Below are 57,671 nucleotides of genomic sequence, written 5' to 3'. Positions count from 1 at the left end.
AACATAACCACCTTCAATCTGCCAAATAAACGCAGGACCAAAATTAGCAAAATCTTTCTTACCACGGAAACCAATACGTGATTCATTGTTTAATTGCATACCACCAAGCTCATCATCTTTTGTTTGAGAGCCGGTATCGTAATCACGAAACGCGGCCTGCATCGCGATGATACCGTAGACTTCATAAGCAAAAGAGTCTTTGGTTAAGTAGTTTTTTGCAGCATCACTGTTAGCACCGTCAGCGAAAGCTGCGCCACTCAGCACTAAGCTTGATACTGCTGCGCCAAGAAGTGTCTTTTTAAAATGAGACATAAGAAATAACCCCTATTGTTTTTGAATTTTCCTTGCCCCTCTCACAGTTCTAACTTGCTGCTTCGAGGGGCGGTATTTATGGACAGGGGCATAGTGGCAAACTTTTTTTGCATCAAAAAACTAGAGGATAAAAAACTCTGACGCTGTTCAAATCAACAAAACAAAAATTTATATAAACTCAATAAAATCATACAATTAAAATTAAACATCAAGAATAAAAAACGTCAATTTCTACTATGTGGGTAGTAAACCATCGTTAAACACAATCAAGACGTGATCGGGATCTCTGTGATTTTTTAACGATTTACGCAACTTTATAAATTGGTCATAAAAAATTTGAAATGACTCGCAAGCTCAATGACTTAGATAATCTCATTAAGATGAGTTTTAACGTTTTGCTTGCTATTACTTGACCTTACCCTTGCAGTAAGGTTTACGCTTAGCAACAGTAACGTTTTCGAGGTGATGTGATGACTAAGTTTGATATTCCCCTATCAGGGCTCAACTGCATGGGATGTGCAAGAAAAGTAGAACGGGTAATGGTCGATGATCACCATGCAAAAGTGCTTGAGCTATCCCCGACTTTTATCTGTCTGGAAAGCAATAGCACACTGAAAGCATTGGTTGAGTCGATTGAGGCATTGGGATATCAAGCAGGTCACCTTTATCACTTCTATCTTCAGGGACTGAACTGTGGCAAGTGTGTGGCAAAAATAGAAAATGCCCTCGCCAACGATAGTGCCAATATACAATTTAGTGCGACGAAAACTGAGCTTGAGATTAGAACGCTCAATGATGCAGACTCAATTAAACAGCTGATTCACTCGCTTGGTTATCAAGCCGATGAACAACCCGTTGTTGAACCCAACATTAAACCCAGCATTGAACCAGCAGATACAGCGACTCCACCAGACGACAAAGTGAATTCACCGCTCGCAACACAACCGCTACATTTACTTATCTCAGGAATGACATGCGCAAGTTGCGTCTCTTCGGTAGAAAAAGCGCTGGTTTCGGTCACAGGCGTAGAGCGAGCTCAAGTTAACCTAGCCGAGCAGAGCGCATTGGTGTTTGCCTCATCTGAACGTGATGAGTTGATCTCGCAGTTAACCGATGCCATTCAACAAGCAGGTTATCAAGCCCAAGTGGTCGATGACCCTGCTACCCAACAACAGCAGCAACTTGAACAGCAGCAAATCGTTCAAAGTGGACACAAACAGAGTGCTATCCGTGGGATTCTGATTGGTGCGCCATTAATGCTTTGGGGTATTTTCGGCGGCAACATGATGATCCGCAACAGCAGTGACCAGCTCGCTTGGGGTGCTGTGGGCATGCTTTGCTTGTGGTTATTGGCAACCGCCGGACGTTCATTTTTCACTAATGCATGGCAAGCGCTCACTCACAAACGCGCCACAATGGACACCTTAGTTGCACTCGGGACAGGTGCCGCATGGCTATTCTCTATGTTGGTGGTCGCTTTTCCTCAATGGTTTCCGCTCGCTTCACGCCATGTCTACTTTGAAGCCAGTGCGATGATTGTCGGCTTGATCTCTTTAGGCCATTACATCGAAGCAAAAGCAAAAGCGAAAACGACTCGCTCTTTGCAATCACTCATTAATTTACAGCCACAGACGGCCACCCTCGTTTCTGAACAAGGGGATCAAGAGATCGCCATTGATGCTATTACTGTTGGCATGACTCTAAGAGTCAAACCGGGCGAAAAAGTCGCTGTTGATGGCGAAGTATTATCTGGCGACTCTTACCTCGACGAATCAATGCTCACAGGTGAACCGCTCCCTGTGACCAAATCTCAAGGTGATACGATTTCAGCCGGGACCATCAACCAAGATGGCTCACTGCTGTTCAGAGCCACAGGGGTTGGCAGTGACACCATGCTATCGAGAATTATCAGTATGGTTCGCGAAGCACAAAGCAGTAAACCTGCTATCGCGAAACTTGCCGATCAAATTTCAGCCGTGTTCGTGCCTGTGGTCGTCATGATTGCGCTGGTTGCAGCATCGATTTGGTTTGCAGTCGGACCGGAACCCAAAGCTAGCTATATGTTAGTGGTGGTAACAACCGTATTGATTATTGCTTGCCCTTGTGCGCTTGGCTTAGCGACACCACTATCAGTAACCGTTGGCGTCGGCAAAGCGGCTGAGATGGGTATTTTGATTAAAGATGCGGATGTTCTGCAATCAGCCAGCAAAATAGATATGGTGGTGTTTGATAAAACCGGAACCTTGACTCAAGGCAAACCGGCGGTGGAAGACCTGTTCTCTGTTAATGACGATAGTGATCGCTTACTCTCGATTGCCGCCTCTGTCGAACAGTATTCTGAACATCCTCTGGCAAAAGCGATCGTCCAAAAAGCTCAGCAGCAAAAACTTAGTTTAGTTGAATCAAACAACTTTGATAACCGCCGAGGTCAAGGTGTAGTGGCACAAGTTGGCCGCCAACAAGTCACAATTGGCTCGGTGAGTTTTGCCAAGCAACAAAAATGGGATCTTAGCCAAATTGAACAACCGCTTAAACGCTATCTTGCCAATGCATGGACCCCAGTGATTGTTGCAGCGGATCAGGACGTTATCGGGATTATCGCGATAGCCGACCCACTCAAAGCAGATGCAAAGCTGGCTGTTGATCGCTTAAAAGCCAGCAAGATCATCCCTGTTATGTTGACTGGCGATAACCAAGCTGTCGCAGAGGTCATCGCAACCCAACTCGGTATCGAACGTGTGATCGCGCAAGTGCTACCCGACGAAAAAGCGCACCATATCGAGCAACTGCAAAAAGAGGGACATCGCGTGGCGATGATTGGTGATGGCGTTAATGATGCTCCTGCCCTTGCCCTTGCTGATATCGGTATTGCCATGGGCAGCGGCAGTGACGTTGCCATTGAGAGTGCACAGATGACTCTCCTCAACTCTTCTCCGTTAGCGGTAGTGAAAGCGATCGAATTGTCTAAGGCAACGGTAAAAAATATGAAACAGAACTTATTTGGTGCCTTTGTCTACAACTCATTGGGTATTCCGATAGCTGCAGGTGTGCTTTACCCAAGTTTTGGCTTCTTACTGAGCCCTGTGATTGCCGGAGCGGCGATGGCGCTCTCTTCCATCACGGTAGTGAGCAACGCTAACCGTTTACGATTATTTAAAACTTCTTAGGAGTGACTATATGAATAAAAAACTTTTTGCTTTGGCAGCACTCGCTGTGCTATCTGGCCAAGCGATGGCAACGGATGTACTCAACCATAAATCACCATACTGTGGTTGTTGTAGTGAGTGGACCAAGCATATGCAAGAGGCTGGCTTCAACGTTGAAGAAAAGCTGCATGAAAACATGAATCCGATTAAACAAAAGCTTGGCATCACACCAGAGATTGCCTCATGCCACACTGCAGAAATCGATGGTTACGTATTTGAAGGCCACATTCCAGCACAGGACATCAAAGCCTTTTTAGACAATCCACCACGTAATGCGAAAGGTTTGGCTGTACCAGGAATGCCTATGGGTTCACCTGGTATGGAGTATGGTGACAAAAAAGACTCATATACGGTATATGCATTTGATAAAGATGGTGACGTTATCGAGTTTGCACAGCACTAAGACCTTAATTCTAATGAACAAGATAGGCTTAACTTCAAAAACGTAAAGAGTAAATTAGACACTCAACAAAAAGGCCAGCGTACTATCGCTGGCCTTTTTTAGTTAATTTCGCTTAAGCAATAAGCTTAGAACACGAAGGTACCACCAATAACAAGTGCATTGTTTTGGCCATCAAATGTTTGGTCTGGGTAAGACGCATCTGTTAGGTCTAGGCCATTCGCTTGTGAACGGTACTCAACGTACGGCTGGAAGTTACCGTTACGAGTCCACGTTAGACGGAGCTCATGATCCATAAGATCGGATTCAGTCATATATACGTTGTTGTACGATACGCGGAGTGGAGTATCTTGCAGTTGATATGCGAAGGTAGTGTCTAAACGGTAATCGTTGTCTGCCTTGCTGTCTTCCGGTAGATGCGCACGGAAGCGGTTGGCCCAACTAAAGCCGTTATCCATATCGTAACCAATTTTCACCAATGGACGGTACTGAACCGTATCACCGTTTTGCAGCAGGTGTTGGTAACCAGCGCCAACCCAGAAGTTATCAGTGATAGTGAAGCGCTGCTCACCACCAATGGTAAGGAACGGGCTAAACTGACCTGCACTACCTGGCTCATTGACGATGTTACCCATTTGTAGGCCATCAAACTCAGCGTAAATTGTTGCGCCGCCGAGACCATTAGTAAAGGTATGGCCGACCTCTAGAGTAGATGAAGCATCCGTGCCATGAATTCGACCATCATCGTGGAACTGAATGTTACCTGTTACATAAGTATTCTTCGCGGTGCTTTTTTCTGTTAGTTGGACATTCTCGTCAAACTCATTGGCCATAGCTGGAGCAGCGATAACAGAAGCAAGAGCTGTCAGTGCAAATAGTTTTTTCATTATGATCTGCCTTTTTACTAAAATGTGTAGCGGTCGTTCACGAGGTAGTTCTTCACCTATAACCGCTCAAATGATTTGCCTCCCTGGCTTGGCGAACATAATGTCTGATTTAATTCATGATAAAAAATTAATCCTAACTTAGTGCGACGCACATCAACGTAAAAAACAAAAAAGTAATTTAATTCTTAATTTTCATACAGTTAATAAAATCAAAAATAAAATAAAAAACCAAACGGTGATCAAGTTCGCGTTTATTTTTTATTTCTAACAGCATAGCCCTCGTTAACTCACACTCAATTTAGGTTCCTTTAAGTTTCCACTGCTAATAATCAGATCTTGATCACTTAATGTAGTGTTGCGTTGCTTATGCACAAGCACATTTCCCCACAAAGACCCATACAGCGGATGGCTTAGAACGTAAAAAAGGCCGCACACGCGACCTTTGATTGGAATAATGATTGGCTGATTTAACAGTTTGAAATCAAATCCACCATCATTTGAATATGCAACTCATCATCATTTAGACATGGAATATAGGTAAATTTCTCTCCCCCTTTTTCCATAAAGATCTCACTGCATTGATCGGAAATTTCTTCTAGTGTTTCCAAACAATCAACGGAAAAAGCAGGAGCAATAATGTCGAGATTCTTAATACCTTTGCCTGGTAATGTCTCTAGCGTTTTGTCGGTATAAGGTTGTAGCCACTCTTCACGTCCAAAACGCGACTGGTAAGTCATCCCAATTTGGTTGGGAGCCAATTCAAGCTCTCGCGCCAATAATGTCGTGGTACGATCACAATGTTGCGGATACACATCACCATTATCAGCATAGCGTTTAGGAATACCATGATAAGAACACAGTAGGTAATCACCTTTACCGTTCTTTTCCCAAGAACGTCTGACACTTTGAGCAAGTGCTTTGATGTACATGGGGTGTTGGTAGTAATCTCGGATAAACCGATATCCTGGCATGACAGGCATGTTTTTAAACGCTTTAGTCAGGCCATCAGAGACTGCTGCGGTCGTCGTTCCTGAATATTGCGGGTACAAGGGTAGCACGATGACATCTTCTACCCCTTGTGCTAACAAGGCTTCAAGACCAGATTGCAAACTTGGATTGCCGTAAGTCATCCCCACTTCCACAGGAAGCTCGATCTTGCGAGCAAGCTTATTCGCCTGTCTCTTCGAGTAGACCATTAGAGGCGAGCCTTGTTCCATCCATACACTTTGATAAAGCTTCGCCACTTTTGGCGCACGAATTGGCAAAATCACACCATGTAAAATGGGACACCATAACCAGCGAGTCATATCCACAACACGCTTATCATGGAGAAACTGGCTTAAGAAACGCTTGACTGCAGGGGCTGTCGCTTCATCCGGTGTGCCCAAATTCACTAATAACACACCTTGTTTTTTATGATTTTGCATAGCTTCCTATCAACACTGAAATGGGTGGTTACGTAACGAAGAGTCTTATCGATCAACGTACAGCAATAAAAAAAGCGACCTATGTAGGTCGCTTTTACTATAACAAATTTTCCAAATTCACGCTTAGTGAATTATGCCAGTGCTTTCTCGATATCTGCACTAACTTCAGTAACTTGCTTAGTACCATCAAACTTAAGGTACTTAGTGTTACCCGCTTGTGCTTCTTTACCGTAGTAATCAATTAGCGGTGCGGTTTGTTCGTGGTAAACACCAAGACGTGCACGTACTGTCTCTTCTTTGTCGTCATCACGAACAACTAAGTCTTCACCCGTTACGTCATCTTTGCCTTCAACTTTTGGCGGATTGAACACAACATGGTAAGTACGACCTGAAGCTAGGTGAGCACGACGACCAGCCATACGCTCTACAATAACGTCATCAGCAACGTCAAATTCGATCACGTAGTCTACTTCGATACCCATCTCTTTCAGGCCATCAGCCTGAGGGATAGTACGAGGGAAACCATCAAGTAAGAAGCCTTTTTCACAGTCATCTTGAGCAATACGCTCTTTGATCAGACCAAGGATAATTTCATCAGAAACTAGCTGACCAGCGTCGATAACAGATTTAGCTTGCTTGCCAAGTTCTGTACCTGCCTTGATAGCCGCACGTAGCATGTCACCGGTAGAGATTTGTGGAATACCGTACTTCTCCATGATGAATTGAGCTTGTGTGCCTTTACCTGCACCTGGAGCACCTAGAAGAATGATGCGCATGTTGAATCCTCTTAAGATAATGATGTTTTATACCGAAGCTCACTATGTCAGGCCGTGGCTTTGACGCGGCTCACGGTAAGTTTCGGTATAATTATTTGCGGTTAACAATAAAACAGGCGTGCACATTACACGCCTGATCGTTTCGTTTCAAGATTGCATTCTACCATACAAATTGAAGACCGAGAGCGGATTACGACTAAAGAATGCTTAAACACTCACTATCATCTGCAACATCGCGGGGTTTCATTCACAATTAATGCAATTAAACCAAAAAGCCCGCAAGATGCGAGCTTTTTGAGTCTTTTAGGTTATTAGCCCTTAGTCAAAAGGGTATTGATGGCGCCAAGGAACTGAGACGGATCTTCCATCGAACCACGTTCAGCTAACATTGCTTGGCCGAGTAACACTTCAACCCAACGACCAAAAGCTTCCTCGTCAGCTTCGTCCGCCATACGCTTAACCAATTGGTGCTCCGGGTTAATTTCGAAAATGTACTTCACTTCTGGTGCAGCTTGACCTGCCGCTTCAAGTAGCTTAGCCATTTGTGTACCCATCTCGAAATCGTCGGTGACCACTACCGCAGGGGTTGTCGCAAGCTTGAAGGTTGTGCGCACCTCTTTAACACGGTCACCTAGATAGGCTTTAGTGCGCTCAACAACTGACTTGAACTCTTCTTCTGTCTCTTTGCGTTTTTCTTGCTCAGCTTCATCTTCAAACTTGCTCAGATCAAGACCCGCTTTGGTAATCGATTGGAACGACTTACCATCGAACTCAGTGAGGTAGTTCATCAGCCACTCATCAATGCGATCAAACATCAAAATAACTTCGATGCCTTTGGCTTTAAATTGCTCTAAGTGAGGGCTATTTTTTGCCGCTGCATAGCTGTCAGCCGTGAGGTAGTAGATCTTATCTTGACCTTCTTTCATACGTTCAACATACGAAGCAAGGCTCACCGTTTGATCTGCTGAGTCAACTTCTGTTGATGCAAAGCGCAGTAGACTAGCAATTTTCTCTTTATTGCTCATGTCTTCAGCTGGGCCTTCTTTCAACACCAAGCCAAACTCTTTCCAGAATGATTGGTATTTCTCTTCATCATTCTTGGCGATTCGTTCCAGCATGGTCAGCACACGTTTCGTACATGCATTACGTAGCGACTGAGTCACTTTGTTATCTTGCAGGATTTCACGCGATACGTTAAGCGGCAGATCGTTAGAGTCAATCAAACCACGAACAAAACGTAGGTATGATGGCATAAACTGCTCGGCGTCATCCATGATAAACACACGCTGTACATAAAGCTTCAAACCTGATTTATGATCGCGGTTCATCATATCCCATGGTGCTTTCGCTGGGATGTAAAGCAGACTAGTGTAATCGTTCTTACCTTCAACGCGGTTATGACTCCACACCAGTGGATCTGCAAAATCGTGTGATACGTGTTTATAGAACTCTTGGTACTCTTCGTCAGAGATATCTGCTTTATTACGAGTCCAAAGCGCTTGAGCCTTATTAATTTGCTCCCACTTTTTCTCACCCGTTTCGTTGCCTTCTTCATCGCGCTCTGCGGTCTGAATAGCAACAGGAATTCCGATATGATCTGAGTACTTGCTGATCACTTCACGAAGACGCCACTCGTTGAGGAACTCTTTGCCGTCTTCGCGCATGTGAAGAATAATGTCCGTGCCACGCGACTCTTTATTGATGTCTTCTATCGTGTACTCACCTTCACCGGCAGAATGCCACTGTACCGCTTGATCCGCTGGCAAGCCTGCTGCGCGAGTACGCACCGTTACCGCATCAGCTACAATGAATGCAGAGTAGAAACCAACACCAAATTGACCAATCAATTGCGAGTCTTTTGATTGCTCATCCGACAATTTCGAGAAAAACTCAGCTGTGCCTGATTTGGCGATTGTACCTAAATGTTCAATCACATCATCACGACTCATACCAATACCATTATCAGAAATGGTCAGTGTGTTTGCCGTTTCGTCGAAGGAGAGTTTGACGCCAAGTTCAGCATCACCTTGATAGAGGTCAGGATTAGACAACGCTTGGAAGCGCAGTTTGTCAGAAGCGTCAGACGCATTAGAAATCAGCTCGCGCAGGAAGATCTCTTTATTTGAGTAAAGAGAGTGAATCATTAAATGAAGTAATTGCTTAACTTCAGACTGAAAGCCACGAGTTTCTTTATTGTGGGTAACTGTTTCGCTCATGATAACTCCATAAGTACTTTACATATCAAGCCAATAAGTTAATTACTCTAATTTGCTATTGACTCTAATCTGTCCATTAACATGAGGGTGACAAATGTAAATTCAAGGTCAACAAAGATAAAAACAGTGTTTTTTTGTTTTTATTTTGACTATTCTTGACACCTTAAAAATCAAAAAATATAAACTAGTTGTTCAACGGCAATAAAACTGAGCTTTCGAGTAGCTTGATCCCCTGAAACTTTTAATAAAATGGCTATAGATTGATGAGTAACATAGGTACTAAATTTAATCTTGCAAACAGATTTACCTTTGATCCCAACACCAACTCTCTTATGGATAAAGAGGGCGATAACGAGCTTATCCGTCTAGGAAGTAACGAAAGCCGTATTCTTCTACTAATGTGTGAAAAACCGAGTGAAATAGTTTCACGCAACGACCTGCACGACTTTGTTTGGCGCCGACAGGGGTTTGAAGTTGACGACTCAAGCCTGACTCAAGCGATCTCTACGCTGCGTAAACTACTTAACGATTCAACTAAGTCACCAATGTACGTCAAAACCGTCCCCAAACGCGGTTACCAACTCATTTGTAGTGTCGATCGTGTTACGCCACTAATGAGTGGGGACAATGAAGCGGAAGACATTACACCGGGTGACGATGACACTCATGACATGATAGTAGTGAGTGAAGAGAGCACGGTTGAAGTACCACCAGCAGCAGAGCAGAGACCCGCGTTAGTTCCTTCGCCGGCGAAACCTGCCATGACGTTATTAACCAAACTGATGCTGATTGTTGCTATTTTTCTGCCTATTTTTGTGGTTCTGTTAACCAATCCGGCCGAGTCAAAATTCCGTGAAATCGGTATTTATGATAGTACTCCCGTTAAAACACCACTCAATCATCCTGATCTCACTCAATGGTACCCATCGATCGAGCAATGCGTTAAGCAATACAATACAACGCATCAAGGTGCGCTTGCCCCAATAGAAGTGATTGCAACGGGTGGGCAAAATAACCAACTCATTCTTAACTATATTCACTCTCCAACGAACTCTGGAGAAAACATTACGTTACGCATCGTTACCGAGCAACAAGATCTGGGTAAAGTCTGCAACTAGGAAACCACTATGAATCAGAAATTCGCTATCATCTTACTGATTGTCTCTGCACTTTTTAGTAGTTGGCTATACTGGGGCAGCGACTTAAAAGTTGAGCAAACATTGACCTCTAACGAATGGCAATCGAAAATGGTCACCGTCATTGCCGAACCTTTACAAGAAAAGTCTGTGGGTCCATTGCGCAAAGTCAACGTCATGTCGAATGTTAAATATTTGCCCAACAACACTTATATTCGTGTATCGAACGTGCGTCTTTACCCAGAAAATGGCGCAACCGAAAGCGTCATCAATATTTCAGAAACAGGTGAATGGGATATCAGTGACAATTACTTGTTGATATCACCAACAGAGTTTAAAGATGTCTCCTCGGCGCAGAGCAAGGACTTTACTCCTGCACAGTTAGCTCTCATCACGCAAATTTTCAAGATGGATGCCCAGCAGAGTCGCCGCATTGATATTATTAATGAAAAAACCTTGCTGTTAACTAGCTTAAGTCACGGCTCTACGGTACTTTTTAGTAACTAATCTCACTCAAAGGGGCATGACGCCCCTTTTTATTGCACGTCAAATGGATTGGATAAACGCTCTTAGCCTACTAGACTCACATTTACAAATCCCCTAGCCTCACAATATCCGATAGCTGTCTAAGTACTGACCTAACGACCTGCGTTCGCAATCAATTAAACCCTGTTTCGAACGACTCACACTGGCGTTCGGATTAATGCTTATTTTTAATAGGACCCGTATGAATAAGGCAATCATTGATATCTACTACTGTCGCCAATGCAATTGGATGTTACGTTCAGCTTGGCTTGCGCAAGAACTACTGCACACCTTTAGTGAAGAGATTGAAACATTATCGCTCCACCCCGATACTGGCGGCCGCTTTGAAATTGTCTGTAATGGGCAACAGATATGGGAACGCAAACAAGATGGTGGATTTCCAGAGGCTAAAGTACTCAAACAGCGCGTCCGCGATCAGATTGATCCTGAGCGAGATCTTGGCCATTCCGACCGCAGTAACGATAATCAGATCTAGAGATAAGCAGAGGATCATTGGCTCTGCTTATTCACTGTTTATTCGAGTGCGATTTGAACGATCACCTCATCGTCAAAGCTCAGAACCTTTAGCTGATTATCTTCAAACACGCCATAACTAGGCGCGTAACCATCACGTGGAAACGTCACCGAACCGGGGTTAAAAATAACCTGCTCTCCGTCTTTGTGCGCCACAGGAATATGAGTGTGGCCATGAGCAATAATGTCTCCTGGGCGAAGTGGTGGCCTTTTTGTGCCGTTATAAAGGTGTCCATGAGTGAGAAACAAACGCTGACCGCTTGCCAATAGCACCCACGCATAATCCATCATCATAGGAAACGACAGCAACATTTGATCAACCTCACTATCGCAGTTGCCTCTAACCGCAATAATATCCTCCGCATAGCGGTTGAGTAACTCGCTCACTGCAGGCGGATTGTACCCTTCAGGAACCGGATTCCGCGGCCCATGATTTAACGTATCTCCGAGCAAAATAAAATGCTCGGCACCCGATTGTTGATATTTATCCAGTACTTTTTCCGTGGCAGGCAAACTGCCATGCAAATCTGAGGCAAAAAACAGTTTCACGACATCATCCCCTTAATCAATAGCAGGATGATTTTACCCAGCGCCCTCCGATTAGTCACCTTGAATCATGCCGTTAATAACGATGTTATTGTAGCTGACCATACCGACGATTTTACCGTTATCAATCACAGGGGCTCGGCTGATCCCAAAACGCTCGAATAATCGCGCACAATATTTAACGTTCATATCCGATGAGACCGATAGCGCAGGCTTCGTCATGATCTCGTAGATATTGGTTCGCTCTGGTGAACGGTTCTTGGCCAACACTTTTTTCGCGATATCGTTCATTAGCACTAAGCCATATTCATCATCATCATTGCGTTTGTTCACGACCAAGGCTTTCACTTGGTGGTTCTTTGCTAACTGAATGCCCTCTTTGACGGTAGTAAGCCCATCAATCACAACATAGTTATTGGTCATAACATCACAAACACGAACTTTGGGGTGGTCATTCATAACTCATCCTCTACGACTTTGGTTAGCTTCTCAACTTGATGAGCAACACCGACGGCATCTTCTATATCGATCTGTATTGCGATACCTTGGCCGGACTCTTGGTCAAACTCGCCAACATCATTGATTGTTTCGAGAATATGCCTTGATAAGTGTTCTTCAACCACAAACAGCAGCACATCTTTTTGTACATCTAAGGTCAAGCCAAAAAAGGTACGCTTTTGATTCAACCCTTCTCCTCGTGCGTTATTGATAACCGTGGCTCCTGTTGCCCCGGCTTTCCTTGCCGCATCTAAAACCACATCGGTTTTACTGTCTTCGACAAAAGCTAATAACAATTTAAAGCGCATTGTTTTTATCCTCCCGCTCAGTTGCTTTACTATTTAACCACTGAGTGATTTGTGCATAACCCATAACGGAAATTATGGGGAACAAACTTGCAAACGCGATCAACCCAAATCCATCAATCATCGGATTTCTTCCTGGTACTGTTGATGCCAGTCCAAGGCCCAAGGCAGCTACCAAAGGCACCGTCACAGTTGACGTCGTTACCCCGCCCGAATCATAAGCTAATGGGATAATCAATTTAGGTGCATAAAAGGTTTGAACCACTACAATGACGTAGCCAACAATAATGTAGTAGTGGATCGGGTCACCAACCACAATTCGATAACTGCCGAGAGAGATACCAATTGCCACCCCTAAGGCCACCGCAATACGTAACCCATTGACACTGATACTCCCACCAGAAACCTGATTAGCTTTGATCGCCACAGCGATCAAAGATGGCTCAGCAATCGTCGTGCTAAAGCCGATAAAAAAGGCAAACAAGTAGACCCAGTAGTAATCAATCCACGTGAACTCTCCCACTGATGACAAACGAAACTGAGTAATAAAATCTGGCGCGGTTAACTGAGCAGCCATCGTTTCACCAAGAGGAAACAAGGCCAGATCTAGGCCGATAAGAAATAACGACAATCCTAAAATGACATAGAAAAAGCCCAATATCACTTTAGGTAAATTCGTCACTGGTCGCCGGAGTACCGCGAACTGAAAACCAAAAATAATCGTCGCGATCGGTAATACGTCGGTAATAGTGCCAATCACAATAGCGGCAAAGTGCGACCAATCGATCATGCCACCACCATGCCGTAAACCATGACAAACATCATAGGTAACAGGGAAGCAAACGCGATCAAGCCAAAGCCATCGATCATAGGATTTCGCCCTTTAATTGCTGAAGCGAGCCCAACCCCTAAAGCGGTAACGAGCGGGACAGTAATTGTCGACGTTGTTACACCACCAGAGTCATAGGCCACGCCGATAATACTTTGTGGAGCAAACATGGTCAGGATCACCACACCAATATAGCCGCCAATAATCATATACTGAATCGGCCAGCCCTTAAGAATGCGCAATACGCCAAGTAAAATCGCGATCCCGACAGATAAAGCAACGGTATACCTGAGCCCATTGGCATACTCTTCCATTGCTTGTGGATGATGAAGAATCATGCCTCCTTCGGCGGCAACCTCAGCGGCTTCATTGGCAACGGCCGTCAAGGCAGGCTCAGCAATCGTCGTACCAAAGCCAAGACAGAAAGCAAAGATAAGCAACCAAAACACGCTCCCTTTGCGAGCAAAAGCCTGAGCCATGCTCTCTCCAATCGGGAACAGCCCCATTTCCAGACCAAAAATAAAGAATGTCAGACCGAAAATAACCAGTACCAAGCCGAACAAAATCGATAGCAAGTGAGGCAGTGGCTCTTGCAGCACAACCAATTGAAAGAATGCAATAACGACAATAATGGGAGTTAAATCCCTCAAACTGCCTAAAAGCGCTCTGAGTAACGCGATAACGGCTCCCACTCAACCTCCTTGTGTGCTGTACGCGATTTACGCTTTATGCAAGCATGACAAACAAACTCGTTTTCCGATGTGATTTCAGCAGCGTAGATGAAGATAAACGTAACAAAATGTTAATTTTGTGATATTGCCACATATGATCACTTTTTATTCTAAGTCGCTATAATTAGTAACAATAGTTAACTATGGTTAGACTCTCGCTTACAAAAACGTGGCCAAGATTAAGGATGTAAAATGAAGCTATTGCTGACTGGTGGTTCGGGATTTATTGGGCGCGAACTGTTAAAGCATTTAACAACACACGAGATCGTTCTGCTCACACGTAACACAAAAGCAGCACAACAGGCACTCAATCATACCGATATGGGTAATGTTACCTATATTAATGATTTAGATAGCCTGCAGCACCTCAATGACTTTGATGGCGTGATTAACTTAGCTGGCGAGCCGATCGCCGATAAGCGTTGGACAAAAAAACAGAAAAAGATCATCTGTGACAGTCGGTGGCTATTAACTGAAAAATTAGTCGAACTCATTCACGCTAGCACCAACCCACCCAATGTCTTTATCAGTGGCTCCGCTGTTGGTTTTTACGGCGATCAACAACAACACCCTTTTGATGAGACACTACGTGTCACTGAGAACAACGGATTCCCCCATCAAGTTTGTGCAACATGGGAACACATCGCTAGCCGTGCTCGCTCCGATATGACTCGCGTGTGCCTATTGCGCACTGGTGTTGTACTGGATCCTGAAGGCGGCGCTCTGAAAAAAATGCTCCCCCCTTATAAATTAGGGGTTGGTGGCCCATTAGGCAGTGGACGCCAATATATGCCTTGGATTCATATGCTGGATATGGTCAGAGCGATTGTCTATTTGCTTGAGACTCAGCATGCCCTTGGTGAGTTTAATTTGTGCGCCCCACACCCAGTCACCAATAAAGAATTTAGTCAGACGTTAGCTAAAGCGCTTAAACGGCCACATTTACTTTTCACGCCCAAGTGGGTAATGCAATTATTGATGGGTGAAAGCTCTGTTTTGTTATTTGACAGCATACGAGCCAAACCGAAGAAATTGACAGAGTTAGGTTTTCGCTTTAGCTACTCACGTATTGAACCTGCGTTGAAAAATTTATTACAACATCACGACTAATAACCTAAGGTAGGCCACGCGCCGACTGATTAAATAGATATGAAAAAACAGATACTGATCACTGGCTGTTCGACAGGCATCGGCTACACCTGCGCCCATGCACTCCAACAGCGCGGCTACCACGTTATTGCATCTTGCCGACAACAACACGATGTCGAGCGTCTCATCACGGAAGGTTTAACCGCCATTAAGCTCGACTTAAGTGATAGCGAGAACATTACTCAAGCGGTACAAGAAACACTGCGACTGACTAATGGCCAGCTGTATGCCATTTTTAATAATGGCGCCTACGGTCAACCTGGAGCCCTTGAAGATCTGCCAACCGATGCGTTAAGAGCCCAATTTGAAAGCAATTTTTTTGGTTGGCACCAACTGACTCAAGCACTGTTACCGACTATGCGTAAACAAGGATTTGGTCGAATCATACAAAACAGCTCGGTGTTGGGTTTCGCTGCAATGAAATACCGTGGCGCCTACAACGCCTCTAAATTTGCCTTAGAAGGCTGGAGTGACACACTGCGCCTCGAACTTATTGGCAGTAATATCCACATTAGTTTGATTGAGCCGGGGCCAATAGAGACTCAATTCCGCGCCAATGCTTTACAAGCCTTTGAGCGTTGGATACCAATTGAAGGCAGCGTTCATGAAACGCTCTATCGACAACAAATGGCTCGCTTAAAGAGCGACACTTCCAATAACGCATTTGTTTTACCGCCTGAATCCTGTATCGCCCCTTTAATTGATGCCCTTGAGTCAAGCAAACCCAAAGCCCGCTATCGAGTGACGACACCAACCAAGGTTTTCGCATTACTCAAGCGTCTTTTACCAACCTCCGTACTCGATAAAATATTGAGCAGAGCCGCATAAAAACAGATAGGCATGTCATTATTTCGTAACAATGAGACGCTAAATTAACAATGAGAGCCAAGCTCTAACAATTAATGCGCTACATTCGGAATAATAATATGACCCTAAACCAGTTAAACTGGCTGAGTGTGGGTGTTGCGCTAACCTTGTTTATCGTTCTATAAACACCTTCGCTTATTGCAACATCAAACGCCCTTATCGTTGAAGCATCGATAAGGGCGTTTCATGTCTGTTAATTCAAACCACTAACTTGAACTTGCCGCCTTTCGCCCATATCTCTAAAGCAAATACCAAATACCGCGTCACGAGGAAAGGTTACATGCAATCACCATACATCGTTGAACTAAACGAACAAAACTTCCGTCAAGTCCTTGAAGGCTCGATGCAAACCCCGGTACTGATTCACTTTTGGGCACCAATGAGTGAAGAGAGTGCTCAGGTGATTCCTGAACTGCAAATGCTAGCCCAGCAATACAACGGCACCTTCACTCTGGCCTTGTTAAATTGCGAGCAAGAACAAGTGATTGCTAGCCAGTTTGGTGTGCAAGCTTTACCGACGATTGCATTATTTGTTAATGGTCAACCAGTTGATGGTTTAGGTGGCCCACAAACTCTCGGCGCAATCCAAGAGATGTTAAATAAGCATCTACCAAGTCAAGATGAACAACACGTTAAGCAAGCGCTTGAATTGATTCAAACAGGGCAGCATACCCAAGCACTGACGTTACTCGAAAGCTTGGATCCTGAATGGCACCAGAAAGCGGAAGTAAAGCTTGCACTGGCCGATTGTTATCTCGAGACACAAGACTTTGACCAAGCAAGAGCATTGCTCACTCATATTCCTTTGGAGTATCAGGACAATTATTACAAAGGGTTAGTTGCTAAACTCGAACTCCACGATCAAGCAGCTAACAGCCCTGAAATTCAATCGCTAGAACAGGCATTACAGCAACAGCCAACCAACTTAAAACTAGTGCACGAATTGGCGCTGAGCTATCACCAAGTCAATCGTGATGAAGATGCTCTTGAGCTACTATGGCGTTCACTACGCAGTGACTTAAATGCTCTAGATGGTGAGATCAAAAAGTTGTTTATGGATATCTTAGCTGCGCTAGGACAAGGCAACCCAACTGCGGGTAAGTATCGCCGTCAACTTTACTCAATTTTATATTAGACCATTCTAAATCAATTACTTAAAGCCGGCAGTGCCGGCTTTATTTATATCTAAAACAGAGCCGGAGTCTCATTTCTGCCATTGTTTGTGAGGATAAATTAAGCAACAATCGAATCATTATCATTATAAGGAACTCACAGATGGCTATTGATTCATTGATTACTATTGGCGTTTTTATTGTTGCTATTGTGGCAGTGATTATTGCTGCGGTAAAAACCGTCCCCCAAGGCAGTACTTGGACTGTCGAGCGTTTTGGCCGTTATACTCATACCCTTCAGCCGGGACTTAACCTAATTATTCCGTTCATTGATCGTATTGGTCATAAAATCAGCATGATGGAACGTGTTCTGGATATCCCTGCCCAAGAAGTGATCAGCAAAGACAATGCTAATGTAACCATTGATGCGGTGTGTTTTGTTCAAGTGGTTAATGCTGCCAAAGCCGCCTATGAAGTCAACGATCTAGAGCACGCGATTCGCAATCTTACTCTGACCAACATTCGTACTGTCCTCGGCTCAATGGAACTCGATGAAATGCTCAGTCAGCGCGATATGATCAACGTCAAACTGCTGTCTATCGTTGATGAAGCGACGAACCCTTGGGGCGTTAAAGTCACCCGTATTGAGATTAAAGATGTTCAGCCACCAGCGGATCTTACCGCAGCGATGAACGCTCAAATGAAGGCAGAGCGAAATAAACGTGCAGAAGTTCTTGAAGCCGAAGGAGTTAGACAAGCTGAAATCTTACGTGCTGAAGGGCATAAGCAATCGGAGATTTTAAAAGCGGAGGGGGATAAACAAGCCGCTATACTTCAAGCAGAAGCACGTGAGCGCGCCGCAGAAGCAGAGGCACGAGCAACGACGATGGTATCTGAAGCTATCGCTAAAGGAGATATGCAGGCGGTCAATTACTTTATCGCTCAAGGCTATACTGATGCACTAAAAAGTATTGGTCAGGCAGAAAATAGCAAGATCATTATGTTACCACTGGAAGCGACAGGCCTAATGGGATCGATCGCAGGCGTGGCTGAAATGTTTAAACATTCACAACAAAATAAGTAGAGGCGTTCATGATTGAGTTGATGGAAAGTATTAATTACTGGCATTGGCTTGCTTTCGGTTTGGCTTTACTGTCTTGTGAGCTACTCGGCACGGCAGGCTATTTTCTTTGGCTAGGGCTATCCGCGATCGTGGTGGGTGCTTTGTTAAGCATCTTACCCATCAGCTGGCAGCTTCAGTGGGTCGCTTTTGGGGTGTTCTCTCTTGCCACCACTTGGTTGTGGTGGCGCAGACAACTGAAGTCAGACACACAAGATGATGCAGCAAGAACGCTCAATCAAAAGCAGCAACAGCTAATCGGACAGACCATTCGTTTAGATGAAGACTTCCCTGCAGGTAAAGGACGAATAAAGTTTGCTGATTCGACTTGGACAGCGCGCTCAGATAAGGCTATTGCAGCAAACACTATGGTGGAAATCATCGACGTAGATGGAATCATCTTAACCATCAGAGCTAAAACTTGTTAGAAACCTCAGTTTCTCTTTACCTAATCTCACGGCGATCCCTCTGAGTTGATAATTACAGTTGGGATCGTTTACAATCTTTGCGATAATGAAGAGTTGGTTTTTCTGGTGGGACCTACAAACCATCATCCTTTATCAAACACTGTCGCAATAACAAAGTTTGAATCAGTGACAAATAAAGAAAAACCAACAATAAACACATCACCAATACGTTATTCGATTTGTTGAACAAGATAAAGACCCCTTAATCTATGACTTATGTTAGTAAGGTTAGAAATGCCCATTTTATTCAGATATATTTAAGCGTTTATTAATTTTAGTGTTTATCGCACTTAAATCTTAAAAATAACCCATTAAATACAGCAAGTTAATTTTTTAATTCAAAAAAAAACCTCCTCTATATAACATTATTTTTGTTAATCACCTTATTAATAACAAATATTTCAAATAACCAAGCCATAGAATTCATACACTTATTTATTTTATTTAAAAAATAAGTTGTAGTTATTTTTAGATAATTTTTTTAAATGTGCCTATTTTTTTGATCTTTATAGGTCATAGCTCATACTAGAACTATCTCTTCAATAAAGAGATAGTTCAAATTAATTGGAGTATTTAATGATGAAATACCTAGTAACTTTTTTCTTCGCTGGCTATAGCCTAATTTTTAGTTCATTAGTGTTTTCTGGAGAAACCTCTGGACACGGACCTTTAGGACCGGTTGTCAAATGCGAAACATCTAAAGGAGAGATTAAATACACTCCTATAACCTACTGTAAGATTTTTGACGGTAAAGTGCTGTAGACTGATTAACTTAAACGAAAAAAGCGAGCATAAGCTCGCTTTACCGTTTATAACGTTATTAGAAGAAGTTGTAAGGGATAATAACTTGGAAACGAATATCTTGCCAATCAAACTCAGACCCATCGTTCATATCACGAGTAAGTTGAGTTAGATGCAATTTAATTGTTGAACCTTTCAATGAGCCTGATTGTAGAGAATAACCAATATCTGCATTAACTGCATACTCCGAATCGTAAGTGTTTACATTGTTATCATCGACAGTACTCAAGGCCACTCCACCTGCGACAAACCAACCATCACCAAAACTATATGATAGTTTGTTGTACCATGATAGCTGACCAGATTGATCCCAGTCGGATAAAGCATTCCAGTACTGACTAAATGTGCCGTTGTTAGAACCGTAATTACGAACTGTACGAGGAGTAACAGCAGCATTGTTATCCGAATCGGCGTAGCGAACTTCAGAGTTCCATGTTAGAGCATCAAAACTTTGAGCATATGACAGACCTGCCATATAGCCTAAGCCATCATAATCGACATCGGAACTAACACCATAGAAGTCAAATGCTAAACTAGCTGTTTCAAACAACGGTGCTTTAATCATGAACTTATACGACGTATTGTCTTCACCATGACCAATTCTTGCGTAGCCAACGCCTAGGTTAAGTGCAACGTCGCCAATACTACCGTTTACTCCTAGTGATTGAAGGCTATTGAAGGCATTTTCACCATTTGGTTTACCCTCATCATCGAAGCTAGATTGATTTGTATTTTCCCACCAAGGAGCACTATGATCGTCTGTAAAAATGTAACCCAGAGTCCAGCTTCCAATTGGGGCTACGACTGTAGCACCACGGTATGTGCCAGGCACGAATGACCATACGTTACCAACTGTACCGATACCATGAGATTGAAGAAAACCGATCTTAGTTTCAGTCTCGCCGCCTTTAAATTTTAGTGCCGCTGTCGTTAGCTTTAGAGAGTCACTACTACGATCCCAGCCATCACAAAGTGTAATTTCTGAACAGCCGGTGTTGTTATATACAGATCCTGAGAAATAACCTCCAGCATCAAAACCTAACCAGCCATTGTGGAAACCAGAGCTAAAGTTTAAGCCTACGTTATAGTCCGTGTAATCCTGTCCTGCTGTATAACCTGAACCAGTGTCTTTAGAACGATAGCGTGTATCTGTAATAACAATTGATGAAAGTGATGAGCCTTCAATAAACTCATTCAGTTTCTCTACATATTCACCACCAACGGCACTTTCTGTATTAGCCATTGCTGCTGGAGCCGCTATCATTGCGGCAGCAACTGCCGCACCTAGAAGAGTACGTTTAAACATTTTGTCCATGGAAAACTCCTAAAAATGGATATAGCTGTTTTTTGTTTTTCTCACCTTAAGTTGGCCGCCGAAGGGAGAAATCATTTCCTATGTTGAAAACCGTCAATTAATCATTAACCGTTGATTTTCTATTTCCTGCATACACCTTGTGTATCCATGTGTGTAAGACTAACTTCGCATCAAAAAACATCAATGAGAACTTAATTTCCAAGTAAAAAAATATGAGCCACTACAAATTTTTGTCAAGTGAGTGACCAAGATCTACTTTTTGTCAGGAACTAAATAAAAACAATAGTACTTGTTATATTTCAATAGCTTATATTGACACTTGATTTTGAATTATTGAAGTGTGTCGCATAGGTTCTGATTAATCTGCGATAATTCTTAGATTGGAGATCGTTGTCACGGAAACTAATTGGATCGGTTAACGATTATTACGACAACTTAATTTACAGAAAAAAATAAAACCTCAAAATTAGTAATTTTGAGGTTTTAGGTAGCTTGTATTATAAGGATATTAGGTTATTTTTTGATAAGTTCCACGATGTCGGCTTCTGTTTTTATCTCAATACCTAGTTCTTGAGCTTTAGTTAACTTAGAACCGGCATTTTCACCCGCGAACAATATATCGGTTTTTTTCGATACACTGCCGGTTACCTTAGCGCCTAAACTTTCAAGGGCCGCTTTAGCATCACTTCGAGTCAATTGCGATAACGACCCTGTTAGCACGACTGTTTTCCCTGCTAAAGGCTGGGGAACATCAACGGTTATCTCTTCAATATTCGGCCAGTGCACACCTTGAGCTAATAACGCTTCGATAACACTGCGATTCTTATCTTCAGCAAAAAAGGCGGTAATGTGACTTGCGACAATCGCACCAATATCCGGTACTTCGACGAGCTGTTCATGAGTGGCAGCCATCACCTTATCAAGGGTTTTAAAATGATGGGCTAAGTTTGCTGCGGTAGCCTCACCAACTTCACGAATACCAAGTGAATACAAGAACCGCGCTAATGTTGTCTGTTTTGACTTATTCAGAGCATCGACCACATTTTGCGCAGACTTAGGCCCCATTCGATCCAGAACAGTCAATACTCCGGCCGACAGCTTAAATAAGTCCGCCGGTGTTTCAACCATTTCACGATCGACCAATTGCTCAATCACTTTATCGCCAAGACCGTCAACGTCGAGAGCCTTTCGTGACACAAAATGCTTCAACGCCTGTTTGCGTTGGGCTTGACATACCAATCCGCCAGTACAGCGTGCAACCGCTTCCCCTTCAACACGCTCAACATCTGAGTGACAAACAGGGCAGCTTGCCGGAAATTCTATGGCTCGGGCATTGTCAGGGCGACGCTGTTTAACCACAGAAACGATCTGGGGAATCACATCACCTGCGCGACGAATCACGACACAGTCGCCAATCATCACACCCAAACGTTCAATTTCATCCGCATTGTGTAAGGTGGCATTACTGACAGTTACCCCGCCAACGAAAATAGGTTCAAGCTTAGCCACGGGGGTGATTGCCCCAGTACGTCCGACCTGAAACTCAACATCATTAAGAGTGGTCATCTCTTCTTGAGCCGGGAATTTATAGGCAATCGCCCAGCGTGGCGCTCTGGCAACAAAACCAAGTTGTTCTTGCTGTGCAATCGCATCGATCTTAATCACCACACCATCGATTTCGTAAGCCAGTTCGTCACGGCGAGACAATATGTCTTGATAATAAGCTTTTACTTGCTGCATATCCGAAACTCGCTTTGTCTCTGGGCACATAGGCAGGCCCCAACCTTTGAGTTGTAAGAAACGTTCATAGTGACTTTGCGAGAGAGTGGCACCTTCAACAACGCCAACGCTGTAAGCATAAAAACTCAAGGGCCTTGTCGCAGTAATCCGTGAATCTAACTGACGTAAGCTTCCTGCTGCGGCATTGCGCGGGTTAACAAACACTTTGTCGCCTTTTTTAAGGGCTTGTTGGTTAAGCTGTTCAAAGCCAGCCTTCGGCATGAAAACTTCGCCACGTACTTCAAGCCGTTCAGGCCAGCCCGAGCCGTACAGTTTTAAAGGAATCGATTTGATGGTGCGTACATTTTCGGTAATGTTCTCACCAACCGCGCCATCTCCTCGTGTTGCGGCTTGCACCAATACACCCTGTTCGTAAAGTAAGCTTACCGCTAAACCATCTAGCTTCGGTTCGCAGCAAAAACTGGCGATGGTTTGAGTGGACAGTCGGTCACACATACGTTTATAGAAGCTATCTAACTCACCATCATCAAAAGCGTTATCCAGCGACAACATTGGAATTTCATGAGTAACAGGTTCGAAACCACTCAACGGCATACCGCCAACACGTTGACTTGGCGAGTCTGAAGTTGCCAGTTCAGGGTATTGAGACTCGAGTTTAAGAAGCTCGCGCATCAGACGGTCATATTCCGCGTCTGGAATTTCCGGGCTGTCTTCAACGTAATATTTCACTCCGTGACGATGGAGTGTCTCTCGCAGTTGGTTTAGCTGTTGTTGGATCTCTGTTGACATAGGGGAACTCTGCTACTTTAAAAAACGGTGTCTTGAAGAGCTTTGTGGCAATCGATGGTTTATAAACACCCACTCCACTTTGCGCAACACCGCCTTAATCAAAAAAGGCTCCATACGGAGCCTCTCTACTATTTATCAATAACTTAGGCTTTCTGCGCCGCTTTAAACTGTTGTATTTGCGCTTTATACGCATCAATACGATTAGGCGAAATCAGGTTTCTTGCATCATCAAGAACATTGGCACCTAAGTCATCTGCAATTTGCTGCGCCGTTTTTAGCATCAATTTAAAGTTCTGCTCTGGATCGCCAAAACAGGGGACGGTCATGAAGAATGAGATGCCTTTGGTGGTAAACGCCGCAGGATCGTCATGTTTTAACGTTCCTGGATTCATCATATTCGCCACGCTGAACAGCACTTTCCCTGTTCCAGATAAATCTGCATGGCGATGAAAAATATCCATTTCACCATAGATCAAACCGTTTTGCTGCATGCTGTCAAACAGCTTAGTGCCGATAAAAGGTTCATTACCTGCACAATGCACATTAAGCACAATCACTTCTAACGCAGGCTCTTGCTCATCTTCAATCTCAGCAATGGGCACCTCGTCAATTTGGCTCTCAACATCAGGCTCAGGGACCACAACATCGTCGATAGACCGAGTAGAAAATGAAGGAACGTCTAGCTCTTCCTCTTTACTATCCAAAAGATCTGAGTCTGTGGGGTGTTGATAACTATCGATAAGCGGGTCAGCAATGATCTCATCTTGCGCGACAAAACCCGGCTCTTTACGCTGTTTCTTGATAATTTCAAAATCATCTTCTGGGGCAAACGCGCGTTCAGAGGTCAAGTCAGACGATTTACTATCAACGTCTAGCTTACCAAGCGGCTTACTACTAAACTTCGCTTTGCCTTCTTTCTTACTCGTCCATAAACCGTGGAACAGCAAAGCGGCAATCGCTATGGCTCCGACAATTATGAGTACAAATCGCAGTTCCTGCATTTTTAGCTCTCATTTGTTCGTTACAGCACGATGTAAAGTTGGCCGTAAAGAAACGATTAAACCTTAACTGTGAGTTACTCTACCAAAACTCGACCCTGTTTTAGAACAACTTAATGTGAGAAGTTCCACTAATGTTGTGATTTTGAACACGCTTTTTTCTTGCTAAGATACAAAGCGTTCGTTTTTACAGCAATCGACTCATTATGAATACTTATATACAACAACGTTCTGGATTTGGTTATTTCTTTCATGGATTAGCGCTTGCGCTCACTCCAGGGATACGCCGTTTCGTTATTTTGCCACTACTCGCTAATGTACTGTTAGTCGGTGGTGCACTATTTTACCTGTTTTCTCATTTAGATACTTGGATTGAGCAACTGATAGGTCAACTGCCTGACTTTTTATCGTGGCTCACTTACCTACTCTGGCCACTACTAGCATTGACCATCCTTGCTACTTTTTCCTATTTTTTCAGTACGCTAGCCAATTTTATAGCGGCGCCACTGAATGGGTTATTAGCGGAAAAGGTCGAGGAGCATTTAACCAAGCAAAAGGTGAATGATGATGGGATGTTGGCCATTATCAAAGATACACCTCGTATTTTGGCTCGCGAATGGCGCAAGCTGGTTTATGTATTACCCAAAGCTATTGGTCTATTTTTACTGCTGCTTATCCCGGCACTTGGCCAGACCTTAGGTCCCTTCTTGTGGTTTATCTTTACCGCGTGGATCTTGGCCGTTCAGTATTGTGATTATCCGTTCGATAACCATAAAATCCCGTTCAATGATATGCGTTACAATTTGAAACAAAAACAGGGCAAAGCGTACAGCTTTGGCGCTTTGGTATCGGTATTTACCACCATTCCGATCCTGAACCTTATTGTTATGCCTGTCGCCGTCTGCGGCGCCACCTCGATGTGGGTGGCCGAATTTAAACATCATCATAAATAGATAGCGATAACGGATTAAGAGCAGCAAGCTCACAAATCGATGTATGCTTGCTGCTCTTTCATATCATATAACTATTTAATCCTTTTCTCGCTTTTGAACCTGCCCTACTCTCTACATCAACAACTATTTCTTAATACCACTCGGTCTGGTAGTTCAATCAAACCGAAGTGAAATAAAGATGAAGGATCACACCATGAGCAAGATTTACGAAGACAATTCCCAAACCATTGGTAACACCCCTCTTGTGCGCCTAAACAAAGTCAGTAATGGTAAAGTTCTGGCTAAGATTGAAGCCCGCAACCCAAGCTTCAGCGTAAAATGTCGTATTGGTGCCAACATGATTTGGGAAGCAGAGCAAGCCGGTACACTTAAGCCTGGCGTTGAGCTTGTTGAACCTACCAGTGGTAATACTGGTGTGGCTCTTGCCTTCGTTGCTGCCGCTCGTGGTTACAAGCTTACCCTTACCATGCCAGAGTCGATGAGCCTTGAGCGTCGTAAATTGCTTAAAGCACTGGGTGCAAACCTTGAGTTAACAGAAGCAGCAAAAGGCATGAAAGGGGCGATTGCTAAAGCAGAAGAGATCGTTGCGAGCAACCCAGAAAAATTCCTACTTCTTCAACAATTCAACAACCCAGCAAACCCACAAATTCACGAAAAAACCACTGGTCCTGAAATCTGGGATGCAACAGATGGCGAAGTCGATGTGTTCGTGGCAGGTGTCGGAACTGGCGGTACCATTACTGGTACAAGTCGTTACTTGAAAGGCGAAAAAGGCAAAAATATTGTCTCTGTTGCAGTTGAACCTGCTGAGTCGCCAGTCATTGCACAAGCGCTAGCGGGAGAAGAAATTCAACCTGCGCCGCACAAAATCCAAGGTATTGGTGCTGGTTTTATTCCTGGCAACCTCGATTTGGAGCTGATTGACCGCGTTGAGGCCGTAACCTCTGACGAAGCTATCGCAATGGCACGACGCTTAATGGAAGAGGAAGGTATCTTGGCGGGTATCTCTTCAGGCGCGGCTGTTGTCGCAGCGAACCGCATCGCAGAACTACCTGAATTTGCAGGAAAAACCATTGTCACCGTACTTCCTAGCTCGGGTGAACGTTACCTAAGTACCGCGCTATTTGCTGGTATATTTACCGAGAAAGAGAACCAACAGTAAACTGTGTCAAATCAATTTTTCGTTTAAAAAAGCCCCGTACAGGGGCTTTTTTGTTGATCCCTGCCCTACCTTTGGTAATATCAGGATTGTTTTATTTCTAGCTGCAAAATAAAAGCAGGTAAGAATTACTATCAATGACGAAAGACAGCACAGACTGAAATCGTGATTGAGAAATTAATCACCAGTCGCGGTTCTAACACGCAATCTAGGTTAGCCTACTAGCAGAAATGCTTTTTTATGGTTAAGCTAAAACTGGTTAAGAAACTATCAAAATATAAATTAATTGGGGTATATAACATGTACGAGAAGCAAGTAGAAATCACTGCAGAAAATGGCCTTCACACTCGTCCTGCAGCACAGTTCGTTAAAGAAGCTAAATCATTCGATGCGGACATCACAGTGACTTCTAACGGTAAAAGCGCTAGCGCTAAAAGCCTTTTCAAATTACAAACTCTTGGCCTAGTTAAAGGTACAGTAGTTTCTATCTCAGCTGAGGGCCCACAGGCTCAACAAGCTGTTGACCACCTAGTTGCTCTAATGGACCAACTGCACTAATTCAGTTTTTAGTTTCTCAAAGCCATTTTGCATAACAAAATGGCTTTGTTGGAAATAAACTAAAATATAAGCTAAAACTATTCGTTAGCGCATCCATTATTCTCCCGTTTTAAAGTTGACCAATTTAAGGTAAGGCTATGATTTCAGGCATCCTAGCATCTCCTGGTATTGCTATCGGTAAAGCATTACTACTTCAAGAAGATGAAATTGTCCTAAACACACACGCTATTTCTGATGATCAAATTGAAGCTGAAGTTCAGCGCTTTTTTGACGCTCGTAACAAATCTTCAGCTCAGTTAGAAATGGTAAAACAGAAAGCACTTGAAACCTTTGGTGAAGAGAAAGAAGCGATCTTTGAAGGTCATATCATGCTTCTTGAAGACGAAGAGCTAGAGGAAGAAATCCTAGCACTGATCAAGAATGACAAGATGCACGCTGATAACGCTATCTACACCGTTATCGAAGAGCAAGCATCCGCTCTAGAATCTCTAGACGACGAATACTTAAAAGAACGTGCCACTGATATCCGTGATATCGGGACACGTTTTGTGAAAAATGCACTCGGCATCAACATCGTATCGCTAAGCGATATCGATCAAGAAGTGATCCTAGTCGCTTACGACTTAACACCTTCTGAGACAGCACAGATCAACCTAGACTACGTACTTGGTTTTGTGTGTGACATCGGCGGTCGTACTTCACACACTTCTATCATGGCTCGTTCTCTTGAACTTCCTGCGATTGTCGGTACTAACGACATCACGAAGAAAGTGAAGAACGGCGACATGCTGATTCTTGATGCGATGAACAACAAGATCGTTATCAACCCATCAGACGCTGAACTTGCAGAAGCAAAAGCAGTGAAAGCGGCTTTCATTGCTGAAAAAGAAGAACTTGCCAAACTGAAAGATCTACACGCTGAGACCATTGACGGTCATCGCGTAGAAGTGTGCGGTAATATCGGTACTGTAAAAGACTGTGATGGCATCATTCGTAACGGTGGTGAAGGCGTTGGTCTGTACCGTACTGAATTCCTATTTATGGATCGTGATGCACTTCCAGCTGAGGAAGAGCAATACCAAGCTTACAAAGAAGTGGCTGAAGCCATGCATGGTGAGTCGGTAATCATACGTACCATGGACATCGGCGGTGACAAAGATCTTCCATATATGGATCTGCCACAAGAGATGAACCCGTTCCTTGGCTGGCGCGCCGTGCGTATCAGCTTAGACCGTCGTGAAATCCTTCGTGACCAGTTACGTGGCATCCTACGTGCGTCTGCACATGGTAAACTGCGTATCATGTTCCCAATGATTATTTCTGTTGAGGAAATTCGTGAGCTGAAAAAAGCCATCGAAGAGTACAAAGCTGAACTGCGTGAAGAAGGCCATGCCTTCGATGAAAGCATCGAAGTTGGTGTAATGGTTGAGACACCAGCAGCTGCTGCGATCGCCCACCACTTAGCGAAAGAAGTTGCCTTCTTCTCTATTGGTACCAACGACCTAACACAGTACACCCTAGCGGTTGACCGTGGTAACGAGATGATTTCTCATCTTTACAACCCAATGTCACCAGCAGTACTGACCGTGATTAAGCAAGTCATTGACGCTTCTCACGCTGAAGGTAAATGGACCGGTATGTGTGGCGAGCTTGCAGGTGATGAACGTGCAACTCTACTCCTACTTGGTATGGGCCTTGATGAATTCTCGATGAGTGGTATCTCTATCCCTAAAGTGAAGAAAGTTATCCGTAACTCTAACTTCGCTGAAGTGAAAGCGATGGCAGAACAAGCCCTGTCTCTTCCAACGGCGGCAGAAATTGAAGCCGTAGTAGAAAAATTTATCGCAGAGAAAACGCAATAATCAGGTAATACCAATAAGATAGGCGGCGAAATTTGTCGTCTATCTTGTGAGATTGGTATACTATTATTCGACAGAATTAAATAAAAACGTTAGGAGCATGACACAATGGGTCTGTTTGACAAACTTAAGAAGCTAGTATCTGACGACAGCGCTGACGCTGGTGCAATCGAAATCATCGCACCTCTATCTGGTGAAATCGTCAACATTGAAGATGTGCCAGATGTTGTTTTCGCTGAGAAAATTGTTGGTGATGGTATTGCTATCAAGCCAGCAGGCAACAAGATGGTAGCTCCTGTAAACGGCACTATCGGTAAGATCTTCGAAACTAACCATGCGTTCTCTATTGAATCTGACGATGGCGTTGAGCTATTTGTTCACTTCGGTATTGACACTGTTGAGCTTAAAGGTGAAGGCTTCACGCGCATCGCTGAAGAAGGTCAATCTGTGAAAGCAGGTGACACTGTGATCGAATTCGATCTCGCTCTACTTGAAGAGAAAGCGAAGTCTACACTGACTCCTGTTGTTATCTCTAACATGGACGAAATCAAAGAGCTGAACAAGCTTTCTGGTTCTGTGACTGTTGGTGAAACACCAGTACTACGTGTCACTAAGTAATCACTACTTAGCCAAACACAAAAAAACGCAGCCATTTGGCTGCGTTTTTGTTTTTTTGTTCAATAATATCAACTTCTATCTGGTCAGATTGATATCACAACCCCAAAGCATATTTAAGAACCTGCGTTTTTAATGGGCTATGCTCTGCCAACTTTAACGCCGCGTTACGTGCAAGTTTTAACGGCGCAATATGGTTACTGAAACCTTTATAGAACACGTCCATCCCCGTCTGCATCAGCAAGTTATCTGGTCGCCTTTGGCGTTGGTATTTGTCTAACATTGGTTGGCTAATCACACCCTTACCCTCACACACGGCCAATAGAGCCTCCACATCTTTAAAGCCTAGGTTCACACCTTGACCTGCTAGCGGATTAATTGTGTGCGCAGCATCGCCAACTAAAACACAGCGCTGCTTGGCGTATGTTTGTGCATGTCGGCGAGTAAGAGGAAACGAGCCGTGTTGCAGTACATGAATGTCGCCAAGCTCGCGAGGAAAATGCGTTAACACTTCTTGGCGTAATTGTTCAGGGGTCATGGCCGACAACTGCTTAATTCGTTTCGGCGAGTCATACCAAACCAAAGAGCCTTGACCTACCGTTTGACCATTTCTCTCTAAAGAGCTTAATGGCAGAAAAGAGCGTGGTCCTGATGGGGTAAACTGTTGCCAAGTAATATCTTGCTGAGCGAGTTCTGTTTCCACATTGATCAACATGCAATGTTGACGATAGTCCCAGGCCGTTACGCCAATTCCCGCGAGTGTTCTCACTTTAGAGTTGGCGCCATCCGCACCAACGACTAAATCAGCCTCTAACGTTGCGCCAGAAGAGAGAGTCAATTGGTTTATTACACCAAACTCAATATCATCCAACGTATCAGGGCAGAACCGTTCAATCTCAGGCCAGGATTCAAATTGTTGCCATAGTCCCAACTGAATCACTTGATTTTCGACAATGTAGCCTAAACGCTCCAAATTAAGCGCATCAGAATGAAAACGGGTACGGCACTCTGGGTGCTCCCAAGTTTCTAGGCGCCGATAAGGGCACACACGCATTTGGGCAATGTTCTGCCACGCTCCTAGGCTTTCTAAAACAGAAACTGAATGTTCGGAAATGGCGGAAACACGAATGTCCATCGCTTGCTCAGCGGAAAAAGGACGAGGCGCCAAGCCTTCTACAACCGCTACTCGTCTTCCCTGCTTGGCAAAACCGATCGCAACAGCGGCTCCGACCATGCCCCCACCAATTACGGCAACATCAAATCTGCTCATATTTTGTATTTCATCATGTTGATTCTTTAACTGTTTTTTATTGTACGATTTCATTGCTAAAAATGTAACCTAAAACCTCATGTTAGAGGTGGTCTAATCCCTTGTACAATAACGCTTGCAATTGATTCAACCACGGCACTAGTCAGTCGGTTTTTAAAGCAGTACAATACGCGGCTCGCTAATATGCGAGAAGAAAAAACCATCAGAAAAACATTGATAGATGGATAATTGTCACACTGGGCAATTTGCTCCCTTAATTTAAACTAACGATCGAGCGAAAACATGAGTAAGAAACTGCTAATTAAAACCTGGGGCTGCCAGATGAACGAATACGATTCATCAAAAATGGCGGATCTACTGAACGCGGCTAACGGCTATGAGCTGACAGAAAAACCAGAAGAGGCAGATGTACTCCTGCTCAACACCTGTTCTATTCGTGAAAAAGCGCAAGAAAAGGTGTTTCACCAACTTGGTCGTTGGAAAACACTCAAAGACAAAAAAGAAGGCGTTGTTATAGGTGTTGGCGGTTGTGTTGCCACTCAAGAAGGCGACCATATACGTGAACGCGCGCCCTTTGTTGATGTTATTTTTGGTCCACAAACCCTGCACCGTCTACCAGAAATGATTAAGCAGTCGCAAAGCAATCATGCGCCTGTAATGGATATTTCTTTCCCTGAGATCGAAAAATTCGACAGTTTGCCCGAACCACGCGCCGAAGGAGCAACTGCATTTGTGTCGATTATGGAAGGCTGCTCTAAGTACTGTACTTACTGTGTGGTTCCATATACACGTGGTGAAGAAGTCAGTCGTCCAATGGATGATGTCCTGTTTGAAATCGCCCAACTGGCTGAACAAGGTGTGCGTGAAGTTAACCTGTTGGGTCAAAACGTTAACGCTTTCCGTGGTCCAACTCACGATGGCGAGATCTGCTCTTTTGCTGAGCTACTTCGTTTGGTGGCGTCTATCGATGGTATCGACCGTATTCGTTTCACCACCAGCCACCCGCTCGAATTTACTGACGACATCATTGCCGTTTACGAAGACACGCCTGAACTGGTTAGCTTCCTCCACTTACCCGTACAAAGTGGTAGTGACCGTATTTTAACCATGATGAAGCGTCCACATACCGCGATTGAGTACAAGTCGATTATTCGTAAGCTACGTAAAGCGCGTCCTGACATTCAAATCAGCTCAGACTTTATCGTTGCCTTCCCTGGTGAAACAGATAAAGACTTCCAAGACACAATGAAGCTGATTAAAGACGTTGATTTCGATATGAGCTTTAGCTTTATCTTCTCACCACGCCCAGGTACGCCGGCTGCTGATTACCCGTGTGATCTGTCCGAAGAAGTGAAGAAACAGCGCTTGTACGAACTGCAACAAACCGTCAACAGCCAAGCGATGCGTTACTCACGCCTGATGTTGGGTACCGAGCAGCGTGTACTGGTCGAAGGTCCATCGAAAAAGAATCTAATGGAGCTTCGCGCACGTACAGAGAATAACCGCGTGGTGAACTTTGAAGGCAGTGCTGATCTCATCGGCCAGTTTGTCGATGTTAAGGTCACCGATGTTTTTGCTAACTCGTTACGTGGTGAACTGATTCGTACTGAAAAAGATATGGATCTACGCAGCATCATTTCCCCAACGCAAATGATCGCGAAAACGAAACGTCAAGATGAGCTCGGTGTGGCGACTTTTACGCCGTAAGCTTGAAATTATCTCTGTAAGTAACCATCTTAGAGAGGTAGATAAGCCATTGGCAGTCCGGTCTCAATCGGACTGCCACAAATGAGAGGCAACTTTGAGCACTAAAATTATTACGCTAGAGATTAATCTAGAACCTTCAGATAACCGCCGTCTTGCCAGCTTGTGCGGTCCTTTCGACGACAATATTAAACACCTTGAGCGCAGGCTCGGTGTTGAAATTAGCTACCGAGGCAACTTTTTTACTATTGTAGGAAAGCCTCATACCAGCGCTGCTGCATTGGAAATTATCCAAACGCTTTACGTCAATACCTCGCCTGTTCGTGGCAATATCCCAGATATTGAACCCGATGAGATCCACCTAGCGATCAAACAGACGGGTGTACTTGAGCAAAACCTTGAGTCCAATATCGAGCATGGTAAAGAAGTCTTCATTAAGACCAAAAAGGGCGTGATCAAACCCCGCACACCAAATCAAGCTCAATACTTGGTCAACATGGTAACTCATGACATTTCGTTTGGTATTGGCCCAGCAGGGACAGGTAAGACTTACTTAGCCGTTGCAGCGGCGGTAGATGCACTGGAGCGCCAAGAAATTCGTCGTATTTTGCTAACCCGACCTGCGGTTGAAGCTGGCGAAAAACTCGGGTTTTTACCCGGCGATTTAAGCCAAAAAGTGGACCCATATCTGCGCCCACTTTACGACGCTCTGTTTGAAATGCTCGGCTTCGAAAAGGTCGAGAAGTTGATTGAGCGCAACGTGATTGAAGTTGCACCTTTGGCCTACATGCGCGGCCGGACACTCAATGACGCGTTCATTATTCTCGATGAGAGCCAAAATACCACGGTGGAACAAATGAAGATGTTCCTGACCCGTATTGGTTTTAACTCGCGCGCAGTGATCACCGGTGACATTACTCAGATTGACTTACCACGCGGCGCAAAATCGGGCCTTCGCCATGCTATTGAAGTACTAAGCGAAGTCGATGATATTAGCTTTAACTTCTTCCAAGCCGACGACGTTGTTCGTCACCCAGTGGTCGCGCGCATCGTCAACGCTTATGAAAAATGGGAAGCGCAAGATCAAAAAGAGCGTAAAGAGTTTGAGAAGAAACGTCGCGAAGAGCGCGAAGTTCAACTGATTGAAACAGCTAAAGCGGAACTGACCAAACAAGTTCAAGCAGAAGTGACTGAAGGTAAATAATGAGCATTCAACTCGATCTACAGTTTGCGGTTGAAAATGAAAACGGGCTTCCGACTGAGCACGATTTTCAAACTTGGCTCGATAAAACGATCATTCCGTTCCAACAGCAAGCGGAACTGACCATTCGTATTGTCGATGAGCAAGAGAGCCACCAGCTAAATCATGACTATCGTGGTAAAGATAAGTCAACTAACGTGCTGTCTTTTCCCTTCGAAGCCCCTCCGGGTATCGAGCTTGATTTGCTGGGTGACTTGATTGTTTGTCGTCAAGTGGTTGAACGTGAAGCTATCGAACAAAATAAACCTCTTATGGCGCACTGGGCGCATATGGTTGTACATGGTAGCTTGCATCTGCTAGGTTATGATCATATCGACGATGACGAAGCCGAAGAGATGGAGTCACTCGAAACAGAAATTATGCAAAGCATGGGGTTCAATGACCCATACATTGCAGAAAAAGAGTAACGTTGATCGTCCGGGTTGAACGCATTTTCGCAGTTTGCCCTCACCATTAACGTCACTAATGTGTGCTATCACACTTCTGATAGCGTTACTAGTTTGAGAAACAATGAACGAAGACAATTCGCCCTCTTCTCTAGAAGGTAAGAAAGAAAAATCTGAAGGTCCGAGTAGAAAGTCCTTCTTCGGACGCCTAGGTCAATTATTCCAAGGTGAACCTAAAGATCGCCAAGAGCTCGTCGATGCCATTCGCGACTCGGAAGAAAATGACCTAATCGACCATGACACTCGAGATATGCTTGAAGGTGTAATGGAGATTTCTGAAATGCGTGTGCGCGACATTATGTTGCCGCGTTCGCAAATGGTTACCGTCGATCGAAGTGACGATTTAGACACTTTGATTAACCTTATCACAGGGGCTCAGCACTCACGCTACCCAGTGATCAGCGAAGACAAAGACCATGTAGAAGGCATTCTGCTTGCGAAGGACTTACTTAAATACTTAGGCTCAGACAGTGAACCTTTCAATATTGAGCAGGTCATACGTCCTGCCGTCGTTGTTCCTGAGAGCAAACGCGTCGATCGTCTGCTTAAAGAATTCCGCCAAGAGCGTTACCACATGGCTATTGTGGTCGATGAGTTTGGTGGCGTATCAGGGCTGGTGACCATTGAAGATATCCTCGAAGAAATTGTTGGGGAAATTGAAGATGAGTTCGATGACGAGGAAGAACTCGACATCCGTAAGTTAAGCAAACACACCTTTGCGGTGAAAGCGCTAACCACGATCGAAGAGTTTAACGATACCTTTGGTACCTCTTTTAGTGATGAAGAAGTCGATACCATCGGCGGCATGGTCATGACCGCTCTGGGTCACTTGCCATCGCGTGGTGAAGTGGTCGGCATTGACGGCTACAACTTCAAAGTAACCGCCGCCGATAACCGCCGCGTGGTTCAATTGCAAGTTACCATACCAGACGAAGAGTCAGCTTTAAACGCAGTTGGCGAGTAACGCAACGCTCCTTATGGAGAATCAAGATAAGTCCGATGATAAGTACACTATTTCATCGCCTAAAACGGCCGCTCGCGGCCGTTTTTGTTGGCGCTTTAACCACCCTTGCCTTCGCGCCCTATCAAATTTGGCCGCTGGCAATAGTCTCTCCGACACTTTTGCTGCTACTGATCCACAAGCAAAGCCCAAAGCAGTCACTGGCGATTGGTTACGCTTGGGGGATAGGTCAGTTCGCGACTGGCATTAGCTGGGTCCACGTTAGCATCGATAGCTTTGGCGGCATGCCCAAGATTGCCAGTGCGCTACTTATGGCGCTACTGGTCGGTTATTTAGCCATCTACAGCGCATTGTTTAGCTGGAGTTTAAACCGTTTTTTCCCGCAATCTAGACGTTCACGTTTACTGCTTGCTGCACCTGCATTGTGGCTTATTTTTGATTGGCTACGCGGCTGGGTAATGACTGGGTTCCCTTGGCTATGGCTCGGCTACAGCCAGATTGATAGCCCACTCGCTCACTTTGCACCGCTTGCCGGTGTTGAGTTAATCACGCTGTTATTGATCATCTGCAGTGGCGCTATCAGCTACGCCGTGCTGCACCGAAAGTGGTCAACACTGGTTGTTCCTGCGGTCATCTTATTGTCTGGCTTTGCACTCCAATCGGCCCAATGGGTAAGCCCACGAGACAGCGAACCAACCAAAGTCGCCCTTATCCAAGGCAATATCGCGCAAGAGCTCAAGTGGCAGCCTAGCCAACGCTGGCCAACCATAATGAAATATACCGATCTGACCCGAGACAACTGGGACGCGGATATTATCATCTGGCCTGAAGCGGCCATTCCAGCGTTTGAGTTTGAGATATCGTCGTATCTCAATAACCTAGATTCCGCGGCAGCAATGAATCACAGCACGATTATCACTGGTATCGTCAATCAAGGTGACAATAAAAAGTTCTATAACAGCATCTTGACCCTAGGGAAAAAGCCGCAGTTAGGTTACCAGTATGATATGGAACAGCGCTACCACAAGCACCACCTGTTGCCATTTGGTGAGTTTGTCCCATTTGAAAGTGTACTGCGCCCTATCGCGCCCTTTTTCAACTTACCCATGTCCTCTTTTACGCCAGGTGACTTCATTCAGCCTAATATAGATGCCAACGGCAAACAGCTTGCACCGGCTTTATGTTACGAAATCATTTTTAATGAACAGGTAAGACAAAATATTACTGATGATACTGACTTTATCCTCACCCTATCGAATGACGCGTGGTTTGGCCGCTCTATCGGGCCGTTGCAACATATGGAAATCGCGCGAATGCGAGCGCTAGAATTGGGTAAACCGGTAATACGCGCAACCAATAATGGTATTACCGCTGTCACAGACTACAAAGGTCATATCATTGCCAAGGTGCCTCAATTTGAGACTGCGGTACTGCGCGCAGAAATACCGTCAATGCAAGGCGACACACCTTATCGACATTTGGGCACCTGGCCTATTTATCTGTGGGTCGTATTGAGCTTGATCGCCGGATGGCGCTTGAAAGACTAACCAGTAAAAGATCAAGGGTTGATGGATAACATCAACCCTTGGTTTTTATCTTACAGCTAGAGCGTGCTGTTACGGCTTGAGTGGCTGGCGGCTAAAGCCCTTACAACCGCATTTAATGCAGGGAATGATCACTGTCGGATGGTTGTACTGGGTTTTATGACCACAATCGTCACAAACTAAGACCCCAAGACCAATCACTTCACCAACTTGGTAGAGCCCTTGATGCTCTAAATCTTCAAATAACTCGACCCACTCGACTTTCGTTCTATCGGTAATTTCAAGTAGCCCTTGCCAGATAGAGTCAGCGATCATCAGATAAAATGGCCCGCTTTTAGATTGTTGATAGTTGTCGGCAAACTCTTTTAAATCGGATTTAACGTACGCCGACACCAGTGAAAGCTCATCTTTAGATAAATCATTGGCCGCCTTTGCCACTTGCCCCGATTTCTCGAGCACATGATTGATTTCTTCGGGACTGTGTTTCAATGTTTCAACCACATCCTCAAGCATCTCTTCATAACCTGCTTTTCGTTTTGGCATAGCGGACCTCCATGATGAATGACACCAACCTGATCATAATCACACCTCAGGTGCTCACTCAAGGCAGAGTTAAGACGATGTGACTATGGATTGACTATTGTTGTGCACCTTTCCTTTAGGTATTCTATGACGATCTATTAATGTCTGTTCTAACCGAACTCACAAATTCCAAGATAACCGGATATCATCGATGCAAGAACAATATAACCCGCAAGATATTGAACAGAAAGTTCAACAGCACTGGGATAACAACAAAACGTTTGTTGTCAGTGAAGACCCAAACAAAGAAAAATTCTACTGTCTGTCTATGTTCCCATACCCAAGTGGCCGACTGCACATGGGTCACGTGCGTAACTATACTATCGGTGATGTGGTATCTCGTTTTCAGCGTCTGCAAGGTAAAAATGTCATGCAGCCTATCGGTTGGGACGCATTTGGTCTACCAGCAGAAAATGCAGCAGTAAAAAATAATACCGCTCCTGCGCCATGGACTTACGAAAATATTGAGTACATGAAAAACCAGCTTAAACTGCTCGGTTTTGGCTACGACTGGAATCGTGAGTTTGCGACCTGTACGCCTGAGTACTACCGTTGGGAACAAGAATTTTTCACTAAGCTTTACAACAAAGGCCTAGTGTATAAAAAGACCTCATCGGTAAACTGGTGTCCAAATGACCAAACGGTATTGGCCAATGAACAAGTAGAAGATGGTTGTTGCTGGCGTTGTGACACTAAAGTCGAACAGAAAGAGATCCCACAGTGGTTTATTAAGATCACTGAATACGCACAAGAATTGCTTGATGATCTTGATAATCTTGATGGTTGGCCAGAAATGGTTAAAACCATGCAGCGCAACTGGATTGGCCGCTCTGAAGGGGTCGAGCTGCGATTTGCCTTGAAGGACGGTGAAGCAGATCTAGAAGTGTACACCACGCGTCCAGACACTCTTATGGGAGTGACTTACGTAGGTATCGCCGCAGGTCACCCACTTGCTGCCATTGCTGCTGAAAATAACCCTGAGCTTGCCACATTCATCGATGAGTGTAAGAACAGCAAAGTCGCTGAAGCTGAACTGGCAACAATGGAGAAGAAAGGTATGGCGACTGGCCTTACTGCTATTCACCCATTGAACGGCCGTGAGGTTCCTATTTACGTAGCCAACTTTGTTCTGATGGATTATGGCACAGGCGCAGTCATGGCGGTCCCAGCTCACGATCAACGTGACTACGAGTTTGCGACTAAGTACGGCATCGATATCATCCCAGTCATCAAACCTGAAGACGGTTCTGAGCTAGATGTTTCTGAAGCGGCATACACTGAGAAAGGCGTATTGTTCGATTCTGGTGAATTCGATGGCCTTGCGTTCCAAGAAGCGTTCAACGCAATTGCAGCAAAGCTTGAAGCTGAAGGCAAAGGTAAGAAGACAGTAAACTTCCGTCTTCGTGACTGGGGTGTTTCTCGTCAACGTTACTGGGGTGCCCCAATCCCAATGGTCACGACTGAAGACGGTGAAGTTCACCCAGTACCAGCAGACCAACTCCCCGTAATTCTTCCTGAAGACGTGGTCATGGACGGCGTAACCAGCCCGATCAAAGCGGACAAAGAGTGGGCAAAGACCACCTTTAACGGTGAGCCAGCTCTGCGTGAAACGGATACGTTCGATACCTTTATGGAATCATCTTGGTACTACGCTCGTTACTGTTCACCACAAGCTGACGACATTCTAGACCCAGAAAAAGCCAACTACTGGCTACCGGTTGACCAATACGTTGGTGGTATCGAGCACGCTTGTATGCACCTGCTTTACTCGCGTTTCTTCCACAAGCTTCTACGTGATGCAGGTTATGTCACCTCTGACGAACCATTCAAGCAGCTACTATGTCAAGGCATGGTTCTAGCTGATGCGTTTTACCACACCAACGAGAAGGGCACTAAAGAGTGGGTTGCTCCAACTGATGTAACGATTGAACGTGATGGTAAAGGTCGTATCGAAAAAGCTGTCGACAACCAAGGTCGCGAAGTTGAGCACTCAGGCATGATCAAAATGTCTAAGTCTAAGAACAACGGTATCGACCCACAAGAGATGGTAGACAAGTACGGTGCAGATACCGTTCGTCTATTTATGATGTTTGCCTCACCTGCCGACATGACACTTGAGTGGCAAGAGTCTGGTGTTGAAGGTGCAAACCGCTTCCTTAAGCGTGTTTGGAAACTGGTTCACGCTCACTCGTCTAAAGGAGCTGCTGAATCGGTTGATGCTTCTGCTCTATCTGGCGATCAAAAAGCACTTCGTCGTGATATCCACAAGACTATCGCCAAAGTAACGGATGATATCGGCCGTCGCCAAACGTTCAACACCGCCATCGCTGCAATCATGGAACTGATGAACAAACTGGCGAAAGCACCTCAAGAGTCTGTACAAGATCGTGCAATTCTTGATGAAGCGCTAAAAGCTGTAGTTCGCATGCTTTACCCAATGACTCCGCACATCTGTTACGAAATGTGGATTGCTCTTGGTGAATCAAACGTTGACTCAGCAACATGGCCAACGTTTGACGAGAAAGCCCTAGTTGAAGACGAAAAGACTATTGTTGTCATGATCAACGGTAAGCTACGTGCGAAACTAACTGTTGCTGCTGACGCGACAGAAGAGCAAGTTCGTGAGCTTGGCCTGAACGACGAGAATGCTAAGAAGTTCCTAGATGGCTTAACTATCCGTAAAGTTATCTTCGTACCTGGCAAGCTTCTGAACATCGTGGCGAACTAATCATCGCTCACTAACGTTAAAGCAGGGCGCACTGCCCTGCTTTACTTATCTTAACACTTTAGCTGTCCTGCTCTGCTTGAGGTAGAGTTTTAAGATAAGTATTCCAATAATCATCGAGAGCCATCAAACTATGTTCCCTCTACGAGTAAGAGCACTATTTACTACACATTCAATCAAAATGACCACCCTCGTTCTCGCTGCCTCTTTGCTGTCGGCTTGTGGCTTTCATCTGCGTGGTGATTACTCGGTTCCTGATGAACTTGAGACGATGTCACTGACCAGCTATGACCAATACAGTAGCTTTACCCGCATGATGAAAGGCCAATTACGTATGAGTGAGATTGAGGTTGTGCCACCCGCGGCCAATGTGCCTAACTTGCACTTGATTAGCGAAGGCGTTGGCGAGCGCACCCTGTCTTTATATCAAAATACCCGTGCCGCTGAGAAAGAGTTGACGTTTAGAGCCTCTTACCGCGTGACGCTGCCTGAGCTCGGCGCAAGAACATTCTCAACCAGCGTGACGCGCAGCTATCTCGATAACCCGCTCACCGCACTGGCGAAATCCGTCGAACGTGACATGATCGAAGATGAAATGCGTAAATTGGCCTCAGCGCAAATTATTCGCCAAATGGCGCGTTTAAAAGCCGACATTGAAGCCAACGAAATCCTAGAGTCAGAACAAGAAGTTCAACTTGGCGCAGAAGAAGAGCAATACCAGATCAAGACGCTCTACTCTGATGAGGGTCAGAACTCAACGTCTACTCACACCAATATGAATCAATAACTGTTATGCGAATTTTCGCTGATCGATTGACAGAGCAGCTCAATAAGCGACTCGACCCTATTTACCTGATCTTTGGTAACGAGCCCTTGTTGGTGCAAGAGTCTCGTCAAGCGATACAACAAGCGGCATTGGCGCAAGGGTTTGAAGAGCGCCATCGCTTCGCCGTCGATAGCTCTCTCGACTGGAATCAAGTCTATGACTGTTGCCAGGCGATGAGTCTATTTTCCGCGCGCCAAGTGATTGAGCTTGAATTGCCAGAAAGCGGCGTTAATGCCGCGATTGGTAAAGAGTTGCTCACCATCGCCTCTGTGTTGCACCCAGACATTCTCTTGTTGGTCATTGGTACTAAGCTGACCAAAGCGCAAGAAAACGCAAAGTGGTTCAAAACGTTAAACCAACATGGTTGCTGGGTCAGTTGCCTAACCCCCGACATTCAGCGATTACCACAATTCGTCCAAGCGCGCTGCCGTAAGCTGGGCCTAAAGCCCGACCCTGAAGCGATACAAATGTTGGCGCAGTGGCATGAAGGTAACCTGTTTGCTCTGACTCAAAGCTTAGAAAAACTGGTTCTGCTCTACCCTGACGGTGAGTTGAACTTAGTTCGCTTGGAGCACGCACTAAGTCGTCATAACCATTTCACCGCATTTCATTGGGTCGATGCGCTATTGGCCGGAAAAGCCAAACGCTCACAGCGGATATTAAGACAGCTTGAAGTAGAAGGCGTCGAAGCGGTGATTCTCATTCGAACCTTACAAAAAGAGCTCACCCAGCTAATGAGTATGGCGAGCTTAATGCAAAGTCAGCCAATGGGGCAGATTTTCGAACACTATCGAATTTGGCAATCTAAACGCCCACTTTACTCTGCCGCTTTGCAAAGACTCAGTTTATCCAACCTCACAAAGCAACTGCAGTTGTTAGCGCAAGCTGAAGTGACGGTAAAAACGCAATATGAGCGCTCATGCTGGCCATTATTGCACCAGTTAAGCTGCGAGCTATGCTTGCCGTCAGTGCGGATATGAAAAGCGTGCTATACTTCGCCGCCGTAAAAAACAGTCAATCACTCAAAATAACGAGGACAACACCTTGCAACTTGAACAGTTAAACGAATTCTTAATCGACAAAATGGATGATATGAAAGCGCAAGATATCAAAACCATCGATGTGCGAGGTAAATCAAGCATTACTGACTTCATGATTGTCTGTACCGGAACCTCTAAACGTCATGTCGCGTCAATCGCCGAGCATGTGGCCAAAGAGTCAAAATTGATCGGCATCGAACCTCTTGCTATTGATGGTCAAGAGCAAGGCGAATGGGTTGTACTCGACATGGCATCAACCATTGTCCACGTAATGCAAGAAGAGCAACGCGAGCTCTATCAACTTGAGAAGCTTTGGGGCTAATCATGAAGATCCAGCTTATCGCAGTCGGAACCAAGATGCCGAAATGGGTTGAAGAAGGATTCCAAGAGTATCGTCGCCGTTTTCCACATGATATGCCACTTGAGCTGGTGGAAATAAGCGCTGGGAAACGTGGCAAAAATGCCGACATTGCAAGAATTCTGCAAAAAGAGGGCGAAGCGATGCTGGCTGCCGTGCCAAAAGGCAACCGAATTGTTACTCTCGACATCCCGGGGAAAAAGTGGGACACCCCACAACTAGCAGAGCAATTAGAAAGCTGGAAACTCGACGCCAGAGATGTCTCTATTTTGATTGGCGGGCCAGAAGGATTGTCACCAGCTTGTAAAGCCGCGGCTGATCAAAGCTGGTCTTTATCTGCGCTAACACTGCCTCATCCTTTGGTGCGTATTGTCATGGCAGAGAGTCTTTATCGAGCGTGGAGCATTACTGCCAACCACCCATACCATCGAGAATAAACGTAGATGTTAAGGAAGCGTACCCAATTTAGGGATTACCATGAAGAAGCGCGATTATTTAAAAATCGCGCTGTTTTTGCTTTCATCGGTATTGTCGCCATGGTTGGTGTACTGATCACTAACCTCTACAACATTCAGATCAATCAATACCAAGACTACAAAACCCGCTCGAACGACAATCGAATTAAAGTGGTGCCCATTGCGCCAAACCGCGGCCTGATCTATGACCGAAATGGCAAACTACTCGCCGAGAACCGACCGGTTTTTAGCCTAGATATTATTCCAGAAAAAGTTAAAGACATGGATGACACCATCCAACGTTTGCAACAATTTCTCACCATTACTCCAGAGCAAGTTGAGCGTTTCAATAAAGAACGTCACCAGACACGTCGTTTTAAATCGGTGCCGATCCTCACTCAGTTAACTCAAGAGCAAGCGGCTAAGTTTTCTGTTCAGCAACACAATTTTCCGGGCGTTGCGATTAACGCGGCCTTAAAACGCCATTACCCATACAGTGAAGTCCTTACCCATGTTATTGGCTACGTATCACGCATTAATGACCGTGATATTGAGCGACTGGTCCGTGAAGAGAAAGACGCGAACTATCAAGCCACGCGCGATATCGGCAAGCTCGGCATTGAGCGCTATTACGAAGATATGTTGCATGGCACTGCAGGCTATCAAGAAGTCGAGGTGAACAGTCGTGGCCGTATTATCCGCACGCTAAAGTATGTTCCTCCCGTGCCGGGTAAAGATATCGTGCTAAATCTCGATATTGATTTACAACTTTACGTGCATAAAATGCTAGACGGACGCCGCGGTGGCGCGGTTGTGCTCGATCCTCATGATAACGGTGTCTTAGCCATGGTCTCTAGTCCAAGCTACGATCCGAACTCTTTTGTTCATGGTATCTCAAGTAAAGCTTATAACGCGCTACTGAATGATAAAAACCGCCCTTTGGTTAACCGCGCGACTCTGGGGATCTACCCACCCGCTTCGACCATTAAACCTTTTATCGCCGTCTCCGCGCTGCAAGAAGGTGTGGTGACACCGTATACCACTCGCAACGACCCTGGCTACTGGAAGATCCCGAATTCAAAAACCAAACCTTTCCGAGATTGGCGACGTTGGGGACACGGTAGAGTCAACATCGTGCAGTCGATTGAAGAGTCAGTCGACACCTTCTTCTATCAAATCGCTTATGATATGGGCATCGATCGAATTTCAAGTTGGATGATGCTGTTCGGATTTGGCGACTACACTGGCATCGACATCTACGAAGAGAGTAAAGCGAATATGCCAACTCGTGACTGGAAAATGTCACGTCACCGGACTCCGTGGTACCAAGGCGACACGATTCCTGTCGGTATTGGCCAAGGTTATTGGACCGCAACCCCGATGCAAATTGCCAAAGCAACATCGGTACTGGTCAAACGTGGTGAAGTGGTCGCTCCGCATTTATTGCGCGCAACCATCAATAATGGCGACCAATTTGACAATCAACAACTGTCTGAGGTGGTAAGCTACCCGCCAATTACTGGCGTTAAAGAGCGCTATTGGGATATGGCACTCGAAGGCATGCGTTTGGTTAACCACGGTAAGAAAGGCACCGCGCGACGAGCGTTTTATAAAACACCGTACATGAGTGGTGGTAAATCAGGAACGGCGCAAGTTTTCGGCCTCGCTGAAGACGAAGAATATAATGCTGACGAAATCGCCGAACACTTACGCGATCATGCCCTCTTTACTGGTTTTGCGCCATTTGACGATCCTAAACTTATCGTCACCATCGTACTTGAAAATGCTGGTGGCGGCTCAGTCAACGGTGCTCCTGTGGCACGACAAATTTTTGATCACGTGTTAGTCGAACAAGACGAGGCAAACTAACCATGGATTTAAACCCAGCAACTGGTCAAAACCGCGCCATGTTTGAGCGTTTTCATATTGATCTGCCATTGCTACTCGGTATTTTGGTTTTGATGGGGTTCGGCCTTGTGGTGATGTACAGCGCCAGTGGCCAAAGCTTAGTCATGATGGACAGACAAGCAATGCGCATGGCTCTCTCTCTCGGCATTATGCTGCTGCTTGCACAAATTCCACCCCGTACTTACGAAGCCCTCGCCCCCTTAATGTTTGTCGGTGGCGTGGTATTACTGCTCGGGGTGCTGTTCTTTGGTGAAGCGTCAAAAGGTGCGCAGCGCTGGCTCAACTTGGGTTTTGTCCGCTTTCAACCATCAGAACTGCTTAAACTGGCGGTGCCCTTAATGGTTGCTCGATATATCGGTAAGCGTCCACTACCCCCCTCACTACAAACGCTAGTGATGTCATTAGTGATGGTGTTTGTACCAACGATTTTAATTGCCAAACAACCCGATTTGGGCACCTCTATCTTAATTGCTGCTTCAGGTATCTTTGTTATCTTCTTAGCAGGGATAAGTTGGAAGATCATCTTCGCTGCGGTGTGCGGTGTCGGGGCTTTCTTGCCTGTGTTGTGGTTTTTCTTAATGCGTGAGTACCAGAAAGTAAGGGTACGAACGCTGTTCAACCCCGAATCCGATCCACTCGGCGCAGGTTATCACATCATTCAAAGTAAGATTGCGATTGGTTCCGGAGGCGTATCAGGCAAAGGTTGGTTACAAGGGACTCAGTCTCAGCTTGAATTTCTTCCTGAGCGCCATACCGATTTCATTTTTGCTGTGATTGCCGAGGAATGGGGCATGATAGGTATCTTACTGCTGCTCAGCCTTTACCTCTTTATTATTGGTCGTGGTTTGATGCTGGCCAGTAAAGCACAAACCGCATTTGGGCGCATGATGGCAGGCAGTATCGTACTGAGCTTCTTCGTTTACGTATTCGTCAATATTGGCATGGTCAGTGGCATCTTGCCCGTGGTAGGTGTACCGCTACCGCTGATCAGTTATGGTGGCACCTCGATGGTGACCTTGATGGCTGGTTTTGGCATCTTAATGTCCATCCACACTCATAGAAAAGCGTTCTCAAAGGCAATTTAAATGACTCATAAGCTCCTTATCGCCGCGGCGATTGTTCTATTGACCGCGCTCGCGGGTTGTTCATCATCGAGTCGCTACAGCATTGATAACGATGTCGCTCCCGATGCACCGATCAATGTCGACCATATCGAAGATGCCACACCACAATATGAGTCGTACAGTTTAGGGGGCAATAGTGATTACACCCTACGTGGTCAGCGCTATAAGATCATCAAGCAGCCCAAAGGGTTTAAACAACAGGGCACGGCCTCTTGGTACGGTAAAAAGTTTCACGGCCACCTGACCTCCAATGGTGAAATTTATGATATGTATTCGATGACAGCCGCGCATAAAGAACTGCCGATTCCAAGTTATGTAAAAGTGACGAACCAAGATAATGGAAAAACCGCCATCGTAAGGGTCAATGACCGTGGTCCGTTCCACCAAGGGCGCATCATTGATCTGAGTTATGCGGCGGCCATTAAGCTAGATGTCATCCGCACTGGTACCGCCAATGTGAGTATTGAAGTGATTAGTGTTGATAAACCCTCTCAACCTCGCAGCAATAAATCACACCATCAATACGTGGTACAAGTTGCTTCATCACAGCATAAAGACCGCGTTGAAACTTTAGCGCAAGATCTGAGTCAAAAGCTTGCAGTCAAAAGCTATGTTGGTTCTTCAGACAGCTTACATCGCGTTTTTTTAGGCCCTTTCAGCGACTATATGTTGACTCAAAAAGCGCTTGAACAAGTGAAAGCGCTCGGTTATACCAGTGCTTTTGTTAAATCTCGTTAGTCTTCAATCCAGTGTTTCCCTTGAGCAACACTGATTTGAGTGATTGATTCTGTTAAGATATGGACAGTTAAAGATAATTCTGTAGTGACTATGAAAAAAACAACGCTAATTAAAACCGCCTTTGCATCTTCTATTGCACTTTCTGCAACGTTCGCATCGAGTGCTTTCGCATCACCTATTGTGGTTCCTGATGCTCCTCAAATCGCGGCAAAAGGCTATGTACTGATGGACTTCCATTCAGGCAAAGTGCTCGCAGAAAAAGAGATGAATACTAAGCTCTCACCAGCGAGTTTGACCAAGATGATGACTAGCTACGTCATTGGCCAAGAACTTGAACGCGGTAATATTTCACTGCAAGACGATGTGACCATCAGTAAAAATGCCTGGGCGAAAAACTTCCCTGACTCGTCGAAAATGTTCATCGAAGTGGGTACCACCGTAAAAGTGGACGAGCTCAACCGCGGCATTATCATTCAATCAGGTAACGATGCTTGTGTTGCGATGGCAGAGCATATTGCCGGTTCAGAAGATGCCTTTGTCGATCTGATGAATGCTTGGGCCGACACCATCGGCATGAAAGATACTAATTTTGCCAACGTCCACGGTTTAGACAATCCAAACCTGTACTCGACCCCATATGATATGGCACTGCTTGGTAGCGCGTTGATTCGTGATGTACCCGATGAGTATCGCATCTACTCTGAAAAGAAATACACTTACAACGGCATCACCCAATATAACCGTAACGGCCTGCTTTGGGATAAGAGCATGAACGTTGACGGCATCAAAACGGGCCATACCAGCAACGCCGGCTATAGTTTAGTCAGCTCAGCGACCGAAGGTAAAATGCGTTTAGTTGCGGTTGTGATGGGTACACGCGATGCCAACGCGCGTAAATCGGAAAGTAAAAAGCTGCTTAGCTATGGCTTTCGCTTCTTCGAAACTGTTGCGCCACACAAAGCAGGCGAAACCTTTGTTGAAGAAAAAATCTGGATGGGCAATAAAGACACCGTCGCGCTTGGTTTAGATCAAGACACATACGTAACCCTTCCACGCGGCCAGGCGAAAAGCTTGCAAGCGAGCTTTATCCTTGAAAAAGAGCTTGAAGCCCCAATAATGAAAGGTGACGTAGTTGGTAAGCTATACTACCAACTAGAAGGTGATGACATTGCTGAGTACCCTCTTCTTGCTCTTGAAGATGTCGAGCAAGGTAGCCTATTTAGCCGCCTATGGGATTACATTGTAATGCTAGTTAAGAGCTTCTTGTAATTCATACAGTTAGTTTATAAAGAGCCGCCTAGTGCGGCTTTTTTCATTTACCCCCCTATCGTGGTAGCTTGAGATCCTTGTCAATTGGCAGTACTATTTCGCGCTGATAACGACGATTTTCTAAACTTGGAGTTCCAAAATGCTGAACATTAACTCAGATGCAAAACTGAAAGACCTGCTTGAGTTCCCTTGTTCTTTCACATACAAGGTCATGGGCCACGCGAAGCCAGAACTGCCAGAAAAGGTTCTAGCAGTGATTCAACGCCATGCTCCAGGTGATTACAGTCCTTCAGTCAAACCAAGTGCGAAAGGTAACTATCACTCAGTCTCAATCAACATCACAGCGATATCGATTGAACAGGTAGAAATTCTGTATAAAGAACTGGGTGAAATCGACATTGTGCGCATGGTTCTATAATTTAATTTGATTTAATCAAAATTTTTTGAAAGCAGCGCGAGCTGCTTTCTTTTTATAGATCAAATAGATAAAAAGACGACAAAGACTCTAAGGTTAAAAATGTGTTGCTGAGATATAGAGCCTTATCCAGAAGCAGTTTATAATCCTTTCACTTTATTAATCGACGATGGAAGTACGCAATGCACAACCAGCTTGTAATAAAACATCTAGGAAGACAGGATTACGAGCCAATTTGGCAAGCAATGCATAACTTTACCGACAATCGAAGGGACAACACGCCCGATGAAGTATGGCTAGTCGAACATAACCCTGTATTTACTCAAGGACAAGCCGGTAAAGCGGAACACCTACTAAATACCGGTGACATTCCTGTCGTTCAAAGTGATCGTGGCGGTCAAGTGACTTATCACGGCCCAGGACAACTGGTCGCCTACTTCCTAATTAACCTTCGTCGTAAAAAACTCGGTGTACGAGATCTCGTCACGCATATCGAGAACCTCGTAATTAATACCCTAAAAGCATACAATATCGACGCCGCAGCACGCCCAGATGCTCCCGGCGTTTATGTCGACGGTAAAAAGATCTGCTCTTTAGGACTAAGAATTCGCAAAGGTTGTTCATTTCACGGCTTAGCTCTGAATGTCAACATGGACCTTGCTCCTTTTCAGCGCATTAATCCCTGTGGGTATGCCGGTATGGAGATGGCTCAGGTCAGCCAATTGGGTGGACCTGATAATATCGCTCAGGTTGAAAACAAGCTAGTCGAAGAGCTAGTCGCACTGCTTGGTTATGAGCAAGTGAACACTGTCTCACTAACCAATCAATAGACCATCAGCAACGAGAAGTAAGAGAAGCATGAGTAAACCAATCCAAATGGAAAAAGGCGTTAAATATCGTGACGCTGATAAGATGGCATTGATCCCTGTAAAGAACATGCCAACCGAGCAGAAACAAGTTCTTCGTAAACCTGACTGGATGAAGATCAAACTGCCAGCAGATAGCCAACGTATCCAAGACATTAAGTCAGCGATGCGTAAAAATAACCTGCACTCTGTTTGTGAAGAAGCATCATGCCCAAACCTTGCTGAATGTTTCAATCACGGTACGGCGACCTTCATGATTCTTGGCGCCATTTGTACTCGTCGCTGTCCATTCTGTGATGTTGCCCATGGTCGTCCACTGGCTCCTGAAAACGATGAGCCTAAAAAACTGGCGAAAACCATTCAAGACATGAAGCTCAAGTACGTGGTCATCACCTCTGTTGACCGTGATGATCTCCGTGATGGTGGTGCGCAACATTTCGCCGATTGTAATCGCGAGATCCGTGTGTTGAACCCAAACATTAAGATTGAAACTTTGGTTCCCGACTTCCGCGGACGCATGGACGTAGCGCTTGAGCTGATGAAAGACAATCCGCCAGATGTGTTTAACCACAATTTAGAAACGGCTCCTCGCCTGTACCGCAAAGCTCGTCCGGGAGCTAACTACAAGTGGTCATTAGAGCTGTTACAAAAATTCAAACAGCAACACCCTAATATTCCGACTAAATCAGGCTTGATGATGGGCTTGGGTGAAACCAAACAAGAGATCGTAGAAGTTCTGAAAGATTTACGTGCACATGGCGTAACAATGCTGACTCTCGGTCAGTACCTTGCTCCGAGCCGTCACCACTTACCAGTCGAGCGTTATGTGCCACCATCAGAGTTTGATGAACTCAAAGAAATCGCGCTTGAACTAGGCTTTACCCACGCAGCTTGTGGCCCCTTTGTACGTTCTTCGTACCACGCCGACCTTCAAGCACAAGGCGTTGAAATTAGCTAAACGATATTCAACTCTAATAAATAAGCTGACTAATAAGTCGGCTTTTTTTATATCGCTTATTGAATGAAACTGCACTCTTATATAGTCTAACCACTAACCGATATCTATTCGTACAATAATTAAACAGACCATCCAAGGATCTCCTATGAAAACATTTGGACTGATTGCGTTAACGGCATTAGTGGCAGTGACAGCGGGGTGTGCTTCAAACACCGATCAAGATAACTTCCGTGAAGCGTCATTCGAATTGTGCAATACCGAAGTGGATATTTACTCAGTCAGTGATGATGGCCGGGTACGTATCGTCTGTTCGGATGGTTCTAAATTTGCCCTGACCAGTGAAGAAACGCTCAGCACAATGCGAGATATCAATATCGACTATTGTGATGGTGAAGGGTTAGGTAAGTTTAATGAAAGTAGCAAGTACTACTCGTTTAGATGTAAGTCAGGCACTTTGCTGAGCCTACCAAAGTAACGGGCAACCCAAAGTCAGCGACAAAAAAATAGCCTCCATCGTGGAGGCTATTATGATCTTGTGCAGAGTAATTAAGCGTAAACAGGTAGGCGCTTACAGATCGCCAGAACTTTTTGTTTGGTCGCTTCAACTACATCTTGTTGACCGATGTTATCTAGAACATCACACATCCAATTCGCAAGCTCTTTCGCGTCTTCCTCAGTGAAACCACGACGAGTGATCGCCGGTGTACCAACACGGATACCTGAAGTCACGAATGGGCTACGTGGATCATTTGGTACTGAGTTCTTGTTAACAGTGATGTTCGCAGAGCCAAGTGCCGCGTCAGCATCTTTACCCGTGATGTCTTTGTCGATTAGGTCAACGAGGAACAGGTGATTTTCAGTACTGTTAGAAACAATCTTGTAACCACGCTCTTGGAACTGGCCGACCATTGCTTTCGCATTTTTAACAACACGTGCTTGATAGGCTTTAAACTCAGGCTCCATCGCTTCTTTGAATGCCACCGCTTTACCAGCAATAACATGCATTAGAGGGCCACCTTGACCACCAGGGAAGACGGCTGAGTTGAGCTTCTTGTACATCTCTTCGCCAGCATTTGACAAAATCAAACCGCCACGAGGGCCTGCTAACGTTTTATGTGTTGTTGTCGTAACAACATGGGCATGAGGAACTGGTGTTGGGTATTCACCAGCAGCAATAAGACCCGCAACGTGCGCCATATCGACAAACAAGTAAGCGTCTGCCTTGTCAGCGATTTCACGCATGCGCTTCCAATCAACGATTTGAGAATACGCAGAGAAACCACCGATGATCATCTTCGGCTTATGCTCTAGTGCCAGTGCTTCCATTTCGTCGTAGTTGATTTGACCCGCTTCGTCGATACCGTAAGGGATAACGTTGTAGTGTTTACCCGAAAAGTTAACCGGTGAACCATGAGTCAGGTGACCGCCGTGTGCCAAGCTCATACCAAGAACCGTATCGCCAGGATTAAGCAGCGCCATGTACACGGCACTGTTAGCTTGAGAGCCAGAGTGTGGCTGAACGTTGGCATATTCGCAGCCAAACAGCTGACAGGCACGATCAATCGCTAATGTTTCCGCCTTATCAACATACTCACAGCCGCCGTAGTAACGCTTGCCTGGGTAGCCTTCAGCGTACTTGTTGGTGAGCTGGGAGCCTTGCGCTTCCATTACACGTGGGCTGGTGTAGTTTTCAGAAGCGATAAGTTCAATGTGTTCTTCCTGGCGAAGAGTTTCTTCTTGGATAGCTGCGAACAGTTCCGCATCGTAATCCGCGATGTTCATATCACGCTTTAGCATCTGTATCTCCTGACTCAGATTAAGACTTAATGTGGCAAAAAAACTGACATTTGATCCTTATAATTTGCGCATTTATTGCCGCGCAAACGTTTGCATCAAGCTAATGACGCGCATTCTACATAATTTGATCTGGGTCATAAAGAGAAAAATTCACTTTTTCTCATGCAGTTTTTTCATAATGCTTTACGAAGAATATCATGTTGAGCATTTCTCTCGCCTTAAATCAAGAGAAGTGTCAATTTTGTCCTTTACACTCCGTAAAACCATGATTACATAGGTTTACCTTAAATTTCACCCCCAAGCTACCGAAATCCTTATTTTTTACATAGTATGCACGCCATTATTTGCTCGATAAATTTAAAATTGATGGAAAAACACTCACGTAAAGAAGATTGGATCGCAATTCTAACTGGCACTTTTCTCGTCGCCCAAGGCTTCTTCTTCCTCCAGTCCGCCTCACTCCTTACCGGAGGGACCGCAGGGCTGGCGCTTCTTGCAAGCCAAATCACCACTTTATCGTTGGGAACGCTCTATTTTGTAGCCAACAGCCCTTTCTATCTACTGGCTTGGCGACGCTTTGGTGCCCGCTTTGCAGTCAATAGCGCGATTTCAGGTGCACTGGTCTCTGTTTTTACTGATCATCTCTACCTTGTGATCAGTCTCGAAGCCATCAATCCGGTTTACTGCTCTGTGGCGGGTGGTTTGCTGATGGGTTTGGGCATGCTAATTCTGTTTCGTCATCGCTCGAGTTTGGGTGGTTTCAATGTATTGTGTCTGTATATTCAAGATAAATTCGGTATCTCGGTAGGAAAAACTCAACTCGCGATTGATTTCTCGATCTTGCTCGGCTCACTGCTATTTGTCTCACCTCAAACTATCTTGTTATCGATTATCGGTGCTGTCGCGCTCAACCTCGTACTCGCGATGAATCATAAACCGACTCGCTATTCAGTCAATTACGGCTAATAACTTACCCCCTCAAATCCAAGTTATAAAAAAGCCCGCATTTATCGCGGGCTTGGTTCTATCTATCTTGTCTTCTGGGTTAACTGAGCTCACCATGTGATGCTCGCGCTTTTACATCAAGATCCAGTTCTTTATTCAGTTCGGCCTCAACATGACCAGGTGACTGAGTTCGAGCAGACACTAGACGATACATCGCCGGAATGACGAACAAGGTAACCAAAGTGGCAAAAGCCATACCAAAGAAAATCACCGTACCGACCGACACACGGCTCTCATAACCAGCCCCCGAAGAGAGTATCAGTGGAATCGCTCCTGCAAGCGTCGTAAAGGCAGTCATCATGATCGGACGTAAACGACGCGCTGACGCATCAATGATCGCTTTTTCAAATTCAATGCCACGATCACGCAACTGATTGGCAAACTCAACGATCAGAATACCGTTTTTAGTCACCATACCAATCAACATAATCATGCCGATTTGACTATAGATGTTTAGCCCTTCTCCCATCACAAACAGACCCAAGAAACCACCAAAAACGCCCATAGGTACCGTCAACATCACCACCAAAGGGTTGATAAAGCTTTCAAACTGGGCAGCCAATACCAGATAAGCCACCAATAAAGCGAGACCAAACACCACCAGCACACTCGATTGATTCTCTTTATAATCTTTTGATTCGCCTGAATAGCTTACCGAAAGATCGCCTGGCAGCATCTCAATCGCTTGCTGATCAAGATAATCCAACGCTTCACCCAAGGTGTAACCTTCTGATAAGTTAGCCGTAATGGTTATCGACTTTTGCTTATTGTAGTGCGATAAGCGAATCGACGACGCAACCTCTTCAATCTTGGTTACGGCATCTAATGTCACCAACTCGCCTGAAGAAGTACGCATATAGATTTGGCTCAAATCGTCAGCATTGTTAAAGCTGTTTTCATCACCACGCAGATAAACATCGTACTCTTCGCCGCGCTCGACAAAAGTGGTTTCACTTTTACCGCCTAACATAATCTCTAAGGTGTCGGAAATATCCTTAACGCTGATGCCAAGTTCTGCAGCGCGTTGCTTGTCGATGGTGACGACCAATTCCGGGGTTTTCTCTGAGTAGTTAATATCGGCCCCTTCCATATAAGGCGATGCTTCCGCTAACTGCTCAAGTTTTTCAGCCCACATACGAAGTTCTGGAAAGTCAGAGCCGCCCAATACAAACTGTACAGGCTCACTAGAACCACCTCTAAAGCCCGGCGTAAATGGGAACACCCGCACATCGGCAATCCCAGACAGCGCTTTACGCACTTCGCCCAAGGCTTGTTGCGCGTTCAGCTCTCGCTCGTTCCAATCGTCTAGGATCATAATCACAAAGCCCGTCTGATCGCCGGCATTACCACCAAAGGCTGGTGACTGAATACTGAATGACTTGAGGAATCCTTGACCTAATAAGGGTAACAAGCGCTGCTCAATCACGTCCATATTCTCTGCCATGCGGTTATAACTGGTCGCGTCCGCGCCGCGTACAAACGCAAAGATCACGCCACGGTCTTCAGAAGGAGTCAGCTGAGAAGGTACTTGCTGCATTAGTCCCCAACTTCCGCCCATACAGGCCACAATCACAATCGGTGCCACCCACTTCCAACGCAGGGCGAGTGTTAATGAACGGCGATAAGCTGATTCTAAATGACCGAACAGACGATCAATAAACAGATTAAAACGACTCGGTTTGACATTGGCTTTGAGTAATTTACTGCCCAGAACAGGCGTTAACGTTAACGCGATTAACGAAGAAAAAATCACTGACATCGCCAACAGCACCGAAAATTCGGTAAACAGCAGACCAACCATACCATCCATGAAAGAGATCGGCAGAAAGACCATGACGAGCACCAGTGTCGTGGCAACAACAGCAAAGCCGACCTCACGCGTGCCTTTATAAGCCGCCAGCAGTGGTTTCTCACCTCTTTCGATATGATGGAAAATGTTTTCGACCACCACAATGGCATCATCGACCACCAAACCTATCGACAAAATCAGCGCCATTAAGGTGATCAGGTTAATCGAAAAACCGAAGTAGTAAGCGGCAATAAAAGAGGAAATCAACGACACTGGCACCGTTACCGCAGGAATCAAAGTTGCTCTGACTTGGCCGATAAAGATATACAACACCAGAATCACCAATCCCCCAGTAATAAATAGCGTGTTGTACACCTCCGAGATTGAACGCTCGATAAACACCGTCGAGTCATAATCAATCGCCAAACGGGTGCCTTCAGGTAAAAACTGCTGAATATCATCAACTTGTTTGTGCACTAACTCAGCCACATCGAGCGGGTTGGCATCCGACTGAGGCACTATCCCCATGCTGACATTGACCACACCATCGCTTTTAAAGGTTGAGTTTTCGTTTTCTGCGCCAATGTAAACATCGGCAACATCACGCAGGTAAATGGGGGTATTGTCGCTGGCGCGCTTGACCACTAGGTACTCAAAATCTTGCGCTTGCTTATAGCTGCGCGCCGTTCTGACCGACATTACAATCTGATCGTTACGCACTTCTCCACCTGGGCTCTCAAGGTTTTCATTGCGCAGTGCAGAGGTAATGTCTGAAGTGGTCACGCCCCGCCCAGCCATTTGATCAGGCTTAAGTTTGACGTACATAACTTTGTACAAACCGCCAGAAACGTCGACGGAACTCACCCCCGAGATCAAACTGAAACGATCGAGCAAGACCCGCTCTACATAATCAGTCAATTGCGTTCGATCCATCTCAGACGAGCTCAAGTTGATATACAGTGAGGCTTGTCCTGAACCATTGTTCTTATACACCACAGGATCGTCAGCTTCATCAGGAAGTGAACGCTGCGCGCGCGCAACCGCATCACGAACATCGCTTACGCCAGTATTAAGGTCATAACCCAACTCAAAGGTGATGGTGATGCGCGACATGCTATTGCGCGTCGTCGATTCAATCTCATCAATGCCACTAATGCCAGACAACTGATCTTCCAGAACCGACGTAATCTGACTCTCAATTATGGTCGCTGATGCACCTTCATAACGCGTACTGATCGACACCACCGGATTTTCGATATCTGGCATCTCACGCACCGCGAGCTTACTAAAAGAAACAATACCAAAGACACACAGCAGCAAACTCAACACCACAGCGGCAACCGGGCGTTTGACAGAAATATCAGACAGCAGCATTAGTTCGCTCCTTGCTGACTGATTTTAGCGCTTTGGCCAAGCTCTTTGACTTCAACGCCATCGCGCATATTGACGATACCTTGAACGACGATTTTATCGCCAATCGCGATGCCCTGTTCAATCACCACTTGGTTTTCAACCCGAGCGCCTAAGGTCACTTCGGTTCGCGTCGCTTTATTGTCTTCACCTACCACATAGACGTAACGTTTAGTGCCTGAGTACTCTAGCGCTTGTACGGGGATAATCGGCGCTTCAATCGCAGGGAAGTCCATATCTGCCGACACTAGCATCCCCGGTTTAAGCTCTAAGTCTGGGTTAGGAAAATGGACACGAACTCGCAAGTTTAACGTCTGTTGATTAATACGAGAGTCAATCGCGACCAATTCACCGACAAACACTTGACCAGGCCAAGCTGCGGTAGTGGCACTGACTTTCATTCCTTTAGCCAGTTGAGAGAGGTAACGCTCCGGTACTTGCAAATCAAGTTGCATCACCGAAAGGTTGTCGAGCGTGATGAGTTCACTGCCCGCTGTCACCATTTTGCCGCGGCTAAAGTCAATCAAGCCGACCGTGCCTGCAAAGGGAGCGGTAATATGCAAATCTTTTAAATTAGCGTTGGCGGCATCAAGACGAGCTTGAGCAATGTCCACGTTGGTTTTCTGCGCATTGATCGCGGTCTGTGTAATTGCGCTACTTTTTACCAGTCGTTCATACTCTTGCAAAATACGCTGCTGATCTTTCAAATACGCTTTGGCTTCAGCCAATGCCGCCCGTGATTTATCGTCATCAAGCTTTATCAATAACTGTCCTTTATTGACCTTTTGGTTGGCATTGACCGCTATAACGTCAATCTTGCCTGTCACTTCCGATGAGATCATCACCGCTTGCTCGGCATCCATTTTTCCCACTAAAGCCAACGACTGAGAGACTTGATGGATTTGCACCGGTTCAGTCACCACCGTCACTGCTGACGATTTTGCTCGGTTAGCAAAAGAACTCGGCGCTGCAACAAGCATAGACACGGAGAGTAAACTCAGAATAATTTTATTTTTCATGATTTAGATTCTGCATAAATAAACTCGATATATTGTAGCGAGTTATACGGATTAAAAACGTCAAGGAATGTAAAGAACGAGAAATAATATGTAAGCAAAGTCGTTGATTGTTTAGCCTTTGTGGTTGATTTTCACCATCTTTGCCCAAAAAGACATCATTCAGCGTAAAATTATAGGAAAAACGCTTTACAGCTTTTACGAGTTTGCTATTATGCGCTCCGCACTTGAGCAATGTGTTGGGAAAACATTTCTTAAGCTTATTCCTTTTAGGAGTAAGAAAACACCCTGGAGGGGTTCCCGAGTGGCCAAAGGGATCAGACTGTAAATCTGCTGGCACTGCCTTCGATGGTTCGAATCCGTCCCCCTCCACC

At 45.2% G+C, this 57,671-nt stretch carries 52 protein-coding genes and 1 tRNA gene (1 of these 53 running past the window's edge); 35 read left to right on the top strand and 18 right to left on the bottom strand.

Annotated features, from left to right (window positions below):
- Positions 1 to 312 carry the 5' portion of a porin gene (locus BS19_RS11930; protein WP_038175522.1) on the bottom strand. The gene continues 825 nt to the left of window position 1, outside the view, so only the first 312 of its 1,137 coding nucleotides appear in the window; it begins with the start codon at positions 310 to 312; its stop codon lies beyond the left edge, outside the window.
- Positions 313 to 782: 470 nt separating this feature from the next.
- On the opposite strand from BS19_RS11930, the gene BS19_RS11925 reads away from it, so the two are divergent.
- Positions 783 to 3,479 (top strand): heavy metal translocating P-type ATPase, encoded by a 2,697-nt coding sequence (locus tag BS19_RS11925; RefSeq protein ID WP_038175521.1) that lies wholly within the window; start codon positions 783 to 785, stop codon positions 3,477 to 3,479.
- Between the two features lie 10 nt (positions 3,480 to 3,489).
- Complete coding sequence (locus BS19_RS11920) at positions 3,490 to 3,921, top strand: DUF411 domain-containing protein (RefSeq protein WP_038175520.1); 432 nt, start codon at positions 3,490 to 3,492, stop codon at positions 3,919 to 3,921.
- A 125-nt stretch (positions 3,922 to 4,046) separates the two neighbouring features.
- Here the strand turns inward: BS19_RS11920 and BS19_RS11915 are convergent, their stop codons facing one another.
- From BS19_RS11915 to htpG, 4 genes are all read right to left on the bottom strand, one after another.
- Complete coding sequence (locus BS19_RS11915) at positions 4,047 to 4,805, bottom strand: oligogalacturonate-specific porin KdgM family protein (protein WP_038175519.1); 759 nt, start codon at positions 4,803 to 4,805, stop codon at positions 4,047 to 4,049.
- A 467-nt stretch (positions 4,806 to 5,272) separates the two neighbouring features.
- A complete protein-coding gene (gene hemH / locus BS19_RS11910) occupies positions 5,273 to 6,232 on the bottom strand; it encodes a ferrochelatase (RefSeq protein ID WP_038175518.1) in 960 nt (319 codons plus the stop codon).
- A 131-nt stretch (positions 6,233 to 6,363) separates the two neighbouring features.
- Positions 6,364 to 7,008, bottom strand: coding sequence for an adenylate kinase (adk, locus tag BS19_RS11905; RefSeq protein ID WP_038175517.1), 645 nt, complete (start codon positions 7,006 to 7,008; stop codon positions 6,364 to 6,366).
- Positions 7,009 to 7,319: 311 nt separating this feature from the next.
- On the bottom strand, positions 7,320 to 9,224 hold the full coding sequence (gene htpG, locus BS19_RS11900) for a molecular chaperone HtpG (protein ID WP_038175516.1): 1,905 nt from the start codon (positions 9,222 to 9,224) through the stop codon (positions 7,320 to 7,322).
- Positions 9,225 to 9,487: 263 nt separating this feature from the next.
- Between htpG and BS19_RS11895 the strand changes: the two genes are divergently transcribed.
- From BS19_RS11895 to BS19_RS11885, 3 genes are all read left to right on the top strand, one after another.
- Complete coding sequence (locus BS19_RS11895; protein WP_038175515.1) at positions 9,488 to 10,342, top strand: winged helix-turn-helix domain-containing protein; 855 nt, start codon at positions 9,488 to 9,490, stop codon at positions 10,340 to 10,342.
- Positions 10,343 to 10,351: 9 nt separating this feature from the next.
- Entirely contained in the window at positions 10,352 to 10,867 is a 516-nt protein-coding gene (locus BS19_RS11890; protein ID WP_038175514.1) for a regulatory protein ToxS, read from the top strand.
- A 220-nt stretch (positions 10,868 to 11,087) separates the two neighbouring features.
- A complete protein-coding gene (locus BS19_RS11885) occupies positions 11,088 to 11,381 on the top strand; it encodes an Rdx family protein (protein WP_038175513.1) in 294 nt (97 codons plus the stop codon).
- A 38-nt stretch (positions 11,382 to 11,419) separates the two neighbouring features.
- Here the strand turns inward: BS19_RS11885 and yfcE are convergent, their stop codons facing one another.
- The 5 genes from yfcE to BS19_RS11860 are packed head-to-tail and all read right to left on the bottom strand — an operon-like array spanning position 11,420 to position 14,289.
- On the bottom strand, positions 11,420 to 11,968 hold the full coding sequence (gene yfcE / locus BS19_RS11880; RefSeq protein ID WP_038175512.1) for a phosphodiesterase: 549 nt from the start codon (positions 11,966 to 11,968) through the stop codon (positions 11,420 to 11,422).
- 51 nt (positions 11,969 to 12,019) lie between these two features.
- A complete protein-coding gene (locus BS19_RS11875) occupies positions 12,020 to 12,424 on the bottom strand; it encodes a CBS domain-containing protein (RefSeq protein ID WP_038175511.1) in 405 nt (134 codons plus the stop codon).
- Complete coding sequence (locus BS19_RS11870; RefSeq protein WP_038175510.1) at positions 12,421 to 12,771, bottom strand: P-II family nitrogen regulator; 351 nt, start codon at positions 12,769 to 12,771, stop codon at positions 12,421 to 12,423. Before BS19_RS11870 ends, BS19_RS11875 begins: the two co-directional genes overlap by 4 nt.
- A complete protein-coding gene (locus tag BS19_RS11865; RefSeq protein WP_038175509.1) occupies positions 12,761 to 13,558 on the bottom strand; it encodes a DUF1538 domain-containing protein in 798 nt (265 codons plus the stop codon). Before BS19_RS11865 ends, BS19_RS11870 begins: the two co-directional genes overlap by 11 nt.
- Positions 13,555 to 14,289, bottom strand: coding sequence for a DUF1538 domain-containing protein (locus BS19_RS11860; RefSeq protein WP_038175508.1), 735 nt, complete (start codon positions 14,287 to 14,289; stop codon positions 13,555 to 13,557). Before BS19_RS11860 ends, BS19_RS11865 begins: the two co-directional genes overlap by 4 nt.
- A gap of 231 nt (positions 14,290 to 14,520) precedes the next feature.
- Between BS19_RS11860 and BS19_RS11855 the strand changes: the two genes are divergently transcribed.
- From BS19_RS11855 to BS19_RS11835, 5 genes are all read left to right on the top strand, one after another.
- Positions 14,521 to 15,438 carry a TIGR01777 family oxidoreductase gene (locus BS19_RS11855; RefSeq protein WP_038175507.1) on the top strand — a complete coding sequence of 306 codons (918 nt, stop codon included), beginning with the start codon at positions 14,521 to 14,523 and terminating at the stop codon, positions 15,436 to 15,438.
- Positions 15,439 to 15,477: 39 nt separating this feature from the next.
- On the top strand, positions 15,478 to 16,305 hold the full coding sequence (locus BS19_RS11850; protein ID WP_038175506.1) for an SDR family oxidoreductase: 828 nt from the start codon (positions 15,478 to 15,480) through the stop codon (positions 16,303 to 16,305).
- 319 nt (positions 16,306 to 16,624) lie between these two features.
- Positions 16,625 to 17,479, top strand: coding sequence for a co-chaperone YbbN (locus BS19_RS11845; RefSeq protein WP_038175505.1), 855 nt, complete (start codon positions 16,625 to 16,627; stop codon positions 17,477 to 17,479).
- 140 nt (positions 17,480 to 17,619) lie between these two features.
- Entirely contained in the window at positions 17,620 to 18,540 is a 921-nt protein-coding gene (locus tag BS19_RS11840) for an SPFH domain-containing protein (protein WP_038175504.1), read from the top strand.
- 8 nt (positions 18,541 to 18,548) lie between these two features.
- Positions 18,549 to 19,004: an NfeD family protein gene (locus tag BS19_RS11835; RefSeq protein WP_038175503.1), complete on the top strand. Its 456-nt coding sequence runs from the start codon at positions 18,549 to 18,551 to the stop codon at positions 19,002 to 19,004.
- A gap of 859 nt (positions 19,005 to 19,863) precedes the next feature.
- Here BS19_RS11835 and BS19_RS11825 read toward each other — a convergent pair.
- The 3 genes from BS19_RS11825 to zipA all read right to left on the bottom strand — a co-directional run bounded on the left by BS19_RS11825 (position 19,864) and on the right by zipA (position 24,689).
- Positions 19,864 to 21,159 carry a porin gene (locus BS19_RS11825; RefSeq protein ID WP_038175501.1) on the bottom strand — a complete coding sequence of 432 codons (1,296 nt, stop codon included), beginning with the start codon at positions 21,157 to 21,159 and terminating at the stop codon, positions 19,864 to 19,866.
- Between the two features lie 513 nt (positions 21,160 to 21,672).
- Positions 21,673 to 23,688, bottom strand: coding sequence for an NAD-dependent DNA ligase LigA (gene ligA / locus BS19_RS11820; protein ID WP_038175500.1), 2,016 nt, complete (start codon positions 23,686 to 23,688; stop codon positions 21,673 to 21,675).
- Positions 23,689 to 23,831: 143 nt separating this feature from the next.
- On the bottom strand, positions 23,832 to 24,689 hold the full coding sequence (zipA, locus tag BS19_RS11815; RefSeq protein WP_038175499.1) for a cell division protein ZipA: 858 nt from the start codon (positions 24,687 to 24,689) through the stop codon (positions 23,832 to 23,834).
- 203 nt (positions 24,690 to 24,892) lie between these two features.
- Here zipA and cysZ point away from each other — a divergent pair, with 203 nt between their 5' ends.
- The 5 genes from cysZ to crr all read left to right on the top strand — a co-directional run bounded on the left by cysZ (position 24,893) and on the right by crr (position 29,833).
- Positions 24,893 to 25,639 (top strand): sulfate transporter CysZ, encoded by a 747-nt coding sequence (gene cysZ / locus BS19_RS11810; RefSeq protein ID WP_038175498.1) that lies wholly within the window; start codon positions 24,893 to 24,895, stop codon positions 25,637 to 25,639.
- Positions 25,640 to 25,832: 193 nt separating this feature from the next.
- Entirely contained in the window at positions 25,833 to 26,801 is a 969-nt protein-coding gene (gene cysK / locus BS19_RS11805) for a cysteine synthase A (RefSeq protein WP_038175497.1), read from the top strand.
- A gap of 297 nt (positions 26,802 to 27,098) precedes the next feature.
- A complete protein-coding gene (locus tag BS19_RS11800) occupies positions 27,099 to 27,356 on the top strand; it encodes an HPr family phosphocarrier protein (protein WP_032552209.1) in 258 nt (85 codons plus the stop codon).
- A gap of 137 nt (positions 27,357 to 27,493) precedes the next feature.
- Positions 27,494 to 29,218, top strand: a complete 1,725-nt coding sequence (gene ptsI, locus BS19_RS11795; protein WP_038175496.1) for a phosphoenolpyruvate-protein phosphotransferase PtsI — start codon at positions 27,494 to 27,496, stop codon at positions 29,216 to 29,218.
- A 105-nt stretch (positions 29,219 to 29,323) separates the two neighbouring features.
- Positions 29,324 to 29,833: a PTS glucose transporter subunit IIA gene (crr, locus tag BS19_RS11790; protein WP_038175495.1), complete on the top strand. Its 510-nt coding sequence runs from the start codon at positions 29,324 to 29,326 to the stop codon at positions 29,831 to 29,833.
- Positions 29,834 to 29,927: 94 nt separating this feature from the next.
- Here the strand turns inward: crr and BS19_RS11785 are convergent, their stop codons facing one another.
- Complete coding sequence (locus tag BS19_RS11785) at positions 29,928 to 31,100, bottom strand: 2-octaprenyl-3-methyl-6-methoxy-1,4-benzoquinol hydroxylase (RefSeq protein WP_038175550.1); 1,173 nt, start codon at positions 31,098 to 31,100, stop codon at positions 29,928 to 29,930.
- Positions 31,101 to 31,382: 282 nt separating this feature from the next.
- Between BS19_RS11785 and miaB the strand changes: the two genes are divergently transcribed.
- From miaB to lnt, 5 genes are all read left to right on the top strand, one after another.
- A complete protein-coding gene (gene miaB, locus BS19_RS11780; protein ID WP_038175494.1) occupies positions 31,383 to 32,807 on the top strand; it encodes a tRNA (N6-isopentenyl adenosine(37)-C2)-methylthiotransferase MiaB in 1,425 nt (474 codons plus the stop codon).
- Positions 32,808 to 32,901: 94 nt separating this feature from the next.
- Positions 32,902 to 34,008 carry a PhoH family protein gene (locus BS19_RS11775; RefSeq protein ID WP_038175493.1) on the top strand — a complete coding sequence of 369 codons (1,107 nt, stop codon included), beginning with the start codon at positions 32,902 to 32,904 and terminating at the stop codon, positions 34,006 to 34,008.
- A complete protein-coding gene (gene ybeY, locus BS19_RS11770) occupies positions 34,008 to 34,472 on the top strand; it encodes an rRNA maturation RNase YbeY (RefSeq protein WP_038175492.1) in 465 nt (154 codons plus the stop codon). The genes BS19_RS11775 and ybeY overlap by 1 nt, the downstream gene beginning before the upstream one ends.
- 103 nt (positions 34,473 to 34,575) lie before the next feature.
- Positions 34,576 to 35,475 carry a CNNM family magnesium/cobalt transport protein CorC gene (corC, locus tag BS19_RS11765; RefSeq protein ID WP_038175491.1) on the top strand — a complete coding sequence of 300 codons (900 nt, stop codon included), beginning with the start codon at positions 34,576 to 34,578 and terminating at the stop codon, positions 35,473 to 35,475.
- A gap of 35 nt (positions 35,476 to 35,510) precedes the next feature.
- Positions 35,511 to 37,019 (top strand): apolipoprotein N-acyltransferase, encoded by a 1,509-nt coding sequence (lnt, locus tag BS19_RS11760; RefSeq protein ID WP_038175490.1) that lies wholly within the window; start codon positions 35,511 to 35,513, stop codon positions 37,017 to 37,019.
- A 69-nt stretch (positions 37,020 to 37,088) separates the two neighbouring features.
- On the opposite strand, the gene BS19_RS11755 is transcribed toward lnt, so the two are convergent.
- Positions 37,089 to 37,559 (bottom strand): zinc ribbon-containing protein, encoded by a 471-nt coding sequence (locus tag BS19_RS11755; protein ID WP_038175489.1) that lies wholly within the window; start codon positions 37,557 to 37,559, stop codon positions 37,089 to 37,091.
- A 190-nt stretch (positions 37,560 to 37,749) separates the two neighbouring features.
- On the opposite strand from BS19_RS11755, the gene leuS reads away from it, so the two are divergent.
- The 13 genes from leuS to BS19_RS11690 all read left to right on the top strand — a co-directional run bounded on the left by leuS (position 37,750) and on the right by BS19_RS11690 (position 50,755).
- Complete coding sequence (gene leuS, locus BS19_RS11750) at positions 37,750 to 40,326, top strand: leucine--tRNA ligase (RefSeq protein ID WP_038175488.1); 2,577 nt, start codon at positions 37,750 to 37,752, stop codon at positions 40,324 to 40,326.
- Positions 40,327 to 40,456: 130 nt separating this feature from the next.
- Entirely contained in the window at positions 40,457 to 41,110 is a 654-nt protein-coding gene (locus BS19_RS11745) for an LPS-assembly lipoprotein LptE (RefSeq protein WP_038175487.1), read from the top strand.
- Between the two features lie 5 nt (positions 41,111 to 41,115).
- Positions 41,116 to 42,129, top strand: a complete 1,014-nt coding sequence (holA, locus tag BS19_RS11740; RefSeq protein WP_038175486.1) for a DNA polymerase III subunit delta — start codon at positions 41,116 to 41,118, stop codon at positions 42,127 to 42,129.
- Positions 42,130 to 42,193: 64 nt separating this feature from the next.
- Positions 42,194 to 42,511: a ribosome silencing factor gene (gene rsfS / locus BS19_RS11735; protein ID WP_038175485.1), complete on the top strand. Its 318-nt coding sequence runs from the start codon at positions 42,194 to 42,196 to the stop codon at positions 42,509 to 42,511.
- Between the two features lie 2 nt (positions 42,512 to 42,513).
- The gene (gene rlmH, locus BS19_RS11730; protein ID WP_038175484.1) at positions 42,514 to 42,984 is read left to right on the top strand and encodes a 23S rRNA (pseudouridine(1915)-N(3))-methyltransferase RlmH; all 471 of its coding nucleotides are present in this window, start codon (positions 42,514 to 42,516) and stop codon (positions 42,982 to 42,984) included.
- 6 nt (positions 42,985 to 42,990) lie between these two features.
- Entirely contained in the window at positions 42,991 to 44,871 is a 1,881-nt protein-coding gene (gene mrdA, locus BS19_RS11725; RefSeq protein WP_038175483.1) for a penicillin-binding protein 2, read from the top strand.
- A gap of 2 nt (positions 44,872 to 44,873) precedes the next feature.
- Entirely contained in the window at positions 44,874 to 45,995 is a 1,122-nt protein-coding gene (rodA, locus tag BS19_RS11720; protein ID WP_038175482.1) for a rod shape-determining protein RodA, read from the top strand.
- Positions 45,996 to 46,772, top strand: coding sequence for a septal ring lytic transglycosylase RlpA family protein (locus tag BS19_RS11715; RefSeq protein ID WP_038175481.1), 777 nt, complete (start codon positions 45,996 to 45,998; stop codon positions 46,770 to 46,772). It abuts the gene before it with no gap.
- A gap of 90 nt (positions 46,773 to 46,862) precedes the next feature.
- Entirely contained in the window at positions 46,863 to 48,041 is a 1,179-nt protein-coding gene (locus BS19_RS11710) for a serine hydrolase (protein ID WP_038175480.1), read from the top strand.
- Between the two features lie 139 nt (positions 48,042 to 48,180).
- On the top strand, positions 48,181 to 48,459 hold the full coding sequence (ybeD, locus tag BS19_RS11705; protein ID WP_038175479.1) for a DUF493 family protein YbeD: 279 nt from the start codon (positions 48,181 to 48,183) through the stop codon (positions 48,457 to 48,459).
- 179 nt (positions 48,460 to 48,638) lie between these two features.
- Entirely contained in the window at positions 48,639 to 49,286 is a 648-nt protein-coding gene (gene lipB, locus BS19_RS11700) for a lipoyl(octanoyl) transferase LipB (RefSeq protein WP_038175478.1), read from the top strand.
- Positions 49,287 to 49,314: 28 nt separating this feature from the next.
- Positions 49,315 to 50,280, top strand: a complete 966-nt coding sequence (gene lipA / locus BS19_RS11695; RefSeq protein WP_038175477.1) for a lipoyl synthase — start codon at positions 49,315 to 49,317, stop codon at positions 50,278 to 50,280.
- A 145-nt stretch (positions 50,281 to 50,425) separates the two neighbouring features.
- The gene (locus tag BS19_RS11690) at positions 50,426 to 50,755 is read left to right on the top strand and encodes a hypothetical protein (protein WP_038175476.1); all 330 of its coding nucleotides are present in this window, start codon (positions 50,426 to 50,428) and stop codon (positions 50,753 to 50,755) included.
- A 71-nt stretch (positions 50,756 to 50,826) separates the two neighbouring features.
- Here the strand turns inward: BS19_RS11690 and glyA are convergent, their stop codons facing one another.
- Positions 50,827 to 52,077, bottom strand: coding sequence for a serine hydroxymethyltransferase (glyA, locus tag BS19_RS11685; RefSeq protein WP_038175475.1), 1,251 nt, complete (start codon positions 52,075 to 52,077; stop codon positions 50,827 to 50,829).
- Positions 52,078 to 52,443: 366 nt separating this feature from the next.
- Between glyA and BS19_RS11680 the strand changes: the two genes are divergently transcribed.
- The gene (locus tag BS19_RS11680; protein WP_038175474.1) at positions 52,444 to 53,043 is read left to right on the top strand and encodes a YitT family protein; all 600 of its coding nucleotides are present in this window, start codon (positions 52,444 to 52,446) and stop codon (positions 53,041 to 53,043) included.
- A gap of 79 nt (positions 53,044 to 53,122) precedes the next feature.
- Here the strand turns inward: BS19_RS11680 and vexH are convergent, their stop codons facing one another.
- Together vexH and BS19_RS11670 are read right to left on the bottom strand one after the other, a co-directional pair.
- Positions 53,123 to 56,245 (bottom strand): vibriobactin export RND transporter permease subunit VexH, encoded by a 3,123-nt coding sequence (vexH, locus tag BS19_RS11675; RefSeq protein WP_038175473.1) that lies wholly within the window; start codon positions 56,243 to 56,245, stop codon positions 53,123 to 53,125.
- Positions 56,245 to 57,300 (bottom strand): efflux RND transporter periplasmic adaptor subunit, encoded by a 1,056-nt coding sequence (locus BS19_RS11670; RefSeq protein ID WP_038175472.1) that lies wholly within the window; start codon positions 57,298 to 57,300, stop codon positions 56,245 to 56,247. The genes vexH and BS19_RS11670 overlap by 1 nt, the downstream gene beginning before the upstream one ends.
- A gap of 287 nt (positions 57,301 to 57,587) precedes the next feature.
- On the opposite strand from BS19_RS11670, the gene BS19_RS11665 reads away from it, so the two are divergent.
- Positions 57,588 to 57,669, top strand: a tRNA-Tyr gene (locus BS19_RS11665).
- Positions 57,670 to 57,671: the final 2 nt, after the last annotated feature.

This window comes from Vibrio pacinii DSM 19139, assembly GCF_000711795.1.
In the GTDB taxonomy this organism is placed as follows: domain Bacteria; phylum Pseudomonadota; class Gammaproteobacteria; order Enterobacterales; family Vibrionaceae; genus Vibrio; species Vibrio pacinii.
The sequence above is the reverse complement of the archived record's forward strand: the minus strand, read 5'-3'. Positions and strand labels throughout refer to the sequence as shown.

What these genes read in the sequence shown, in the direction of transcription:
- cysZ (WP_038175498.1), top strand. Translation starts at nt 24,893, where the DNA reads ATGAATACTTATATACAACAACGTTCTGGATTTGGTTATTTCTTTCAT.
- BS19_RS11885 (WP_038175513.1), top strand. Translation starts at nt 11,088, where the DNA reads ATGAATAAGGCAATCATTGATATCTACTACTGTCGCCAATGCAATTGG.
- BS19_RS11870 (WP_038175510.1), bottom strand. Translation starts at nt 12,771, where the DNA reads ATGCGCTTTAAATTGTTATTAGCTTTTGTCGAAGACAGTAAAACCGAT.
- BS19_RS11855 (WP_038175507.1), top strand. Translation starts at nt 14,521, where the DNA reads ATGAAGCTATTGCTGACTGGTGGTTCGGGATTTATTGGGCGCGAACTG.
- BS19_RS11745 (WP_038175487.1), top strand. Translation starts at nt 40,457, where the DNA reads ATGTTCCCTCTACGAGTAAGAGCACTATTTACTACACATTCAATCAAA.
- BS19_RS11680 (WP_038175474.1), top strand. Translation starts at nt 52,444, where the DNA reads ATGGAAAAACACTCACGTAAAGAAGATTGGATCGCAATTCTAACTGGC.
- vexH (WP_038175473.1), bottom strand. Translation starts at nt 56,245, where the DNA reads ATGCTGCTGTCTGATATTTCTGTCAAACGCCCGGTTGCCGCTGTGGTG.
- mrdA (WP_038175483.1), top strand. Translation starts at nt 42,991, where the DNA reads ATGTTAAGGAAGCGTACCCAATTTAGGGATTACCATGAAGAAGCGCGA.
- rlmH (WP_038175484.1), top strand. Translation starts at nt 42,514, where the DNA reads ATGAAGATCCAGCTTATCGCAGTCGGAACCAAGATGCCGAAATGGGTT.
- BS19_RS11845 (WP_038175505.1), top strand. Translation starts at nt 16,625, where the DNA reads ATGCAATCACCATACATCGTTGAACTAAACGAACAAAACTTCCGTCAA.
- ptsI (WP_038175496.1), top strand. Translation starts at nt 27,494, where the DNA reads ATGATTTCAGGCATCCTAGCATCTCCTGGTATTGCTATCGGTAAAGCA.
- BS19_RS11670 (WP_038175472.1), bottom strand. Translation starts at nt 57,300, where the DNA reads ATGAAAAATAAAATTATTCTGAGTTTACTCTCCGTGTCTATGCTTGTT.
- BS19_RS11785 (WP_038175550.1), bottom strand. Translation starts at nt 31,100, where the DNA reads ATGAGCAGATTTGATGTTGCCGTAATTGGTGGGGGCATGGTCGGAGCC.
- BS19_RS11800 (WP_032552209.1), top strand. Translation starts at nt 27,099, where the DNA reads ATGTACGAGAAGCAAGTAGAAATCACTGCAGAAAATGGCCTTCACACT.
- BS19_RS11715 (WP_038175481.1), top strand. Translation starts at nt 45,996, where the DNA reads ATGACTCATAAGCTCCTTATCGCCGCGGCGATTGTTCTATTGACCGCG.
- crr (WP_038175495.1), top strand. Translation starts at nt 29,324, where the DNA reads ATGGGTCTGTTTGACAAACTTAAGAAGCTAGTATCTGACGACAGCGCT.
- lipB (WP_038175478.1), top strand. Translation starts at nt 48,639, where the DNA reads ATGCACAACCAGCTTGTAATAAAACATCTAGGAAGACAGGATTACGAG.
- BS19_RS11875 (WP_038175511.1), bottom strand. Translation starts at nt 12,424, where the DNA reads ATGAATGACCACCCCAAAGTTCGTGTTTGTGATGTTATGACCAATAAC.
- htpG (WP_038175516.1), bottom strand. Translation starts at nt 9,224, where the DNA reads ATGAGCGAAACAGTTACCCACAATAAAGAAACTCGTGGCTTTCAGTCT.
- BS19_RS11915 (WP_038175519.1), bottom strand. Translation starts at nt 4,805, where the DNA reads ATGAAAAAACTATTTGCACTGACAGCTCTTGCTTCTGTTATCGCTGCT.
- BS19_RS11755 (WP_038175489.1), bottom strand. Translation starts at nt 37,559, where the DNA reads ATGCCAAAACGAAAAGCAGGTTATGAAGAGATGCTTGAGGATGTGGTT.
- BS19_RS11840 (WP_038175504.1), top strand. Translation starts at nt 17,620, where the DNA reads ATGGCTATTGATTCATTGATTACTATTGGCGTTTTTATTGTTGCTATT.
- ligA (WP_038175500.1), bottom strand. Translation starts at nt 23,688, where the DNA reads ATGTCAACAGAGATCCAACAACAGCTAAACCAACTGCGAGAGACACTC.
- miaB (WP_038175494.1), top strand. Translation starts at nt 31,383, where the DNA reads ATGAGTAAGAAACTGCTAATTAAAACCTGGGGCTGCCAGATGAACGAA.
- BS19_RS11690 (WP_038175476.1), top strand. Translation starts at nt 50,426, where the DNA reads ATGAAAACATTTGGACTGATTGCGTTAACGGCATTAGTGGCAGTGACA.
- BS19_RS11895 (WP_038175515.1), top strand. Translation starts at nt 9,488, where the DNA reads ATGAGTAACATAGGTACTAAATTTAATCTTGCAAACAGATTTACCTTT.
- holA (WP_038175486.1), top strand. Translation starts at nt 41,116, where the DNA reads ATGCGAATTTTCGCTGATCGATTGACAGAGCAGCTCAATAAGCGACTC.
- corC (WP_038175491.1), top strand. Translation starts at nt 34,576, where the DNA reads ATGAACGAAGACAATTCGCCCTCTTCTCTAGAAGGTAAGAAAGAAAAA.
- glyA (WP_038175475.1), bottom strand. Translation starts at nt 52,077, where the DNA reads ATGCTAAAGCGTGATATGAACATCGCGGATTACGATGCGGAACTGTTC.
- leuS (WP_038175488.1), top strand. Translation starts at nt 37,750, where the DNA reads ATGCAAGAACAATATAACCCGCAAGATATTGAACAGAAAGTTCAACAG.
- BS19_RS11835 (WP_038175503.1), top strand. Translation starts at nt 18,549, where the DNA reads ATGATTGAGTTGATGGAAAGTATTAATTACTGGCATTGGCTTGCTTTC.
- zipA (WP_038175499.1), bottom strand. Translation starts at nt 24,689, where the DNA reads ATGCAGGAACTGCGATTTGTACTCATAATTGTCGGAGCCATAGCGATT.
- ybeY (WP_038175492.1), top strand. Translation starts at nt 34,008, where the DNA reads ATGAGCATTCAACTCGATCTACAGTTTGCGGTTGAAAATGAAAACGGG.
- lnt (WP_038175490.1), top strand. Translation starts at nt 35,511, where the DNA reads ATGATAAGTACACTATTTCATCGCCTAAAACGGCCGCTCGCGGCCGTT.
- cysK (WP_038175497.1), top strand. Translation starts at nt 25,833, where the DNA reads ATGAGCAAGATTTACGAAGACAATTCCCAAACCATTGGTAACACCCCT.
- BS19_RS11850 (WP_038175506.1), top strand. Translation starts at nt 15,478, where the DNA reads ATGAAAAAACAGATACTGATCACTGGCTGTTCGACAGGCATCGGCTAC.
- BS19_RS11865 (WP_038175509.1), bottom strand. Translation starts at nt 13,558, where the DNA reads ATGATCGATTGGTCGCACTTTGCCGCTATTGTGATTGGCACTATTACC.
- rodA (WP_038175482.1), top strand. Translation starts at nt 44,874, where the DNA reads ATGGATTTAAACCCAGCAACTGGTCAAAACCGCGCCATGTTTGAGCGT.
- hemH (WP_038175518.1), bottom strand. Translation starts at nt 6,232, where the DNA reads ATGCAAAATCATAAAAAACAAGGTGTGTTATTAGTGAATTTGGGCACA.
- BS19_RS11890 (WP_038175514.1), top strand. Translation starts at nt 10,352, where the DNA reads ATGAATCAGAAATTCGCTATCATCTTACTGATTGTCTCTGCACTTTTT.
- BS19_RS11710 (WP_038175480.1), top strand. Translation starts at nt 46,863, where the DNA reads ATGAAAAAAACAACGCTAATTAAAACCGCCTTTGCATCTTCTATTGCA.
- BS19_RS11920 (WP_038175520.1), top strand. Translation starts at nt 3,490, where the DNA reads ATGAATAAAAAACTTTTTGCTTTGGCAGCACTCGCTGTGCTATCTGGC.
- BS19_RS11925 (WP_038175521.1), top strand. Translation starts at nt 783, where the DNA reads ATGACTAAGTTTGATATTCCCCTATCAGGGCTCAACTGCATGGGATGT.
- BS19_RS11825 (WP_038175501.1), bottom strand. Translation starts at nt 21,159, where the DNA reads ATGGACAAAATGTTTAAACGTACTCTTCTAGGTGCGGCAGTTGCTGCC.
- adk (WP_038175517.1), bottom strand. Translation starts at nt 7,008, where the DNA reads ATGCGCATCATTCTTCTAGGTGCTCCAGGTGCAGGTAAAGGCACACAA.
- lipA (WP_038175477.1), top strand. Translation starts at nt 49,315, where the DNA reads ATGAGTAAACCAATCCAAATGGAAAAAGGCGTTAAATATCGTGACGCT.
- ybeD (WP_038175479.1), top strand. Translation starts at nt 48,181, where the DNA reads ATGCTGAACATTAACTCAGATGCAAAACTGAAAGACCTGCTTGAGTTC.